Below are 57,671 nucleotides of genomic sequence, written 5' to 3'. Positions count from 1 at the left end.
GGAAGATAAATTTACGGTAGCGGAGGCAATTGCATGCTGGCAAAACGGATAATCCCCTGTCTGGACGTGCGTGACGGGCAAGTAGTGAAAGGCGTGCAGTTCCGCAACCACGAAATCATTGGCGACATCGTCCCGCTGGCGCAGCGCTATGCCCAGGAAGGCGCTGACGAACTGGTGTTTTACGATATCACCGCCTCTTCCGACGGCCGCGTGGTGGATAAAAGCTGGGTATCGCGCGTGGCGGAAGTGATCGATATTCCGTTCTGCGTCGCCGGGGGCATCAAAACCCCGGAAGATGCGGCGCGCATTCTGCAGTTTGGCGCAGATAAGATCTCCATCAACTCACCCGCGCTGGCCGATCCGACGCTGATTACCCGGCTGGCGGACCGCTTCGGCGTGCAGTGCATCGTGGTCGGCATCGATACCTGGTTTGATGAAGCCAGCGGCAAGTATCACGTCAATCAGTATACCGGCGACGAAGCGCGCACCCGCGTTACCCAGTGGGAAACGCTGGACTGGGTAGAGGAAGTGCAGAAGCTGGGCGCTGGCGAGATCGTACTGAATATGATGAATCAGGACGGCGTACGAAACGGCTACGACCTGGTGCAGCTGAAGAAGGTGCGCGATGTGTGTAAGGTGCCGCTGATCGCCTCCGGCGGCGCAGGGACCATGGCGCACTTCCTCGAAGCCTTCGAGCAGGCAAACGTCGACGGCGCGCTGGCGGCTTCGGTGTTTCACAAACAAATTATCAATATCGGCGAGTTGAAAAACTTCCTGATCGACAACGGTGTGGAGATTCGCGCGTGTTAACTGCAGAACAACTGGCCAGACTGGACTGGGCCAAAACCGCGGGCATGATGCCCGTCATCGTCCAGCACAACGTCTCCGGCGAAGTGCTGATGCACGGTTATATGAACGAGGACGCGCTGCACAAGACGCTGGCCGACGGCAACGTCACCTTCTTCTCCCGCACCAAAAACCGTTTATGGACCAAAGGCGAAACGTCGGGCCACTTCCTCAAAGTGGTCAGCATCACGCCGGATTGCGATAACGACACGCTGCTGGTGCTGGCCAATCCGATTGGCCCCACCTGCCATCTCGGTACCTCAAGCTGCTTTTCGCCTGCTGCACCGGACTGGACGTTCCTGTATCAGCTGGAGCAACTGCTGGCCTCGCGTAAAAGCGCCGATCCGGCCAGCTCCTATACGGCGAAGCTGTACGCCAGCGGCACCAAGCGCATTGCACAGAAGGTGGGAGAAGAAGGTGTTGAGACCGCGCTGGCCGCTACCGTCAATGACCGCCACGAACTGACCAACGAAGCCTCCGACCTGCTGTACCATCTGCTGGTGCTGCTGCAGGATCAGGAACTGGATCTCAGCACCATCATCAACAACCTGCGCGCACGCCATAAGTAACAATTGTGCGCCATGCTGCTCAAAACGGGCTTTCTGGCTCGATTTTGAGCAGCATACTTCGCAAAAGAGTGCGATCAATTGCGCTTCATCAGAATGGAAATCCCCATGACCACGCATGAAAAACTGCTCGCCCTGCTCGATCAGCACAACGCCCGTTACCGACTCATGGAGCATGAAGCGACCGGTAAATGTGAAGCCGTGGCCGCGATTCGTGGCACGGAAGTGGGACAAGGCGCCAAAGCGCTGGTGTGTCACGTCAAGGGCAACGGCATCAAACAGCATGTGCTGGCGGTGCTGCCAGCCGACCAGCAGGCTGACCTGAATAAAGTGGCAGCCGCCGTGGGTGGCCGTCGCGCCTCGCTGGCCTCGCCGGCTGAAGTGGATGCGCTGACCGGCTGCGTGTTTGGCGCGATTCCGCCGTTTAGCTTTCATGCGGATTTACAGCTGGTGGTGGACCCGCTGCTGTTCGAGCGCTACAACGAAATTGCCTTTAACGCCGGACTGCTGGAGAAGTCGGTGGTACTGCAGGTGGAGGATTACCGCGCACTGCATAATGGTAACGTGATGAAAATAATACTCTAATTGCCATACACCACGCTGAGCGGTACTCTCGATGACTTATCATCACGACAAAAGAAGACCGCAACTATGGCAAGTTCCCGTTTTACCGCCCGTCTGCGCCAGACGCTGGCACTGGCTGTGCTGGCAGGCTGCGCGTTCGGCGCTCAGGCAAAAATCGATCAGGTGCGTTTCGCCGTTGATCCAACCTATCCCCCTTTTGAATCCAAAACGCCGCAGGGCAAGCTGGTCGGGTTTGACATCGACCTCGGCAATGCGCTGTGCGCGCAGATGCAGGCCAAATGCGTGTGGGTCGAGAGCCAGTTCGACGGCATGATCCCGGCGCTGAAGGCGCGTAAGTTTGACGCCATCCTGTCGGATATGGGTATCACCGAAGAGCGTCTGAAGCAGATCGACTTCACCGTGCCGCTGTATGACACCCACACTCAGCTGATTGCGCGTAAAGGCTCCGGCCTGCTGCCCACCGCGGAATCGCTGAAAGGCAAAACCGTGGGCGTGGAACAGGGTACCGTGCAGGAGCGCTACGCGCTGGCAAAATGGCAGCCGCACGGCGTGAACGTGGTGCCGTATGGCGATCAGGCACAGGTTGAGAGCGACCTGATTTCCGGACGCCTTGACGTGGTGTTCACCGATGCCGCACAGGCCGCAAACGGCTTCCTGAAACATCCGCAGGGCAAAGATTTCGAGCTGGCTGGCCCGATTGTGCAGGATCCGATTATCGGCCCCGGCACCGCCATCGGCCTGCGCAAAGGCGACACCGAATTAAAAACCGCGCTGGACAACGCCTTCGCGGAAATCAAAAAGAACGGTACCTTTGATACCTTGCAGAAGAAGTATTTTGCGACGGATATCTCTATTAAGCCGTGATCGATGGGGCGGCGCATTTGCCGCCCTTTTTCCAGCAGAACTATAATTCCCTTCATCAATTTCATGCGGCGCGGCCACGAGCGTGCCCCAGACACAGGACATCGACAGCGTTATGCAACAACAACATCATCCTTTGTTAAGCGCGACGCTGGGCACCCAGCGGGAAATTGTCAGCTTCCACTTCGGCACCGACTCACAGCAGCGGGTGTATATTCAGGCGGCGCTGCACGGCGATGAACTGCCGGGTATGGCGGTGGCGTGGTATCTCAAGCAGAAGCTGCTGGCGCTGGAGTCGGCGGGCAAGCTAAAAGCCAAAGTCACTTTGGTGCCGGTCGCGAATCCGCTCGCGCTGGGTCAACACTGGCACGGCACTCACCTCGGACGTTTTCATACTCTTTCTGGTCAGGATTTTAACCGTCGCTTCCCGGCGCTGGGCGATACGCTGGCGGCAGAACTGGCGGGCTCGCTGACCCAGAGTGAATATGAAAACAAACGACTGATTCGCGACGCCATCGATCGTCACTACCGCGACCGCATCGCCAAAACCGAACTGGAGGCCCAGCGCTTCATCCTGATGCGCATGGCCAGCCAGGCAGACCTGATGATTGACCTGCACTGCGACTGGGATGCCTTGCCGCATCTTTACACCACACCGCACGCCTGGCCTGAAATTGAGCCGCTGGCGCGCTGGCTTGGCAGTGAAGTGCAGCTACTGGCGCAGATCTCCGGTGGAGAGCCGTTTGATGAGGCCTGCTGCGAACCCTGGCTGACGCTGGCTGAACGTTTTGGCAAGGACTACCCGATGCCGCGTGGCCTGCTGCCGGTGACGCTGGAACTGCGCGGCGTAGCCGATGTGTCGCCGGAACAGGCGGAGAAAGATGCGGATGCGATTATCAATGCGCTGAAAGAAGGGGGATATATTGCTGGAGAAACCGGAGACTCCCCTGCCCTGATCCATGCACCAACCCAGCTGGCGGGCTGTGAGTACATCCACGCACCTCACTCCGGACTGCTGCTGAACCGCAGAAAATTAGGTGAGTGGGTTAAAGCGGGCGAAGTGGTGGCGGAGGTTGTCGACCCGATCAATGACTACGTGACACCACTGGTCGCTGAGTTTGGCGGCGTGCTGTATGCACGAAACCTGACCAAGTTTGTCACGGCTGGGATGCTGGTGGTGAGGCTGGCGGGGGAGAATGCGGGACGTAAGGGGGAGTTGCTGGTGGTATAGGAAGTGTTGAAATGGAATCTCCTGAATGGAAAAATTTATAATACCGAAAAATGGACACAAAGCACCCCAGAGGATGAGTATGTAACCCTTGATTTTATGAATAAATTGAAGGCATGACAATTTCGTGCTAATTTGGCTTAATTTTCATCATACTATGCGATAATATTATCAAATCCAAATCGCTTAAATACCTAATGGAGTGATTAGTGCAGCAATTCCAAACATGGCTCAATTACATCAAGACAAGAAGATTTCTTTACATATTGATATTTTTAGCATCTATGTATTTATGTTGGGATAAGCCTTCACACGTTTTTTTTACAACATTCTTTACTACTTTTTTTTTCGCTAGAATCATATTCTGCGTTAAAAATAATTTACTGAGAAATTTTTTAGTAGTAAATCTCGTTGTAATTTCCATTTTGACGATTTTCATAATTTATAAATATGGTGATATTTCGACTAGCATGGTGATGTCGACTTTGGGTGTAAACTTAGGAGTATCATATGGAACAATTAAGACTTTTGGGTTAAGTTTCCTTTTACTGTTCCTTTTCGTTTTATGCTTAACTATATTTCTAGCAATTAATATATCTCATGCAAACTACTCTAGAAAAGAACGTACTATATTAATTGTTGCCATCTTTATACTTTTAGGGAAGCCGATTTCTAATGGAATAAATGAATGGGGTCTACAATTCTACGCTAACAATATCAAGTACTCACCTACCTTTATCTCCCAGCCGTATCTTGATCAATATAAGATATTGTTTGGCATTACAATATCAGCACTTTCTATTTACTCTGAAAATGCAGTAAATAGTTATAAGTATGACAAAAAAAATCATAATGAAACACCAGAGTTTATTAAATTTGATGCTACCAAGAAAAAAATAAAAAACATTATTTATGTTATTGGCGAGTCATCCAACCCAGAACGTTATGGTATTTATGGTTATACTAAAAACACCACGCCGAATTTATCCCTTTTAAAAGAGCAAAATAAATTATGTGTCATTGATCGTGTTCACTCCCCTGCCGCACAAACCAGACTTGCAGTGCCGATGCTAACTTCATTAGAAACACCTAGCGAGAGGGACAATTTATTCAACTATAAAAATCTTATCGAATTAGCAAAATCAGCGTCGTACAAAACTCATTGGTTCGATGCTCAAATGCAAAAAAATATGTGGAACAAACCTTTTGGGTATATTGCTCAGTATGCTGATGTACTTCAAACTCCCGAAGGAAACAATACTGGCTTTGAAATTAAAGAAGGAGAAGATGAAAATTTAGTTCCAGCGATTGAACATTACTTTAAAGAGTCTAAAGAACATAACTTTTTTGTTATTCATTTAATGGGAAATCATCTGCCCTATGGGTCCTTCCAAAAAAGACCTCCTGTGGAATTTCCAGATCCATATGACACGTCAGTCTATCAAGTTGATTACATCCTAAATAAAATACTATCACTTGCAAATATTTATTTAAAAGACTATCAATTCGTTTATGTTTCTGATCATGGTGAAGTTGTGGGTGCCGGACACGGATTTCCCACAACTGAAAATGAGATGTATAAAGTGCCACTTATCATGACTCAAAGCGATTTTTGCAAGCGGTTCTCACAACATCGTAGAGGAAATGATTACATCTCAACCAATCTTCTCAAATACACCATCTTGGATATGATGGGATATGATGTTAGCTTAGAAAGAATTAAAAATGAGGAAAATAAACAAGATATAATTCTTAACGAAAAAGAAGATATAATAAACTTCTCTCAATTAAAGGAAAAATATATAGAGAAGTAATAATCAAAAGTTCAGGCCGCGGCCTGAACTTACTGATAAATCGGACATATAGATTTTAATTATTGGTTTTCGAAGCACAATTTCAAACCGAGGTTCAATATAAATGACCAAATATATTCACACTAAAATACTTGAAAAAAACTGTCTCCCTAAGGAGATAGTTTGATAAAATGTTATGTGGGTTTAATGAAACTCTATTTTTTAATGTGGCTGAACTGGTATGATGGCATTATTCCTCTCTTCAAATATTGAGAATAGGGATTAGCTATTACGAGTGTATTCATCTCAACTCCCATTGAGTATTATTAAAAATTAGTATCCTATATAAGTCAGTTATACTCATATATATGAACAAAAGCCCAGTTGTACATTAAAAATTACGCAATTAGAATATTGAAATAAACTGGGATGTTTTTATAAACTAATTAAAATCCCAGCATTATACTTCCTATACAATTATAGGCGGAATAATATTTTGATAAATGAATATTGGCCAATCTAAACCCATGGCGGAAAATAATCTAAAATTAACTTCAGCCTTAAGGGTTATAGTATTAACCGACCTCTCATGTCCACGTATTTCAAAAAAAATTTTCATTCAAACATATTAATAGGAATAGTTTGAACTGAAGTGAAGTTGATTTTAAAAAATGCAAAATAGGTTGACTGATTATTTGAATTGCCTCATTTTTTACTTAAGGACTTCGGAAGTCAGGAATTACTATAATATTATTTTTCTCTAGTCATTTGAACGTCAATTATTAAAATTACTGCAAAGAAAACCTCCCCATGCTTTATATTTAAATATGCTAAATTTAAAGAAGGATGATCTCTAAATGCTTCATAATTCAGAATCTGATATTTTCTTATTTTCAGAGGCTGCACTTAGCCTCTGAAAAGAAATTATTGTTAAATAATCAATTCACACGATAATAACTTACACCGTTCAATATATTAATCCCTAACTGTAAATTCTTTTCATCGCATTTATTATCAGGTAGTGGAGTTATATTAATAGCGTGTTTTTTCCATATAGCTAGAGCCAGCTCTTTGAAATCATGACGCTGGTAACCTTGCACTTTTGAAAAATCGCCACAAACAAAGACTTGTTGATTAGGTTGGCTCTTAAGGTAATTGCCAAGGTAGTCCTCATATTGTGAAAATCGATTTTCATAAGTATAAAACCCAATCCAGTTAACGAACCCTAAATGGAAGCAACTTATAAAAATGATAAATGCAGAAAGAAAAATGGCTGGTTTAATAAGCCTGATAGAATTATAGGAAAAGTTATTAGCCAGAATCGAGAAAACGCTTACAAAGAAAACCCAAGGCCAGATTAGAGATCTTGCAGGAATATCAACACCAGTGTAGGTTTGCATAAGCGTTTCAAAGAACATTATCATTATAACAGCTACAAGCAATCGCATAAACATTCCACTACTTATTTTTGCGATCACTAATAAGCCCAATAGAGAAGAAATTACAACCCAATTATAATATAAAAATATATCATGCCACGTATGCATACTCTTCTTAAAATTATTAATAAGATCACTAAATGAGTGAACTGGATTAGGATGTCTCCAGTCAGCAATTTTAACCCCTAAATAATCATGAAAATGGTAATTAAGAATATAAATAACAATAACGCCTATAACATAGCCAACGTAATAATAAATACCTATTTTAATGGTGGATGCACATGTTTTCATTCTTATAGAAAACAATAAAAAACATGCCGGAATCATTGGCTGATAAGTAAGCATTAGCACAGCACTAACAATTATAAATAGAAACGAAACACTCTCTTTAATATAAAAAAAACATAATATAACCGTCACAATCCATACAGAAGGTGACAATGTTGCCGGCCAAAAGGATAAATCAGCATAAGCAGGGCATAAAAAAAACAATACTGCCGCAATGAATGTAGTTTTGGTATTATCAGTAATAACCAATGAAGCCCGCCAGCAAAATAGCGCATAACCGAATATAAATAAACAATACACGGTCTTAGCTGGTAAATAATATGCTATATAAGACCATAAATAGTTTATCCACCTTCCTTCCAGAAGGGTTTTATCCCATGGAGAGACGAACCCCTTCATATCAGGTGCAAGGCGCGTCATAAACTCCCAATCGTCATGTCGGATATAAACATTTGTGAACTGACCAAGACTAAAAATAAAAAAAAATGTTAGCAACAAAAAAAACAACAACCCATTGGAAAGATTACCATTATTAAATCTTTTGATATAAAGTTGTGTAGAAGAGTTAGAGACTAAACTAATAATTCCTTTGATTCCCATTACTTTTCCTAAAAGTGAATAACATAAAAGAAAAAATGATCATTTTATAAAAAAAAACCAGCTGCTAATGCAACTGGTTTATAATATGGCGCTCTTCTTAGAAAAGCCACTCGGTATGGAACACACCGTCTTTATCAATACGCTTATAAGTGTGCGCACCAAAGTAGTCGCGCTGCGCCTGAATCAGGTTGGCAGGCAGCACTTCTGAGCGATAGCTATCGTAGTATGCAATTGCCGCTGAGAAGGTTGGCGTTGGAATACCGTTCTGGATGGCATAAGAGACAACATCACGCAGCGCCTGCTGATATTCATCAGCGATGTTTTTGAAGTAGGGATCCAGCAACAGGTTTGCGATGTTAGCATCGTTCGCGTAAGCATCAGTAATTTTCTGCAGGAACTGTGCACGGATGATGCAACCAGCACGGAAGATCTTCGCGATTTCACCGTAATGCAGATCCCAGTTGTTCTCTTCTGAAGCCGCACGCAGCTGAGAGAAGCCCTGAGCATAAGAAACGATCTTACCCAGATACAGTGCACGGCGCACTTTCTCAATGAACTCAGCTTTGTCACCGGTGAAGGCTTGCGCCTGAGGGCCGCTCAGCACTTTAGAAGCTGCAACACGCTGTGACTTGAGTGAAGAGAGGTAACGTGCGAACACAGACTCAGTGATCAGAGAAAGTGGCTCGCCAAGGTCCAGGGAGCTCTGGCTGGTCCATTTACCGGTACCTTTGTTGGCTGCCTCATCCAGAATCACATCAACCAGGTATTTACCGTCTTCATCTTTCTTGGTGAAGATATCTTTAGTGATGTCGATCAGGTAGCTGCTCAGCTCACCGTTGTTCCAGTCAGTAAAGGTTTTAGCCAGCTCTTCATTGTTCAGACCGAGTGCGCCTTTCAATAAAGCGTATGCTTCTGCAATCAGCTGCATATCGCCATACTCGATACCGTTATGCACCATCTTAACGTAGTGGCCTGCACCGTCCGGACCAATGTAAGTAACGCAGGCTTCACCGTCTTCTGCACGTGCAGCAATTTTATCCAGAATTGGCGCTACCAGTTCATACGCTTCTTTCTGACCGCCAGGCATGATCGATGGGCCTTTCAGTGCGCCCTCTTCGCCGCCGGAGACACCGGTACCGATGAAGTTGAAACCCTGATCAGACAGTTCTTTATTACGACGGATAGTGTCTTTATAGAAGGTGTTACCACCATCAATCAGGATGTCGCCCTTATCAAGGTGTGGCGTCAGTGAAGCGATGGTTTTATCAGTCGCTTCGCCTGCCTGTACCATCAGAAGGATGCGGCGGGGTTTTTCCAGTGATTCAACAAATTCTTCAACGCTGTAGTAAGGCGCGAGATTTTTGCCTGGGTTCTCCGCCATGACTTCATCTGTTTTCTCGCGTGAACGGTTAAAGATAGAAACAGTGTAACCACGACTCTCAATGTTAAGAGCCAGGTTGCGGCCCATTACAGCCATACCAACTACGCCAATCTGTTGCTTGGACATACATACTCCTGTCTGAAGGTCATGCATCATGTTATCAGTAACATGAGGTGAATAAGTAGCGAACATGTTAACCCACTATCTTCTAAAAAAGGTAGTTTTGAATGCTTCTGGATGACAGTTCAAAAAATAACCCTCTATCTATTTTTCGAAAAAAAACACAAACAAATACAATAATTTACTTTACTTTGGAACTAAAAGACAGCAATTTTGACAACAAAAAACGCTGCCAATGAACAAAGATCGGCCAATTTCTGATAAAGAACATACAATTACATGTTCATTTTATTATAAATTTGTGGCAGCACTATGAATTAAGTTTATGAGGCAACAGTTATATACTTCCAGTATTGGAGAAAAACAGTTAAAATGTGAAACTTTTTTTGACACTATTGGAAGTTCTTTTTAGGTTGAGGAATAAAAATGCAACTGAGTGATCTTGATGCAATAAATCTGAACATACCACTGATCATTGATTTAGATGGGACCTTGATCAAAACTGACAGTCTACATGAGGGTTTAATTTCTTCTTTACTAAACAACCCAGCTAGAATTTTCGTTTAGCACCCGCGTTACTCAAAGGAAGGTCTTTTTTTAAACATACAGTTACAGATATCTTTGAGATGAATGCTGATGTTTTTTGTTATCGAAATAGTTTATTATGCCTGATAGAAAAAGAAAAAAATAAAGGGCGTGCAGTATTACTTGTCACTGCTGCGAACCATAAAATTGCAAATAATGTCCAAGAACACCTTCAACTATTCGATAAGGTGCAAGGTTCAGAAAGTCAAGTAAATTTAAAAGGTAAAAACAAACTGGAATGGCTTAAAACAAACTTTCCAGAGGGTTTCATTTATGCAGGAGATCACAAAGCTGATCTTCCAATTTGGCGTGAATCTGTTACAGCAATTTTAGTTGGCCAAGGAAAAAGGCAATTAAGCGAAGTAAAGAAATTATCTGTACCATATATGATTATTGAGGATGAGCCTTTTAGTAAAGTACGCGAATGGATCAAGCAATTGCGGGTACATCAATGGGCAAAAAACCTACTAATATTTGTTCCTTTATTACTAGCACATATTGTGACTAATCTGGATGCAATAATCTCTACTTTTGTGACATTTTTTTCCTTTTGCCTCATTGCATCTGCCACCTATATAATCAATGACCTTTGTGATATTGAGTCAGATCGAAGACATCGAACAAAACGCTTTCGCCCTATTGCATTAGGTACAATTAGTACACAAGAAGCAGTATTTGGTGGTATCTTTTTATTGTTAGTTGGTGGAATAACACTTGCCAGTATCTCATGGATGACATTTTTAACAGCAGTTCTATATGTTATAGTGACTATAGCATATTCATTCAAGCTAAAACGCATTCCACTACTTGACGTTGCGATAATCGGAGCGTTATTTACAATACGTGTAATTATCGGCTCTACGGTAAATAATTTACCATTATCGCCGTGGCTTAACTCTTTTTCGGCATTGTTCTTCTTTTCATTAGCACTTTCAAAACGTCATGTAGAAGTTATGCGCATGCCTGCAACTGGAAATAATTTTATTGAAGGGAGAGGTTATAATCATACTGACTGGCCTCTTACCTTATCCTTAGGTGTGGCAAGCTCAATTTCTTCAATTGTAATTATGATGTTGTTTTTAACTCAGGAAGCGATGGTAAGTTCTAAATATGCATCACCAAATTGGTTACTACTTGAACCTGCTTGCGTATTCTTATGGACACTCCGTATTTGGCTATTGAGTCATCGCAAAATGTTAAATGATGACCCGGTAATTTTTGCAGTCAAAGATAAGACCAGTCTTTTTCTTGGCGTGATCGTATTAATTAGTTTTATATTCGCAAACTATTGAGAGACTTTAATGAGCCTAATTACTTTTTTTATTGCATTAGCAAGTGTTTCTTTAAACGCGTTAGCGCAAGTAGCATTACGCAAAACTATGTTATCGATTCCACCAATTCCTACAGCATTAGTTGATTACATCAGTTTTGGCATTTCTTTAATATTGAATCCATGGTTTATAGCTGGAATGAGTTGCTATGTTTTTAGCATTGGCCTTTGGATGGCTGTATTAGGTAAGGTAGAAGTCAGCTTAGCATACCCACTACTTTCAGTAGGTTACATCATAACTGCTATTATTGGATACTTTTTCTTAAAGGAAGATGTGAATACGATGCGTATAATTGGCCTAGCATTAATTTGCTCAGGAATTGTTTTCATTTCAAGGAGTGCATGATATGAGACATATTATTACAGGTGGTAGTGGATTTACTGGACAAGTATTAGCAAGGAAATTACTATCCAGAGGCCAAACAGTAATAAATTTTGATATTCGACCGTATGACGATATTGAGCTTTCAAAAAGAGTTAAGTTTATTAAAGGAGACATACGTTCTTTAGAAGAATTAAAAGTTATTGGATTACAGCCAGACGATGTCGTTTATCATCTTGCTGCTCGCCAATTTGCAGGTAATGTACCTAAGAGATGCCGTCAGGAGTGGTTTAATGAAGTTAATGTCGATGGTACAGCAAATCTGTTAGCCACTATGCATGCTGCAGGTGCGGATAAACTTATATTCTTCTCAACCGACATGACTTATGGGCTTCCTTTAGCATGTCCCGTCCCCCCAACTCATCCGCAGAATCCTTTAGGCCCTTATGGAGAAAGCAAAGTTGAGGCTGAAAAATTAATTAGAAAATATAATTCATTAAATGCTACGATTTTTAGGCCTCGCCTGATTACTGGTCCAGGCCGGCTAGGAATATTAGGAAAATTGTTTGCATTAATCTCAAAAGGCTTACCCGTACCGATGATTGGAAATGGTAACAATCGCTATCAAATGGTAAGTGTTAATGATTGCGTTGATGCTGCTATCCTTGCAGTTGATAAAGGTTGTCCTCATGGGCCATTTAACTTAGGGTCTACTAACCCGCCCACTACAAAAGAATTGCTGCATGGTATTATTAAACATGCAAATTCACGTTCAATCGTTATCCCTATTCCATCAGCGATCATCAAACCAGCATTATCAGCACTTGATAAATGCGGTCTCACTTTATTGTATCCAGAGCAGTTCGGTATAGCTGACAAAGATGTCCTATTGGATACCATTGATACTAATAATACTCTTGGGTGGAAACCTTCTCGTAAAGATATAGATGCTATGTGCGATGCCTATAATGATTACATTAGAGTGAAATAATAAGAGCGCCTTGCAGGCGCTCACAATATTCGTTTAAAAATTATCTTTCCAAATATTCTCAGAAGTTAAATTATTGAGTTCTCTTAAATACATCTTCTTCATCTTTTTAAAATTAACTCGCAAAAAAACACAATCCTTTAATAGAAGAAGCAGGTATTTGAAAAACTTGAGTCGATTAATTTGTGTAATGTAACCAGTACTCGTATCCTGATCAAAATAGATAATATTTTGGTATCTAAATATTTGACGTAATGATGCTCTGGCACCTTTTTTTTGAAGGACAGTCCTTTTGTTTGATGGTAACAACTGTCCATTAAAAGTAATTAATCTCAAAAATCTTCTAATTTTACTTTCATCGTTATTGTTCACATCATAACTAATTTTGCGCAAATCAATTTTTAGCATTTTTTCATCAACAGTATGTGCACCTATCCACTGTCTAATTTCGGTTGTATCCATGTTACTTAACCAAAAATTTGCTCCTTTATCAACATCATAGATTGATTTTCTTATACAGTCGAGACTCTTATATTGTCCCGAGAATAATGTCGACATAGTAAGATTAACATGTGCACGAATAGCATTTTTGGAGCTGTCTTCATGGAGCAACATATTAACTAAGCCAGAACGAGAATCCAGATAGCGAGTAAAAGCACTTACTTTTGTGGAAAAATCCTCTCCATAGCATGCAATACCATTTGAAGTAACAATATGGAAATTATTAGTCATGCTAAATAATACATCATCACCACGGACAAAGAACGGAAAACTCCAATGTTTAAGTTGTTCAAGAGGGAATGCGAAAAACCACCATGCGCCATAGCCAGCATGACGCGTAGTATGCTCAATGTTCGTTAAAGTAGATTTGCTTCGTACATCTTCATTATGAAATAAGGGTATACAAACTCTGTCGAAATACGCACCTTGTTCAATGAGGAGGTAGCTTATATCTTCTCTTAGTAGAGCACCTGCAATTGCCGTAGAATCCTCTTGGGCAAAACTCAGAATATTAAATGCGCGACATATAGTATCGATTTCACAAGAAGCATCATCGTCCATAAAAAGCACATGCGTATAGTTTCCTGCATCTTTATAATGCATTAGTCCACGCATGAAACCACCAGAACCGCCTAAATTTTTATTAGGGATCACGTTAACCCCCATCGATTCTTCTTGGGTAATATTCTGCGAGTTGTCTACTACTGTAAAATCAATCTTTCCTTTGTATAAGGGGTCTTCTAATAGTTCCGTCTTAACACGCTTTATCGAAGGAAGCACATAAGCCTTACGGTTAAAGTGTGTTATGGTAATTCCTAATTTAACATCACGTTTAGTAGTATCTTGTGTGTACCATGCTCCAGACGATAACTCTGCGCCGTCATTTAAGGCAATGAGTTCAAAACATATAAGGCCCCTATAAGGTAACTTTTTTAGATCCAATGATAAAATATAATTTTCATGAAATTCATTTAATTCAAATGACACAGAGTCTATATTTACTCTTTCATTTTTCTTATTCAAGTAGTAAAAGTTAGCAGTGAATTCCCCTTTCCCGATTAATTTTAAACAAACTGTATTAAGACCACATTCCAACTTCCAAACATTTAGAGACAACGCATTATAGTAAGTACTAAAATCTGCACTCCCCCATTTATTGAATGATACTTTTTTTTCGTCATATCGCATTAATGCATTTTTGAGGCGAATATAAGAAGTATCAACTGCCTTGATATCAAGATTAGGAAATATTATACGTTGAATTAAATTTAAATCTTTCACGAGCAAGTCTCTTTCAAAGCTAAAAGGTGACGATATAAATTTAAAGTCTTTCTTTTAACGATACCGGATGAAAATTTCTCTTCTACAAGTGCTCTGCCTTTTAATCCCATATTTCCTCTAAGCACATCATCTTCTAAAAGGAGTATTAGTTTATCGCTGAAAGTAGCCAAATCATTTTTTTTAATAAGAAAACCTGTAACACCATCAATCAAAAGCTTATTACACCCTCCTGAATCATATGAAATAATAGCTCTTCCTGTCGATGCGGCTTCAAGAAGTATCCTGGGTATACCCTCAGGATAATATGTAGGAAGAGCTACAACATTAGCCTCAGCAATCAAGGAGTGAATATTACTCGATTGGCCCACCCAAAGAATTTCATTATCAGATTGCCAAATTTCCATTTGTTCTTGCGTGATTGCATCAGGATCATTTGGTATAGGTATACCAGCAACTATAAGTTGAAAATTTTTACCTTGTGATTTTAAGTTTCTTTTTATTTTAACTAAATCACCTAACCCTTTACTCCAGAGTAACCTTCCAGCGAATAATACTTTCTTAATTGAATGTGTGGGTTCTGGTAAATATCTAAATTCTTGGATATCAACTCCAGCCCCTTCAATTACCGTACATTTCTTTGAATCTATTTTTAAAGTTTGAACTAATTTTTCTTTATCAGCTTCGTGTTCAAACAAGGCATGTGAGTGAGGGTTAGAAAAACCTAGACGATAAATTACTTTTATAGGTAAATATAACATCCTATACTTTAATTCTCTTTCAGTAAAGATTCTTCCAAGGCCTACAACACTAAATATGATAGGGACTTGCAATGATTTTGCAATTAGCCCACCAAGCAAACATGGTTTTATCGTAATACAATGAATTATATCAGGCTTTAACCTTTTTATTATTTTGAAAACCCTTGCCCCACGAAATACAAATTGAAATGGGTTCAATGATAACTCATCAATTTTAGAATCATGACAAATGAATCCATTTTTAATCAAAAAATCCTTTACATCTTTATCTTTAAAGTTACTAATTATATGGATCTCATAACCCTCGACAAATGCAGCACGAGCCCGATCAACCCAATGTAGTTTAAAATACCAGTCAGAATTTATAAAAAAACATATTTTTTTCATTTAAACACCGTTAATGGCGTTTTCCGCTAATGTTCCGGAGACCGTCAAGCACGCCTAAGATTATATATCGGTAATATTTTACCTTTTCTTTTTGTTTCACGCCGAGTAACAAATATTTAAGAACCCTAACCCAAATTGCCGCTCTGCTATAAAATGAACAATCACCATAAATCTTTCTGCTTAAAATGAGATTCCTGACAAGATAATAAACTTTCCAAGAAGGTAATAATCCGTTTTTATAATGATGAATATCATGAAGATATACTAAAGAAGAAATATATTTTATGCTTATATCTCGCCTTTTTAGAAACCATGAAAATAAAATATCGTCATAATAAATAAACAACTGATCTTGTATTTCCATCCAGTATTTAGATAGAATTTTATTACTAATGACTACTCCCACAAAGGAAAAAGTTATTGCTTCATCAGAAACTAATGGGTTTATTATGAATTTTTTTTGATCAAAAAAATAGCCTAAATTCTCACAAAAATTAATCGGCCTTTTTTTCCAAGGGATGTTCATTTTACAATCTTGTCCATTATTGTCTAACACTCGACCGCAATAGACTGAATCTGTATCAGGTTTATTTTTCACAAAGTTACTTATAAAATCTTTGGCAGGCCATGCATCATCGTCATAAAAGGTAATCCAATCCGTTAGCAAGTTTTCTGAAATAAATTTCGAACCTGCTCTAAATCCACCAGCACCACCTAAGTTTAATTTTTCATCAATTATAATAAGGCGTTTATCATCAATAGCGTCTAACCACACCTTCGTTTGATCTGTTGAAGCATTGTTTACAACTACCACAAAACTAAAAGGCAACTCCAAGGTTGCCTTAATGGTTTGCTTTAACTTGTCCAAACGATTATACGTAACAATTAAAGCTGTTATATTCATTTCACCTTGACCGTAAATGCAGGCATCTGATTCTCGTTTTTGATGGTATCCAGATAGACACGAGCTGTATTCAATGCTTCGGCAATCGTAACATCCATATCTAAATAACGATATGTTCCTAATCGTCCAATAAAAGTAATTTTTTGCTCCTGCTCAGCTAACTCTAAGTATTTTTCAAGCATTTGCATTTCACCAACCTGCCTGATCGGGTAGTAAGGAATATCATTTTCCTCACAGGCACGGCTATATTCTTTATAACATACTGAACCAGCGTGCTTTTCCCAGGGAGCAAAGTATTTATGTTCAGTAATTCGAGTATAGGGTACTTTTTGTTCACAGTAATTCATTACTGCACACCCCTGGTAATCTCCTTCATGATAGAACTTCTCAAAATCAAGGGTTCTATAACCTAAGCGGCCGAATTGATGTTCATAAAAGCCATCAAGAGCACCGCTATAGAAGACATGATCAAATTCATTGATTCTATTTTTATCAAATTCAGTATTTAGCTGAACTTCAATGTTTTCATGAGTGAGAATTTTTTCAACAATGACTGTATAGCCGTCTCTAGGCATTCCCTGGAATTTATGATTAAAGTAATTATCATCATAGTTGAATCTAACAGGAAGCCTTTTGAGTATCGAAGCGGGCAGTTGTGAGGGTTGCATTCCCCATTGTTTGATGGTGTACCCTTTGAAGAAAGCTTCGTATAACTCACGACCTACAAAGCGTAGGGCCTGTTCTTCAAAGGTTTGTGGGTTAATAATGGAAGACTCACCTTTCTCTTCTATATATTTTTTCGCTTCGTCTGGAGAAAGCGTTGTGCCAAAAAATTGGTTTATAGTATGTAAATTTATCGGCAAAGAAAAAACTTTTCCATCTACTGTTGCTTTGACACGATTTACATATGGCATCATCTCAGTATAAAGGTTCAGATAATTCCAGACTTCTTCATTATCGGTATGGAAAATATGAGGCCCATATGTATGAACCGTAACGCCGGTTGTTTCATCAATTTCGCTGTAGCAATTTCCAGCAACATGTTTGCGAACATCGATAACTTTTACTTTGTGACCTTGCTCAGCTAATTCTCGCGCAATAACTGCACCTGAAAAACCAGCACCTACAATTAAAATATTTTTCTTCATCACTTATTCCTTACAAGATTATTGCTGCATAAATTCTTTATATTCAGCAATAACACTCTTGCTGTCGCCAATCTTTCTGACTTTATGATTCTCAATCCAGATAACTTTATTACATACTTTTTCGATATCACTCATACTGTGACTTACAAAAAGAATTGTGACACCCTTACTCTTGAAGTCATTTATGGTATTAATACATTTCCTCTGAAAACTTATATCACCAACTGCTAGGACTTCATCGATTATAAGAATATCAGGATCAACCTGAGTTATTACCGAAAAGCCCAATTTGGCGAGCATTCCACTTGAGTAAACCCGGATCGGCTCATCAATGAATTCACCTAATTCAGAAAATTCAATTATTTTATCTATTCTTTTATTAAGTTCTTTTCTTCGTAATCCCAAAAGCGTCGCATTAAGCCGAATATTTTCCCGACCGGTCAACTCAGGATGAAAACCGCCACCAAGCTCAAGCATTGATGCAACTCGGCCGCTTACTTCCACGCTGCCACTCGTGGGCTTAATAACACCAGCGACGAGCGATAATGAGGTACTTTTCCCCGCACCATTTCGTCCAATCAATGCTACCGATTCACCCTTATTAACCTGAAAACATATGTCTTCAATGGCCAGATACGAACGTCCAGAAAGCATTGATAACGCTCTCTTGGGATTAAAAATTAGCTCCTTAATTCCTGAGCCGATATGATGATATAGAGGATAGCGTTTAGTTACGTTTTTAAATTCAATTGCTACTGTCATTACAAAATCTCAGCGAAACGGAATTTCAATTTATTGAATACCCAAACACCAACGACCATCATTACGAGCGCTGATAAATAAATATGCGAAAGAGTAGTGTAATTTATCGTACCATGCATAAAAAGATCACGCCATGAAACAATCATTAGCGATAAAGGGTTAGTCCCTATAATCCATCTATAAGCTTCAGGAATTAAATCAACTGAATAAAGAATAGGGGTACAATAAAACATCAGCATAATCCCCAGACTTACAAACCTTTCCAAGTCTCGAAAGAAAAGATTCAGTGTCGACAACATTAATGCCAGGCCATAAGTCAGCATCATTTGTCCAAATCCTATCAATGGAATTCCCCATAGCCAGGAAATGGATGGGCTCATATCGTAAATATAAAGAAAAACAACGATAACTGGAATTGTACAAAGAAAATGCAAAAACTCCATTAACACATTACTAAAAGGAATAACTGACCTTGGAAAAACAGTTTTCTTTATGATTTGAGCGTTGGCGATAAATGAAAAAAGTGAATTATTAGCTGAGCTTGCAAACCATTGCCACGGAAATAATCCGGTAATAAGAAAAACTGTATAATTTGGTATTTGAACTCTCATTACCAACTTAAAAATAAAATAATAAATCATTGCAAAAAGTAAAGGATTTGCAATTGACCATAGATAACCTAGAAAACTGCTTTTATATCGTACCTTTAACTCTTTCTCTGTGATTACTGCAATAAGATCAATGAGATAGCCAAAATTATACTTCATATATATTGCTCAAATATGCCTTGTTGATAAGCGCTTCGCTTAATGTTGCAACTCTATGCTGGACTTCTCAGCAAAAGATGAATGCTACCGCCCCTGGCTCACAGCTACCAGTGCACATAAGGTTTGAATCTAACCAATCTGTACTAAAAATTAGGTTCACCTTCGAAAGTCGTTTACAAATCATAGATTAATAGCGGAAACATGCAGGACTGAATCTTATGAGAGCGAATCTTTAGCCATTAAAATACGTACCAAACATGCCACTAATTTAAACAGCACAAATCCTAGCATTTTCATAATCTTTAAGAAAGTGACAGCTAATCAATGGTGCTCAAAGATTAGACTAATCCGATGAAATGCAAAAAGCCTGTCTATGACAGGCTTTTAACTTAACTGGTGTTACGACTAGTCACTCAAACCCATTCGGGTTCTTCGACTGCCAGTTCCACGTATCGCGCATCATCGCATCGATATCGCGCGTGACGCGCCAGTCGAGCTCTTTGTTGGCCAGGCTGGCATCCGCCCAGAACGCTGGCAGATCGCCGTCGCGGCGCGGTTTGAACTCGAACGGAATCTGTTTACCGGATGCCTGCTCAAACGCCTTGATCATCTCCAGCACCGAGAAGCCTTTGCCGCCGCCGAGGTTGTAAGCTTTGTAGCCTTCAACTTTTGGCAGGTGATCCAGCGCTTTCAGGTGCCCTTCCGCCAGGTCGACGACGTGAATGTAGTCGCGCTGGCAGGTGCCGTCTGGTGTGTCGTAGTCATCGCCAAACACGCCCAGCTTGTCCAGACGCCCGATCGCCACCTGCGCAATGTACGGCAGCAGGTTGTTCGGAATACCGGTTGGGTCTTCGCCAATCTCACCGGATTCGTGCGCGCCGACCGGGTTGAAGTAGCGCAGCGCGATGGCTTTGAAGTTCGGCTCGGCTTTGGCGAAGTCGCGCATCACGAACTCAATCATCAGCTTGGAGGTGCCGTACGGACTGGTGGTGCCACCAATCGGCGTCGTTTCGACGTACGGAACCGGTGCGTCAGCGCCATATACGGTGGCGGATGAGCTGAAAATAAAGTTCCACACGCCGGCGGCGCGCATCTCTTCCAGCAGCACCACGGTCCCGGCGACATTGTTCTCGTAATATTCCAGCGGCATGCGCGTGGATTCGCCTACCGCTTTCAGCGCGGCGAAGTGAATCACGGCTGAGATGTCATTGCTGGCAAACAGATCGCGCAGGCAGGCGCGGTCGCGGATGTCGCCTTCAACGAAGACCGCTTTCTTACCGGCCAGCTTCTCAACGCGATTGATTGCTTCGCGCGAGGCATTGCAAAGGTTATCCAGGACTACAACGTCGTCGCCGCGCTCTAACAGCGCCAGCACCGTATGGGAGCCGATGTACCCTGCTCCGCCCGTTACCAAAATAGCCATGTGTACTCCTTTAAAACCGCGCAACCTGCGCGGCGGGGAAAGAGATTATTTTGCCAGAATTTTTTGGATTGCTTCGCGGAAATCGCGGCCCTGCGTGTTGTTGCGCAGACCGTAAGAGACGAAGGCCTGCATATAGCCGAGTTTACGACCGCAGTCGAAGCTGGTGCCGGTCAGCAGCTGGGCATCAACCGGTTTTTTCTGGCTCAGAGAGGCGATGGCATCGGTCAGCTGGATACGGCCCCAGGCACCTGGCTCCGTGCGCTCCAGTTCACCCCAGATATCCGCAGAAAGCACGTAACGGCCCACGGCGGTCAGGTCTGAGTTCAGCTCGGACGGATGCTCGGGTTTTTCCACAAAGTTAGTGATGGTGCTGATATCGCCCGGATTATCCAGCGGCTGCTCGGTGGTCAGCACGCCATACTCAGACAGGTCTTCGCCCGGCATGTGTTTCGCCAGAACCTGGCTGCGGCCGGTCTCTTCGAAGCGTGCCACCATCGCGGCAAGGTTGTAGCGCAGGTGGTCAGCGGTGGAGTCATCCAGCAGCACGTCTGGCAGGACCACCACAAATGGGTTGTTGCCAATCATCGGACGGGCACACAGTACCGAGTGGCCAAGACCCAGCGGGTTCGCCTGACGCACGTTCATGATAGTCACGCCCGGCGGGCAGATTGACTGCACTTCGCTCAGCAGCTGGCGTTTTACGCGCGCTTCAAGCAGCGCTTCCAGCTCGTAGGTGGTATCGAAGTGGTTTTCCACTGCATTTTTGGAAGCATGGGTGACCAGCACAATCTCCTTGATGCCCGCCGCCACGCACTCGTCGACAATGTACTGAATCATTGGTTTATCGACGATAGGCAGCATCTCTTTCGGAATGGCTTTAGTCGCAGGGAGCATATGCATACCGAGACCCGCAACCGGGATTACTGCTTTAAGCTTGGTCATATTTATTCCATTTCATGAAGTGAATACGTGGGGTCGATTATGAAGGATCGGCCGGTTGAGCAAGTATAATCTTTATCTGAAAAACCGGCACTAACTCTCTGTCAACACATAAAAAATCGTCAAAAAGTCCATCTGCCACCCGGCAATCAGGCGGGAAAAAAAAGCGGCTAAATGGCTGAAAAACAGTGGAAGGCAGAGTGTAAGGCGATGACCGGTGAGGCCAGTGATTGTTGAGCGTTCAGACCGGCGTTGCGGAAACATCATTGGGGCGAAGATGTGGTGTTGCAGCGGAAAAGGCTGGCGGCGATTAAGGATGTTATTTTGACCGGTGGCGTCAGGATTTGGTCGCAAAATGGCGTAATGCCGTTCAGTAACAGCAAATACAAATCGCATAAAATTCGTAGCGGCGCGATTTATCGCGCAATAAATTGCGCCGCTACCAAAAGTGCAACAGTATCAGAGCTTAACTGACAAACGTGTTGTCATTGCTAACGACCGCCCCCGTCATCACCGCTTACAGCCAGCCCTCAAACCACTCGGGCATCACGAACAGGTTGAAATGATTCACCAGCAGCATCAGGCCGACAAACACCACCGACACCGACACCCACTGGCGCGCATACGGCATAAAGCGGATGCCAATCACCGGTTTGATGAAGAACGGATGCGCGAAGGCGGAGATCAGCACCTGTGAAATCGACAGCGTCAGCGCCACGTAAATCACGTTCGGCCAGATCCACGTAGTGGCCAGCACCACCACCACCACCAGGCTGGCGACGATATTCCAGTAGAACTCGACGTTGGTGCGTCCGTTCGCCTGGGAGATCGCGCCGGTCAGGCCGCCCATCGGGCGCAGCATACCGAACAGCAGCATCAGCGGGATCAGGTGATACACCTGCTCGTGCGAAGCGCCGTACAGCACACGCACAATCACCGGAGAGAGAATACCAATCGCCAGGTACATCGCACTGCTGAACAGCATGATGACGAAGGTGCCCTTGAGGAACAGTTTTTTCAGCTGCTCGGGATCGTGCTGCTTCTCAGCGAAGCGCGGCAGCGCCAGGCGGTTAATCACCGGCGACACCAGCTTCAGCGGCTGCAGAATCAGCTCTTTCGCCAGCGAGTAAATCCCCAGCATTTCGGCACCCATCACTTTACCGACGATCAGCGCATCGGCCTGAGTACGCAGCTGGTTAATGGTCTGCGAACCCAACTGATAGATACCGTAACGCACCGCGCTGACAAAGGTTTTGCCGTCGAACTCCCACGTTGGCCGCCACGACTTCTCGCCAAAGTAGATCATGCAGAGAATACGCGTGAAGGCGTTGATGAACAGCCCGAGAATCGCCGCCGCCACCGTCAGTGAGGTGAAATAGAGCATCGCCACCGTACACAGGAAGGCAAACAGCTTGGTGCCCATCTCAATCTTCGCCAGCGTCACCATGCGTTTGGTTTTCACATAGTGCGCCTGATACTGCGACAGGTGACCGAGCACGAGGAAGTTGAGGCTGGTGAGCATAATCAGCGCGGTCAGCTCCGGCAGATGGTAGAACCACGCCACCGGCCAGGCGATGGCCAGCATGATCAGACCGGTACAGAAGCTCAGCGAGACGTTAACCCAGTAAATGGTGCTCTGCTCACGACGTGTAATCTCCTGACGATGCACGATATAGCTGCTCATGCCCATGTCCTGCAGCACGGTAGCCACCGCCAGAATGGCGTTGATGATCGCCAGCAAACCCAGCTCGTGCGCTTCCAGCTTGCGCGCCAGCACCGCCAGCTGCAGCACCTGCAGCAGCGCGGCAAAGCAGGTGCTGCCAAACAGCCACACCGCCTGTTTTTTTAATCCACTCACACCATGCGCTCCAGAATTTTCGCCAGCTCACCGTAAGCGATGTGCTGATTGAACTCGGTTTCCACTTTATGGCGCGCTGCGGCCACCACCGGTGCAACGTCAACGTCGCCGCGCGACAGGCGCAGCAGCGTGTCCGCCAGCTCGTCGGCATCATTTTCCGATACCAGCCAGCCGCTGACGTTATTCTGAATCAGCTCCGGGATGCCGCTGTGGTAGGTGGACACCACCGGCAGGCCGACCGCCATCGCTTCCATCAGCGCCACCGGAATGCCTTCCATATCGCCATCGGCGGCGGTTTTCGACGGCAGCAGGAAGATATCGGCCTCGCTCAGCGCCTGACGAATCTCCTCCTGCGGCTTGAAGCCCGGCATGGTCACCATGTCTTCCAGGCCGGCACGCGCGATGTGCTCGCGCATCATGCCGTCCTGCTCGCCGTTACCAATGATGGTGAACTGGAACTGACCGCCGTTATCGCGCAGGATTTCACTGGCTTTGACCGCCACGTCCAGCCCTTTTTTCTCGGTCAGGCGCGCCACCGAAACGATGCGCAGCGGTTTGTGGAACGCGTCGCGCGGCTGGAAGTTAAATTTCTCCGGCTCGATGCCCATGCGCGTGACGTGCACTTTCTCGCGCGGACAGCCCATCTCAATCAGCTTGTTCTCCCACAGATGGCTGATCGGCAGCATCAGTTCGCTCTGTCTGAACAGGTTGATGTAATCCTGTTTGTGCTCTTCAAGAATGTGGCGACGCGAGATATCAGCGCCGTGGAACACCGTCGCCTGCTTGCCCTTCAGCACTCCCAGCTCGCGCAGTTTATTCGCCAGCGCACCGGCATAGCCGAAGTGCACCAGGAACACATCGGCGGTAAAGGTCTGCCGGGCATTGGCGACAATGGCTGGCAGCAGCAGTTTTTTTGCCTGCGCACCGTAGCGGCCAACGTTAAGCGACTTCAGCAGCGCCGGTTTGGCGATTTTCGGCAGCATCAGACCGATGCGCTGGGTCAGTTTGTCGAGGTTTGATACCTTCTCTTCCGGCAGCAGATAGTGGGTTTTCGCCGCCAGATTGTACTCATCGAACGCGGCATGACGGTTGATCATGTCGCCCGGAAACACCGAGATGATCTCGACGTCATAGCCGGCATCGATGAAATGCGTCACCTGATTGAGGACAAACGTCTCAGAGGCAACCGGAAAACGCATGGTGAAAAAGGTTAGCTTCATCACTTACCCCAGGACGTTGAGAATTTCTTCGGTGATGCGGTTGCCGATTTCACGCTCCTGCGCCACCGCGGTGTTCACTTTTTGCTTCACGTTGTCGTAGTCCGCCAGCACCGTCTGCACTTTGTCGATCAGCGAGCCGTCCATCAGGCTCTGCACGTCGGTGGCCATCTGCGGCAGACCCAGCTGGTTCATCACGCCGAGCGATTTGTGCTCGTAGTTGATGGCCACGGCTGGCGTGCCGAAGTTCATGGAGATGATTGCCGAGTGCAGGCGCGTGCCGATGGTGAGATGGCAGTGGCTGAGCAGGATGCCGAGCTCCAGGTCGTTGAATTCGTCCATGATCACATGGTAGTGCTCCGGCTGCTCAACGTGGTCGCGCAGCGTCAGCGCCACCATACGGTCATCTTTGGCATAGCTGTCAATGCCGGTACAGGTGGAGAACGCCACCACCTGATAGCCTTCGGCGATCATGGCGTTGATCACCCGGCCAAACGCGGCTTCGTACTCTTTCTGCGTGACGCCAAGACGTTTGTCGAACGGTGCCAGCTCACGCACGGTGATAGCGATGGTTTTGCGCGACTGAATGATGTTCTGCCAGTGCAGCAGGTTGTGGCTCGGATTTTCCACTTCGCGTGCCTGCACCAGGAACGCGGTGTCCACGCCCTTCTTCACCCGGCTGGTGGTCACGCCATCCTGCTTCAGGCGATCGAGGCTGACCTCTTCGCGCAGCACCAGGCTGTCGACGCGGTCAAACACAAAGTTTGCCAGCGCATTGACGCGCGGGTTTTCGAACGGGCCCACCGAGTGACCGATCATGTGCAGCGGCTTCTTCGCCATCAGCGCGCACAGCGCGTGATCAAACTGGGTAACGCCGTACAGATCGACGAAGAACGAGCCGCCGACCTGAATGATGGCGTCATATTTCGCCAGGCTGCGGGTGAATTCCGCCAGATGCGGCGGCACCGAGAAGGATTTATACACGCCACCTTTGCCAAGGTGCGCCATCATGATGTCCGGCATCAGACGGTTGGCGACTTTGCGCTTCAGGCTGCTGACCAGCCCTTTTGGCGCCTTACTGTTGTGCAGAAACAGCGAATCCTGCTGGATGTGCTGCTGCAGTAAATATCCGGAGCTGGTTGGATAGCGGCTGATGACATCGATATCCAGATCCCCACGCGCGGCCTGCAATGAATCAATCAGTCCACGTAAAATCGCGCCATCCCCACGATTTCCACAGGTATGGTTACCCACCAATAAAATCTTCATAAAAACTCCAGATAAATTTTTGTAATTTTTTACAAGCCGCCAGTTCCATACTGGCTAAGTGAACTCTGTAAGAAAAAACTGCTAATGGGCCAGCGGCCCGAAATTAACGACTGCCTGTTGTGACGTAATTGATACCTGCGACAGGTGTTACATGCGCGATAAATCGCGCCGCTACAGACTGTGCAAAGGGTCAGTGCAGAAATCACCTCTGCACAAACCGTAGCGGCGCAATTTATTGCGCTTTGCCCGTCCTGGCTCGATGCCGTTGTGGCCTCCGCGATAAATTGCACCGTTACCTGCGTTAAATCCTCACGACTTCAGCGCAAAATACGGCAGCGCCACCTGCTCGCCGTTGATCACCACTGAAACAAACCCCTTCGGCTGGCGCGTATCTACCTGTTCGGGCTTGAGCGCGCGCGATGCCAGCAGCAAATCGCCCTGCTCATTGCCGCCGATGCCGGCTTTACCGTTGTGCAGGCTAAACCGCTGCGGGGCCGGTTGGCTGCCGCTGGTCGGACTGCCCTGCGCCATGGTGGCGTCAACGCGCGCACAGCGGCCGGTGAGGAACCGGTCTTTGGCGGTGCTCTTAATCAGCACCACCGCCGTCGGCGTCCAGCCCGCCAGTTTGACGAACACTTTGCTATCGGTATCGCTGCGTGCATCGACGCGCACCTCCAGCACCGGCGAACTGCCTTCCGCAGACCAGCTGGCTTCCGCCTTGCTGGTTTTGCGCTGCAGATGAATCACCGCGCGACCGCCGGTCTGTTTACCGCCCATCACGTCGAGCAGCGGCTGTTTGTCGCTGCCGTTGCTGAACTGCGACTGACCAAACAGCTCGATCTCCCAGCTGTCACCCACGGTTGGCGAGTAAAAATTACCCAGCTCGAACCAGGTGGCCTGATTGGTGTTGTTGGTCAGACGGAAACGCGATGTGATGTAGTTGTATTTCAGGCTGCCGTCGATGGCCACGCCGTAAGACTCCACCCGCGTTGAGCCCATCTCCCAGATATTCAGCCAGCGCTCGCCTTCCAGCGAGTTATCGATCCAGCTGCCAGACTGCAGATTGGTCTGGCGCATGTTGAGGCGGGAATTGCGCGCGTTCAGCGGGTTTTTGCAATCTTCCAGGCTCAGCGCATCAATGATCCACTGGCCGTTCGAGATGTCGCCGGGGTGCTCGCTGTGCTCAATCCAGCCGTTATGAATGATCGACTGGCTGCAGCGCGGCAGGTTAAGTACCATGCCGCCGGTACAGCGCTGGGCGTTGAAGTTCGACAGCTCAATCGCCGTACTATGGTCCCACGCACCCTGTTTCTGTCCGGACCAGCTGGCTTTGATCACGTCACCGGTACAGGTGTCGGCGTACCACTGATCGATTTTGCAGTCAAGCGTATCCAGCAGGCTGATTGAGGTGCCGCCGACGCGGTTGAAGCGCAGGCAGGCACCGCGGAAGAACTGACCGCCCGGACAGGTGTTGCGGAACAGCCCCTGTTTGTTTGGCCGCTTGTCGTTCTGACCGTTGAAGATCAGGTTGGAGATTTCGGTCCAGCGCGCATTCACCTGGAACAGGAATTCGGAACGACCGTCAGATACCAGCGTGGTCGCCGGGAAATAGCCGAAGTTCACCATCGCGCCGGAAATGCGGAAGAAGCGCTGCTGTTGATCGCCAAAGTCACAGCCGGTCACGAAGAAGGTGCCTGCCGGAAACTGTACGCAGATCTGCTGGTTAGCCTTGAGCGACCACTGATACATGGCTTTGATCGCCGGTGCCGTATCGGTTTTGCCATCGGCGATGGCGCCGAAGTCAAACAGCGTCAGACGGTTGAAATCTTCCACCACGCGGCGCCAGTAGAATCCGTTGCCGCTGAAAATCACGCCGCCATCATCTTCGCCTTCGCCATACACGCCGACAAACTCGCCGCCGCCCACTTCCAGCCCTTCGTGCCAGCTTTTCAGCTTGATTTTCGCTCCGGCAAACAGCGGTCGGGTTTTACGCAGCTCTTCCACCGACGGGATTTCGCCGATCAGTTGATAACCATTCGGCTGCGCCAGGCGCTGGCTGAAGTTGCTGGCGTTCGGGCGCGACACGTCGCTGATGGAAAACAGCGTATTGCCCTGGTTATCTTCCACCACCATCGAGTGCGCAGGATTGGCGATTAACGCGGCATTATCGTGAATAAACTGGGCAAAGTTGCCTTTATTGAGCGCAATTGGCTGGCTCACCTGGGAAACCTTACCGCTGGCGTCGCGCAGATACACCGGAATCTGGTTGCCGGCCTGGCTGGCATCTTTGCCTGCTGCGCCAATCCACAGTTTGCCCTCAAAGTTCTGCCAGAACTGCGGTGGCATGGTATAGACGTTTTCCGGCGTCAGAATCGGCACATCGCCCGGCGGGACGCTGGAGGCATCAACCGCTTTCAGCGCCGGCTGACCACTTTTGGCGGCGTAACTGGAAAACGCGCTCACCGACAGCGCGGCAACAATGGAGGAGGCTGCAGTTTGCAAGACTTCTCTTCTTTTCATGCTAACAATCCCGTGGTCATGGGGCCGCATGGCGGCCGAAAAGGTATCCCCGAGGCACGATAAAAGTGGTTACACCAGCGCTAGCCAGCTCTGTTTGATCTGATTACCGTCAAACTTCAGCGCCGTCTCTTTGGTCTTTTCGCTCATGGCAAAGAACAGGCGATCGTCGCTGGCCAGCTGCTCCATGCGCGCCAGGAAAGTGGCTTTGTCGTTCATTGGCACCAGGAAGCCATCTTCGCCGTGGTTGATGATCTCCTGCGGTCCGGTCGGACAGTCATAGGCCACCACCGGCAGCGACCAGGATTTGGCTTCCAGCAGTACCAGCGGCAGTCCTTCATAACGTGAAGTCATCAGCGCCATGTCGCTGTCGCGGTAGTAATCATTGATATTGCTGACTTTGCCGACAAAGTTAACGCTGCCGGTGATGCCCAGCGCCGCGGCCTGATCGTGCAGCTGCTGGCGCAGTTCGCCGTCACCGGCGATCACCAGCTTCCACTCCGGGTGTTTTTTGCTGAAGTCGGCCCAGATATCCAGCAGCAGGTCAAAGCCCTTCTGGTTATCGAGGCGGCCTACCGCCAGCGCCTGACGGCTGCGCGTCTCGCGCTGCCAGGATTTGTACACCACCGGATTAGGAATTTGCTGGCTGGGGATATGCCAGCGGGTGAAGACCTGATGGTCTTTGTCAGTCAGCACAATCACCTGATCGTAGTAGCGCAGCAGCAGCCACTTAAGCAGTTTGATCGGCTTGCTGAACGAGTTAATAGCGATGTGCTCGCAGGCGTAGGCTTTGAAGGTTTTTTTCTTCATTGCCATCAGGTTCCAGAAGGCAAACATCACGCTCAGGCGCCCCATGCTGATCAGGAATACGCTGTCGAAGCCCTCCTGATGGATGCGCGCCACGGCACTTTTAATCGGGTTGCTGTGGCCTTCGAAGCTGACAATCTCTTTCACCCGCTCAAACGGGTAAAAGGTTTTGCCGTGCCCTTCCAGCGAGTAAATGGTAACGGCATGCTCCTCACCGAGGCACTCCGACATGAAGTTGCAGATGTTCTCCGTGCCTGCGTAGGAGTAGGCATCCTTAATAACCAAAACAATCTTTTTCATCTGATACTTTTCACCTCAAATTGCTCAAATCCAGACCCAAGTCATTTGCGTTGCCGCAAGGCGGCAAGTGCGTTCATTCCCGGGAGCTTACTCAAGTAAGTGACCGGGATGGACGTGCGCAGCCAACGTAGCGGCAGCGCGAAGGACACAGGGTCTTAGCGATGTTTAAGGGTGAAAAGAACCCCATTCACCATATACCAGCCGTAATAGTAATAGATTTTTAAAGGATTGTTTTTATAGATAATTCTTAATAATTCGAGGTGCCATTTCGCCGCTTTATTTTTGTTACGCGACAGCGAATCGCCCAGCTCGTAGTAGTTGACCAGCGTCTTCTGGATCACCCGGGCTTGTTTGTAGCGGAGGAACAGCTCATAGAGGAACAGGAAGTCTTCATGGCCTTTACGCTGGAAGAAGATGCCCTGTGGCGGACGACGGAAACACACCGAGGAGAAGCAGACGCGATACTGCTTCTTCACGAAGTTTTCCTGCTGCAGATAAGGTTTGTTGTAATTGATGTCGTGATCGGCGGTTTTGGTTTTGTAGTGATAATGGGTGATCACAAAGTCGTCACCGGCGGCCAGCGCCGCGGCCTGCTCGGCCAGTTTCTCCGCGTGCCATTCGTCATCGCTGTCGAGAAACGCAATGATCTCCTCTTTGGCCGCGCGCAGGCCCACGTTGCGCGTTTCCGCCGCGCCGAGGTTGACCTCGTTGCTGAGGATAGTGATGCGCGCGTCCTGGCAGTGCTCGCGTACAAAAGCGAGTGAATCATCGGTGGATTTATCATTGACCAGGTAGAGATGCCAGTCGCTGTAGGTCTGATTCACGATCGACTCAACCGCACGCAGCACGGTGTTGCGCGCGTTGTACATCGGCATCACGATACCGATGGTGCCAACATGATTTGTCATTTGTATACCCGGAGTGTCAGGAACCGAAAAAATGCTCCCGCTGCGGGAGCAAGTGAAAGTCATAAATCGATCAGGAAACCGCTCTTCGCCCCGTGAAGCGCGACTTCAGCTTATCGACCAGGCGATTGATGAAGTAGGCGCGGTTATCACGGTTGGTGAGGAAGAAGTAGCGCGCAAAACTGACGCTGGCCAGCAGCGAATTGCCATCCATTTTGTAGCGCAGCGGCAGCTTGAACGCTTTGTAGGTATGGATATCGCGCGCCGTCAGGTGCGGCTTCATGGTGTCGAGCCAGAAGAAGGAGTACTTCACCGACTCGCCTTTGTGTTTGGAACCAAATTTGGTCACCAGATGGTAGGTCGCCAGCGGTTTGGCGATCATCACAAATTCATAGCCCATGCGGTCGGCGCGGATGCAGAAGTCATAATCCTGATGGCGAATATAGCGCGCATCAAACTGGATTCTGGCGGCATCTTCGCGTTTCAGTACGATGGTACTGGTCTGGATAAAGCCGTAACAGCCAAACAGGTACTCCGCCACGGTCTCATTTTTCCCCGGCGGCTGCATCGGCATCACTTTGAGGAAGCTGCCGTCCTGATGAATATTGACCTGGCTGAAGATGACATAGCGCGATTTATCCTGCGCTTCCAGCTTGCGGATGGTATCGCACACTTCCAGCAGCTTGTCCGCATGCCACTCGTCGTCGGCGTCGAGGAAGCTGATGAAGTCGCCCTGCGCCAGTTCAATACCTTTGTTGCGCGCGCCGGCGCCGTTGAGTTTGACCTCAGACAGCTCCAGTTTGATGTCCAGATCCTGATAGCGCTCGCCGCGCACCACCTGCGCCAGTTCCGCGGCATCGGCGGATTTGTCATCCACGATGATGACTTCAAAGTTGCGATAGGTTTGCGCTTTGACGCAATCCAGCGTCGTGACAATCGATTTCGACGCGTTATAAGCGGGAATTACAATTGAGAAGCGGATGTCCTGCATTGCCAGCACCTCTTAAACAGCTGTTCCAGATTCAACGGTAACGCGAGCGGCCTGTAGAAAGGAATCGGCTTTGTTCTGAAAAATCATGCCGTTAGTATTCTTTTTCAATAAGACTTTTCGTACCGTCACGGAAATACCTAAGATTGTGCTGTGTGTATGTTGGGTGGTGCAAAACGCACCGAAAATAAATCGTTATTATGTTCGCGGTATAAATTTCACCGCCGCAGTTTTCTGCGGTTAATCACCGCACGTTCCGTAGCGGCGCAATTTATTGCGCGATAAATCGCGCCGCTACAATACTCTGCGGTGTATCCGCATGTTTTGCAGAGGCACAAGGCATGGCGCTTAGCCAGAGACGCGCCATAAAAAGGGGCGGAAAATCCGCCCCCGATAGTGCTTAGCTTTTGCTCTCTTTACCGTATTCGTAGTTGTAATAGTCGTAGCCATAACCATAGGCATTCGACGCTTTACGGACCACGGCGTTGAGGATGACGCCTTTAATCTCGATACCGTTCTGGGCGAAGCGCTTGTAGCTGACATCCAGCTCTTTGGTGGTGTTGGTTTCGAAACGCGCCACCATCAGCGAGGTACCGGCCAGCTTACCGATGATGGAAGCGTCGGTCACAGCCAGAATCGGCGGCGTATCGATCAACACCAGATCATAGTTCTTGCTCGCCCAGTCCAGCAGCTCCTGCATGCGACGATGCATTAGCAGCTCAGACGGGTTCGGTGGCACCTGACCGCGCGGCAGGAAGTCAAAACCGTACACGCCCTTCTGAATCATCGCCGGCGAGAACTCGCTCTTGCCCGACAGCACGTTAGACAGGCCGGTCTTGTTGTCCGCACCCAGCAGCTCGTGGGTATAGCCGCGACGCATATCACCATCGATGAACAGCACGCGCTGACCTGCTTTGGATACCAGCGTCGCCAGGTTGGCACAGATAAAGGTTTTACCAATACCCGGGCTGGCACCGGTGATCATCAGGATATTGTTTTTCGCTTCCATCATGGCGAAGTGCAGGCTGGTGCGCAGGCTACGAATCGCTTCAATGGAGAGGTCAGTCGGGTTACCCAGCGCCAGCAGGGTGTTGTGCGGATCCGACTTCTCTTTGCTGCCGCGTCGCGCCAGCGCTTCGGTGTCTTTCTTACGCTGCCACTCGGAGAGCGGTACGCTGGCATAGACGTTCATGCCCAGCTCTTCCAGCTGCTCCGGATTGTCGATACCGTGGTGGAACAGTGCTTTCAGCAGCACCAGACCAACCGACAGCATCAGACCCACAATCAGGCCCGCGACAATAATCAGCAGCTTCTTCGGTGCTACCGGGCTGGTGCTGGTTTCAGCACGGTCGATGATGCGCACATCACCCACGGTGCTGGCCTTGCTGATGCCCAGTTCCTGCTGACGGTTCAGCAGCTGCATGTAGATTTCCTGACCGGCCTGCACATCACGCGTCAGACGCAGAATCTCCTGCTGGGTCTGCGGCATGGCCGAGATTTTCTTGTTCAGCTGCGCCTGTTCCGCTTCCAGCGTTTTGCGTTTTTCCAGCAGTGCGCGGTAGGTCGGGTGGTCTTTGGTGAACAGCTGGGAAACTTCGGCTTCACGGAAGGTCAGCTCGTTCAGCTGGCTCTGGACGCTAACGGAAGAGTCGAGCGCCGATTTGGCTTCCAGCGACATGTCGACCGACTCGTTCTGACGACGGAAGGTGTTCAGCTTGTCTTCCGCATCGTCCAGCTTGGCACGCACGTTAGGCAGCTGGGTGCGCAGGAATTCGAGGCTCTTTTCCGCCTGCTCAGACTTACGCTCAACGTTCTGCAGCAGATAGTTGTTGACGATCTGGTTCAGCACGCGGCTCGCCTGCTCCTGATCTTCATCCTGGAACTCCAGGCCCAGCACGCCGGTGGTTTTGCCTTTATCGGCGACGGTCAGCGCGCCCAGTACGGTTTTAATCGCCTGCAGGTCGCTCAGCTTGGTGACGCTGAAGCTGGTGCCTTCGTCAGCCTGAATGCCGCTAACCAGCATGGTGACGTCGCCGTGCTGCTCCAGCTGACCGACGCGGCCTTTGAACAGCTCGTCGCCGTCTTTGCTCACGGTATAGGTCTGCGGACCGGTGACTTCCAGCTCAACGGTACGTTTGTCAATGCTGCGCGGAATTTCCAGGCGTGAAATGGCAATCTGCGCCGGCTTGTTGCCCATCAGGCGCGACAGACCTTTACCGATTACCGGGAAGTAGTTTTGCTGAATGACCGTGTCCAGACCGAGGTCGTTAACGGTTTTACCAATCACCATGCGGGATTCGATGATCTGAATCTCGGTGTCTGATGCTGGCGTGGTCGGAATCACATCCTGTAATTCGTTCAGCACCGAGGCGGTGTTTTTCTGCTCCACCTGCACCATAGCGTCCGCGCTATAGATTGGCGTAGCAAACAGTGTGTAGAGCGTTGCCATCAGCATAAAGAAAGCGGTGACCGCCACGATGATCCAGCGATGATCGATCAGCTGTCCCACAAGATGCGCCAGATCCCATCCATTCGAATCTTCTTTTGGCGCAGTCATAACCTTGTTTTTGATATTCATGGATATTCCCAACTATCGGCTTAGTACGTTAACCCATTTCTGGGTAGCGTTTTCCAGTAACCCGTAAACCTCTTCAAAGGCCTCACGGCTTTTTTTGTACGGATCCGCAATTTCCTGTTGGTTAAGCCAGTGCCCCAGCAGCATGGTCTTCCCCCGCGCGGCCGGATCGATGCGATTCACCTGCTCAACGTGGCGCTTCTCCATTACCAGAATCAGGTCAAAGTCACGGCACATGCTGGCCGTTAACTGCTGAGCCTCATGACCGTCCAGCGAGACGCCATGTTCAGCGGCGACGGCGCTGGCCGTCTTATCCGCCGGATGGCCCTTCAGGGCGCCAAGACCGGCAGAGGCGATACGGGTATGCGGAAGTGCGCGTTTAAACAGACGCTCCCCGGTGGGGGAGCGGCAAATGTTGCCGACGCAGACGACTAACACTGACTTAATCATGGTAAAACCTTAGTCCGACCAGTTGCGGAAACGCAGCGCTGCGGAGCTTGCATCGTCGATACCCACGATGGTCGGCAGCAGTCCGGAAATCACGCGGTTCCAGCGGGTGATTGGTGTTGCGGTGACGTAGACAATGTCGTACGGCTCCAGTTGGAATTCGGTGCCCATCACCATCGACGCCGCATCTTTGGTGTTCAGCTGATAGATGTTGGCGATCTTGGTGCGGTTAGCACCGCGAATCGGACGAATGACGAATACGCCGGTGGCGTCAGAGGTGGTTTGATCCATGCCCTGTGCGTTACCCAGCGCTTCAGCCAGCGTCATGCCGCTGCGGTCCATCTTCAGCGTGGTCTGCTGTTTCACTTCGCCCATTACGAAGATCTTCAAATCGTCGTTACGCGGTACGTAAAGGATATCGCCCGGATAGAGCAGATGGTTCTGGCTCAGGTCGCCGTTTTGCATCAGCGCCTGCAGCGAAATGCGCTGCTCGCGGCCGTTGTGCGTCAGCACCACGTTGCGCCAGTCGGCGTCGGCAGCAAGACCACCCGCGGCGTTCACCGCATCCAGCACGGTCAGCGGCACGTTGGTGATCGGCTGCTGGCCGGAGGTGGTGACCGAACCGGTCACGTAGGCTTTCTGCGAACGGAACGCGGCCACGTTGACATCCACCTGCGGACTTTCAATGAACTGCGCCAGACGACGCGCGATTTCACTGCGGATTTCCGTCACGGTGCGGCCTGCAACGCGCACTTTACCGATGTACGGATAGAAGATGGTACCGTCTGCCTGCACCCAGTTACCGGTGTCGCTGGCGCTACGGTACTGACCGGCCGGCGTGGTCAGCTCAGGATGATCCCATACGGTGACGTTCAGTACGTCGCCGATGCCAACGCGGTATTGATAGCTCTGAATCTCGTTCTGCAGCAGCGGGTTAGCCTGAGCAACCAGCGGCTTCGGACGCATCTGTTCAACCAGACGCGGCGTCAGAGGGAAGACGTTAACGTATTTGTCGATGTCAAAATTGCTATCCTGTTGCTCAATGACATCTTTTCCGCTAGTGGAAAGGTGCGAACCTGGTTCGATGGTGCACCCGGAGAGGAAAGTCGCGGATACCAGTAACGGTATCAATTTAGTTTTCATTATCATCTGGTTCTTCGCTATCAGTTAATGATTGATAGAGGCGAAAACGCCGCTGTGTAAGCGTCTAACAAAAATAAAGGCAAGGAATTAAACACTGAAACTGAGGTTCATTATCATTAGCTCCCTGGTTTATGTTGTCATCCTGGTTGCAGACGACTTCAATTAAAGTGGGTTATCGTTAAGCGGCTTAATAACCCGCTCTGTTCGGGCTCGATAATGGCAGTTATCAGTTACAGACACTCCCAGCACCGGCAGTTATCAGGCGGGAACGTTATTTCGTCCCCTGCCCTTGCTGTCTATCAATAAGCGCCGTCGCGTTTGAGTACCACGCCGACCGTCTTAAACAGAATCGCGATGTCATTCCACAGCGACCAGTTTTTGACATACCACGAATCGAAATAGACGCGCGTCTCATAGTCAACGTCGTTACGACCGCTGACCTGCCACAATCCCGTCATGCCTGGCTTTGCCATCAGGTAATAATCAACATCACCGGCATAACGGCAGAGTTCATCTTCAATCACCGGGCGCGGGCCAACAAGGCTCATGTCACCGCGCACGACGTTCCACAGCTGCGGCAGCTCATCCAGGCTGGTTTTACGGATGAAATGACCGACTTTGGTAATACGTGGATCGTTTTTCAGTTTGAAATCTTTGTCCCACTCGGCGCGGGCTACCGGGTCGGTGCGCAGCACCTCTTCCAGCACCTCTTTCGAGTTAATTACCATCGAGCGGAACTTCAGGCACTTGAACTTGCGGCCATTGAGACCCACACGTTCGTGACCGTAAATCGGTGGTCCGCCATCACGGCCAACCATGAAGCCGAGTACCAGCAGCGCAGGCGACAGCGCGATGATGATGCTGAGCGCGCCGACGATATCGAATGCCCGCTTGAGGACACGCGAGGTGCGTTTCGCCAGGTTGTTATTCACACGCAGAATCATCACTTCATGGCTGAAGATGTAAGCCATATCGGTGCCGTACAGCGGTACGCCGCGCAACGTCGGGATAACCGAGACCGAGCGACAGTTATGCATCGCCAGCATTTTCAGCCAGCGGTCGCGGTGCTGACTCTGCTCAAACTCAACCGCGACGATAAACTGGGTTTCGCTGTTGGTCAGCTGCCACAGCTCCTGCTCGTTATGCAGCACCGGTACACCGGAGATGCTGGCCTGCGGGCAGCTGCCATCGACGTCGAAGAAGGCGATCACATCAAAGCCCATCACCTCTTCGCTCTGCAGCGCCTGCCAGGCTTCCTGCGCGTTACGGTTGCTGCCAATAATAATGGTTTGCTTTTTCCACATACCGAAATGATTCAGCACGCGTTTGGAAATAGCACGCGCCAGCGGAATCAACACCAGCGCTAAAATCCACGTTAATACCCAGACAAAACGGGACATCTGCCATTGTGATAATGCTGAAATTGACAAATCGATGACAGAGAAAATGAGAATGGTACGAAAGATCTCTTTCAGCTCAAACCAGAAGGGTTTGCGATAGGTATAATGACGCAGGCGAACCCAGAACCAGCCTGTACAAATTAAGGACAGACAGACATGGGTGGCGATTTTTAAATTGAGGTCTTTTTCAGAAATATCTGCCAGTGGAGAATCGGCGAACGAATTAATCAGCGCGAGTGCAATAAACAATGCCGCGTTGAAACAAATTAAATCCGAGCACGCCAGTAAAATTTTTGTCAGAAGACTTTTATATGTAAATTCATTATCGCGCATATTTGACTCTTTTATTTTATTTCCCTTAATCCCTAACGCCTAAGCCTGAGTAATTAATGAGCGATGCACTAACTAAACCAGCGAGACAAACTGCGGCGAACTCCCCGGCATTTAGGCCAATTCTCTTTCCAGTTAAGCAAGAAAATTGTGATAAATACCAACAGATTAGTCTGACTTCCTTTTGCCGCAAGGCCAGACAATTCTTAACCTGTGAAAACCACGTCAGGCACGCTACCGCCCTTGGCTGTCGCTGCCAATACCGCTTACAACACCCTATTTTTTGTCCGCGCTTTGTCGCCACGCCGGGAAATACCCGCCTTAACCCGTGCACGATCACAATTCACAACATTAAGAAGCTAAACAGCGCGCTATTAACAACATTGGCGCAGACATTTACTAACACGTTGCTATACTAGTTATTACTGGCTTGTTTACAAGTAGGCCCCGTCTTCCCTGCACTATTTTAGGAAAAAGACTACCAGCCATAAGTATTGATGCCAGCCCCGCCAGGCAATTTCACGCCAAATTTCAGAATAATTCGATACCCGTCTTCAGATTAGTCGCATTAAAAATGTACGCTTTTGCCGCTCGATAAGAATAAATAGTGGTCTTCATCCACACAGGATGTTTATCCATACTTTTCACTTATCGCCCGGCTGAACAAGGTAAGATTAATCCTAATAAGCCGCCAGCCCGCGACATCCGCGCGGCCGGGGCGTATTTGTACCCTGTCTGACGATTAACTATCATCAGACTAAGCTCATTTTTAGACATTATGGTGATGAAAGTATGTGGGAGTGGATCATCGATCCGTCGCTCTGGGCAGGATTAGTCACGCTAATCGTTCTGGAGCTGGTGCTGGGTATTGATAACCTGGTTTTCATTGCCATCCTGGTGGAGAAGCTGCCGCCAACGCTGCGCGACCGCGCGCGGGTGTTCGGCCTGCTGCTGGCGCTGATATCACGGCTGGTGCTGCTGGCGTCGCTGTCGTGGCTGGTTACGCTGACCCAACCGCTGTTCACCCTCTTCCAGCACAGCTTCAGCGCACGCGACCTGCTGCTGCTGGGCGGCGGTATCTTCCTGTTGTTTAAAGCCACCACTGAACTAAACGCCCGACTGGAGGGCAACGACGAGGAATCGGGTCAAAATAACAGCGGTGCTAAATTCTGGCCGGTGGTGGCGCAAATCGTGGTGCTGGACGCCATCTTTTCACTTGATGCCGTCATTACCGCCGTCGGTATGGTCAACGACCTGCCGGTGATGATGATCGCCGTGACCATCGCCATCCTGTTAATGCTGCTGGCCAGCAAGCCGCTGACGCGCTTCGTTAACGGCCATCCTACCATTGTGATTCTCTGCCTGAGCTTTCTGCTGATGATCGGCTTTAGTCTGGTGGCAGAGGGTTTCGGCTTCGTCATCCCGAAAGGCTATCTGTACGCGGCCATTGGCTTCTCGATTGTGATTGAGATTTTTAATCAGCTGGCGCTGTTTAATCGCCGCCGTTTTCTTACCGCCGGACGGCCGCTGCGCCAGCGCACTGCCGAAGCCGTGCTGCGCATTCTGCGCGGTGAAGCGCAGCGCGCCGATCTGGATGCCGACACGGCATCGCTGCTGAGTGATAACCAGGGCGCAGCGCTGTTTAACCGTCAGGAGCGGCGCATGATCATGCGCGTGCTGGGTCTGGGTCAGCGCCAGATCAACAGCATCATGACGTCACGCCATGACGTCGAGCACATCGATCTGAGCGAAGACCCGCAGTCGATCATGGATAAACTCGACCGCAACCAGCATACGCGCCTGCTGATCACCGAACAGGGACGCGAGCCGCTGGGCGTGGTGCATGTGATCGATCTGCTGCATCAGTCGCTGCACAGTAAATCGCTGGATTTGCGTGCCCTGATCCGCCAGCCGCTGGTGTTTCCCGAGCGCGTCACCCTGCTGCAGGCGCTGGAGCAGTTTCGCCATGCGCGCACCCATTTTGCCTTTGTGGTGGATGAGTTTGGTTCGGTAGAAGGCGTGGTGACGCTGAGCGACGTGATGGAGACTATCGCCGGCAATCTGCCCAATGAAGGGGAAGAGATTGATGCCCGTTACGATATTCAGCCCGCAGAGCATGGCGGCTGGATCGCCAACGGCCATATGCCGCTGGAAGATTTAGCGCTGTATGTGGCGCTGCCGCTCGACGAGAGGCGCAATTACCATACGCTGGCGGGATTGCTGATGGATAGCCTGCAGCACGTGCCGGCCGAAGGTGAGGAGTTGCGCGTCGGGGATTATCTGCTGCGCACCCTGCAGGTGGAGAACCATCGGGTGCAAAAAGTCGAGATTGTGCCGGTCGCGCCCGCACCGTTTATTTAACCCGGTGCCGGGGGGTGATTTATTATGCGTGTCCGGCCACCTGTGTTGCGATTTGTAGCGGCGCGATTTATCGCGCATGTCTGACATCCGCACCGTTTTACATTGCGCAATAAATTGCGCCGCTACCCGTCAGTGCAACGCGGGGTCGCGGCGCGAATCATCGCAAGATGAATAACTTAATAACGTCGCACTGGTCCTTTTATTGCCGCGGTGCAGACTTCTGGCTATCCAGCCACTGATTGAGGCGCGTTTTGGCTTCGCCCTGCAACTGCTGGCGCACCACGTCGTCCACCGGCAGCGAATACTGCAGATTGCCCCAGCTGCCGTACATGCGCAGCGGAATCGGCTGGCCGTTGAGTACTTTCGCCAGCCGGTCGTCGCCCTGCCAGCCGCGCAGAATCATATTAATGGTGACATCCAGCTGCTGCTTCACCACATCCACGTTGCCGTGGGTTTGCAGCGCCAGCCGGCTGCTGCCGCCCTGCAGATCCGGCAGCGTGACGTTGCCCTGTTTCAGGCTGATACGACCGCTTAACTGTTCAATTCCCTGATCATCCGGCTGATCGTTACTGACGCGATTGCTGACGCGCGCCACGGCGCGGCGCACCATCTGCTGCAGATTCAGCTGCGCCAGCTGCAGATTAGTGGCTTCCAGTTCTGCATTGCCCTGCCAGTTCTGTTTCGCCTCCGCCACGCTCAGCCCGGCACCGCTGATGTCGCCCTTGAGCGAGACCGTGCCCTGCAGCGAAGCCGGCAGTTCCAGCGCTTTAAGCAGTGGCGCGATGGCAATGCTGCTCAGCTCCGGCTGAAACGCCACCTGCGTGACCGGCTGACGGATATCCACCGAGCCGGGAATGGAAAAGTGGCCGTCACCAAATTTGCCCTGCAGCTTGTTGAGCGTCAGCAGCCCGCGCTGATTGCGGGCGTCAATTTGCAGATTGCTGAGCGTCAGACCGCGCCACACGCTGCTGTCAGCGTCGAGCGTCAGCTGTAAATCCATGCTGTTGAGCGGCGAGTCGGTATTATTGTGCGCGCGCGGCTCAGCGATCACCGGCGTGCGCATCACGTTAGCCTGCTGCGTGGTGCTGTTAACGCTGGCGGGCGCGCTGGCCATCAGGTTATCCAGATTGAGCGAGGTCGCGTGCAGCGCGAGATTGAGCTGCTGCGGCAGGGCCAGCCGGCCCTCAGCGCTGCCGTCGAGGGCGCTGTCGTTCGCGGTTAACTGCAGCTTGTTCAGCGCAAACTGCTGCTGGTCGCCATCCCACTGCGCCTGCCCGCTCAGCGTCCCTTTAATGCCCTGCGTCGGCAGGTTCGCGCCGTCCAGCGTGTACTCCAGTTCATCCAGCTGGCCGCTGATACGGTGCGGATAGTGCGCCACGTCCATCTGCCCTTTCAGGTTCAGGCTGAGATTACGCTGATTGCGCGACACGCGTGTCGCCAGCTCAACGCTGGCCTGCCGGTTATCGTCCTGATTCAGATTGAGGTTGAGATCGCGGAAGTTGTACTCGTCACCGCCCGGCTGCTGCCAGATGAGCAGGCTATCGGCGATGCGCAGTTTACTGATGTTAAAGGTCCAGCCGTTGCTGGCGGCGATGGCCGGTTCACTGTCGCCCGGCTCAATCGGCGCGCCCTGCGGTTTCTGCACCGCGCTGTCCGGCGTAGCGCGAATAATCGCGTTTTTCAGCATCACCTGGCTGACGCTCAACTGATGCGACAGCAGCGGCCACAGATTGACGTCCAGGCGCATATTGTCAGCGGTCACCATCGGCTGGCTGGCGCCGGGCGCGGTCAGGCTCATGCGGCCCGCCAGAATGCTGAGCTGCGGCCAGACGTGCCAGCGCAGGTCGCCGCTCACCTCAAGCTGATAACCACTGCGCTGTTTTACCTGCTGTACCATATAGGTACGAAAGTCGTTGGGATTGACCAGCAACACCAGTGCCGTCATGCCCGCTACGACCACCACTAACAGGATGGCCAGCGTGGTTATCAGTCTTCTCATTGCATCCTCATCACCGTCAGATTCCGGGCCGCTGGCGCGAAATCACTCCAGGAGAAACGTTAGTCTTTATCAATACGGCTGGCGTCAGCGCCCTGCTGCCCGCGATATTTGGCGTCTTCGCGGCGATTGTAAGGACGCGCCGCCGGCCCGGACAGCGGTTCAAAGCTCAGTGCGCCAATCAGCATGCCGGGACGCAGCGCCAGCGGCAGCTTACCGGAGTTGTAAAACTCCAGCACGATGCGGCCCTGCCAGCCCGGATCGATGCGGTGCGCGGTAACGTGCACCATCAGCCCGAGGCGCGCCAGTGACGAACGGCCATCCAGCCAGCCCACCAGATCGTCGGGGATAGTGACGGATTCCAGCGTCACCGCCAGCGCCAGTTCACCCGGATGCAGAAAGAACGCTTCGCCTTCCGGCAGCACAATCTCATCGCTCATCACGCGATCCAGCGCCGCGCTCACTTCATGCTTTGGACCACTCAAATCTATAAACGGTGCGGTGTGGCCGCTAAAAGTACGGAACTGGTTACCGAGGCGCACATCCACGGTGGCACCGTTGATGCGCTCAACCGGCGGACGGGGATCGATGGCCAGCTTGCCGCTGTCCAGCCAGCTTTCAATATCGCGATCGCATAATCTCATCGCAGCAACTCCATGATTAAGTGTAGCGAAAGGTGGTCAGGTTGTGACAAACCGCTCGCGTCACGTCCATCCGGACGCACGGTGTCCCGTTCCGGTCCCGCTGAACCGGACGGGCGTCGTCAAAGATACTGGTTAATTTTGGCCTTGAGGATATCAATGGCGATGCGGTTTTTGCCACCGCGCGGCACAATGATGTCGGCATACTGCTTGGAAGGCTCAATAAACTGCAGGAACATCGGGCGTACGGTCTTTTGGTACTGGCTCATCACCGAGTCCATCGAGCGCCCGCGCTCGTTGACGTCGCGCTTCATACGGCGCATCAGGCAGATATCCAGCGGGGTATCAACGAAGATCGAGAAGTTAAGCTCCTGGCGCAGCCGTGCATCGGTCAGCAGCAGAATCCCTTCCAGAATAATCACTTTCTTCGGCTTCAGGTGAATACACTCGTCGGTGCGGGTGTGCTCAACGTAGCTGTAAACCGGCAGGTCGATATCTTCGCCGGCCTTCAGCGCGCGCAGATGCTGCAGCAGCAAATCGTGGTCCATCGCGCTCGGATGGTCGTAGTTGGTTTTCACCCTCTCTTCCATGGTGAGGTGGCTTTGATCTTTATAGTAGGCATCTTCGGGGATCACACCGATATGCTCGTCACCGACCTGGTCACGGATTTCACGATAGAGCGTGCTGGCAATAAGACTTTTTCCGGATGCGGATGCACCTGCAATGCCAACGATCACGCACTGATGAGACTTGTCAGTCATACTTTTTTAAGACCTGATAACTGGAGCCGGTTTCTGTCTGCACAAAAACAGGCCGATTGAGAGGGTTAGTTGGCGGCAATTATAGGGATTTCACCGGGTTGATGCCAGTGAAAACCGGCGCGCCGCCTTTTCAGACTATCCCGTTTTGCAGCCAGCGGCTTAATCGATACACTGTTTCTCTGCCCGCCGTGTGACTGGCGGGAGCCCGATAGTCGTTGCAAGGAAAAGTATGAGCTGGAGAACCCTGACTTATTTCGGCGACAGTATGTTGCTGATCCCCACTGCGGTGATCATCGCACTGGTGCTGCCGTGGAAAAGCGACAACCGTCGCACCGTCTGGTACTGGCTGCTGGCGTTTGGCCTGGCGGGCCTGCTGGTCAGCATCTCGAAGATTATGTTTCTCGGCTTCGGCATTGGCAGCGCGCGCTACAACTTTACCGGGTTCAGCGGTCATAGCGCGATGTCAGCGACGCTGTGGCCGGTGATGATGTGGCTGATTTCCGGCCGCTGGCCCACGTTCTGGCGCGCCCTGACCATCGGTATCGGCTATCTGATTCCGCTGATGGTGGGATTATCGCGCCTGGTGATCCATGCGCACTCGGTGAGTGAAGTACTGGCCGGACTGATGCTGGGCTTTACCCTGAGCAGCGCGTTCCTGCTGAGCCAGCGCCGCACCGCGCTGAAGGGGTTTAGCGTGGTGCAGGTGGCGGTGGCATTTCTGATTCCGCTGTTGCTGATGGGCCACGGCCGCGTCGCCACCACCCAGCAGTTCCTCGAGCGTTTTTCCGCTGACCTCGCCGGGCTGGAAAAGCCCTTCACCCGCGCCGATTTGTTTCGCTGAGTGCGTTGCACGATAAAGGGTGTAAGGTCTGTCCATTACGTTTTGAACACGTTCCACAAATGATTGCACATACGGTAGCGGCGCAATTTATTGCTCGATAAATCGCGCCGCTACAAAATTGTGCAATTTGTCGTGTCCTTACCTGAATTACTGCAGATCCAGCAGGCGCGATACTGCCAGCAGATTTCACCGTTTTTGTCGGGTGCGCATTCATGCGCACCTGGATGCAGGCCGCAAAAAAACATTTCCGCACAAAGATATCTGACAGATGTGCTAGCATGGATTAAGAGATTGACTGGCGCATTTTTCTTCGAGTAATCAATGCGCGCTGCTGGATTCGTGCATGACTCTTGAGATATTAACCTCGCAGGATAATCCGCAAAAAAAGTGGCTCAGCGCCCTGCTGCTTTGCGCGCTGGCATTTTTACTGACGCTGTTCTGTCTGGAACTGATTGTTGTCAGCGGCCGCATTTCCCCGCTCTGGTACTCCACCGCGTTAATGACCGTCGTGGTGTTCCGCGCCCCCTCGCGACAGGTACCGCTGCTGCTGGCCAGCTGCGTGCTCGGCACGGCGCTGGCCAATCTGCTGGTGATCGGCCCGGCCCTGAGCAATGTCAAATTCGCCATCCTTAATATGGTGCAGGCCATCCTCGGCGGGCTCATGCTTCGCGCGCTGCTCGACCGCAAAGCCCCGCTCAACTCACTGGCCGACTGGATACGCTTTGCGCTGGCTGCGGGCCTGATCGCGCCGCTGCTGGGCGGCGTGGTGGCGCTGTGGATGCTGCACGTCGATGGCCATGCCTCGTTGCCGTTTTTCTCCACCTGGGTGATCTCTGAAGTGATTGGCGTGCTGGCCTTCGGTCCGGTGCTGCTGCTGTGGCCTGATAAACCGCTGCGCCAGCTGATCACGCCGGAACGTCAGCTGGAGACGCTGCTCACGCTAATCGTCACGCTGCTGGCCAGCTATCTGGCGCTGCGCTTCCTGCCGTGGCCGTTTACCTTTATCGTGGTGATTCTGTTCTGGTGCGCGGTGCGCCTGCCCAAATTCGAAGCCTTCCTGCTGTTTTTCCTCAACGCCAGCTTTATCTCGCTGCTGCTGGCGCTCGACTGGGTCAACCTGGCGCGCAACGACCTGCTGCTCGGCCAGGTCAGCACCTGGCTGCCGTTTCTGCTGGTGCTGCTGCCGAGCCACGTAATGTCGCTGGTGATGGATGCCTTCCAGCGTGAAAAGCACCACATCAGCGAAAGTGAAACCCGCTTCCGCAACGCCATGGAGTATTCCGCCATCGGCATGGCGCTGGTATCACCGGAAGGCGGCTGGCAGCAGGTCAACCAGTCGCTGTGCCGCACGCTGGGCTTCGCGGCGGAGGAGCTGAAAAAACTCACCTTCCAGCAGATCACCCATCCGGACGATCTCAACAGCGACCTGCAACAGCTGGAGCGGCTGATCGCCGGTGAGATCCTGACCTATACCCTGGAGAAGCGCTATTTCCGCAAAGATGGCGAGATCGTCTGGGCGCGCCTCACGGTCTCGATGGTGCGTGATGCGCGGCTGCAACCGCTCTACTTTATCGCGCAGATTGTGGATATCTCCGAGCTGAAGCAGAGCGAGCAGGTCAACCAGCGGCTGATGGAGCGCATCACGCTGGCCAATGAAGCGGGCGGCATCGGCGTGTGGGAGTGGAACCTGCTAAACGGCGAGATGTTATGGGACAAGCGCATGTACGAGTTATTTGCGCTGGAGCCGCACCGGGTGCCGAGCTACGACCTGTGGCTGCATCTGGTCGATGTTCAGGAACGCGAAGCGGCCGCGCTCACCATTCAGCAGGCGATTGAACGCCGCAGCGCCTTCCAGCTGGAGTACCGTATCAATCTGCCGCAGGGCGTGCGCTACGTGCGCTCCGAGGCCAATAGCATCATCAGCAAGGACGGGCAGATCGAACGCATGCTCGGCATTTGTCAGGACATCACTTCGCTGCGCACGCTGAATGAAGCGCTGTTCCAGGAGAAGGAACGCATGGCCATCACCCTCGACTCGATTGGTGAAGCGGTGATTTGTACTGACGATGAGATGCGGGTGACCTTCATGAATCCGGTGGCCGAGACGCTGAGCGGCTGGCCGCAGGCGAAAGCGGCTGGCGTGGCGCTGAGCGAACTGCTGACGATTACGCGTGGCGCGCAGGGGCCGCGCGTGGAGAATCTGTTGCTGTGCAGCCTGCCCGCCAGCAAAACCACACCGGACCTGGAAGAGGAGCTGGTCTTGCATACCCCGGATGGTGCCCAGGTCGAGATTCACTACAGCATCACGCCGCTGAAAACCCTGACCGGCAGCGACATTGGTGCCGTAATGGTCATTCATGACGTCAGCGAGTCGCGCCGCATGATGAAACGCCTGAGCTACAGCGCCTCTCACGATATGCTGACTCGCCTGCCGAACCGTCACAGCTTTGAACAGCAGCTAAAGCGACTGGTGAATGACGCCGCCGCGCATCACAGTGAGCACGTGCTGGTGTTTATCGATCTGGATAAATTTAAAGCGGTCAACGATACCGCCGGCCATGCTGCCGGCGATGCGTTGCTGCGCGCACTGGCCGATCTCATGCAGCAGCACCTGCGCAATAGCGATGTACTGGCGCGCCTAGGCGGTGACGAATTTGGCCTGCTGCTGCCCTACAGCAATGTTGACCAGGTGCGCGAGGTGGTGCAGGGCATCGTCAGCGCGGTGCATGACTTTACTTTTATCTGGCAGGACCGGCCGTATCACGTCGGCGCCAGCGCCGGTATCACGCAAATCGATCAGCATAACTGCATCAGCAATGTGGTGATGTCGCAGGCCGATGTCGCCTGTTACAGCGCCAAACACGCCGGGCGCGGCCAGTATCAGGTTTACCAGGAAGTTCAGGGATAAACTGCGGCGCTGCCCATTGCCAGCCCGCGTTGGCTGCGCTAAAGTCGCCCCCTTTTTTCTGGCATGGGGGATACAATGTTTATCGGATTCGACTACGGCACGGCTAACTGTTCCATCGCGGTAACGGATAGCGGCACACCGCGGTTACTGACACTGGAAAACGGTCAGCGCCTGCTTCCCTCCATGATTTGCGCGCCCACGCGCGAAGCCATCAGTGAATGGCTGCATCGCCATCATCAGGTCCCCACGCCAGACAGCGAAAGCACCGCGCTGCTGCAGCGCGCGCTGCGTTATAACCGCGAAGAGGATATCGAGGTAACGCCTGCCAGCGTACAGTTTGGTCTGACCGCGCTGCAGCATTATATGGTTGATCCGGAAGAGGTGTGGTTCGTCAAATCGCCGAAGTCGTTCCTCGGTGCCAGCGGCCTGAAACCCCAGCAGATCGCCTTCTTTGAAGATCTGGTGTGCGCCATGATGCTGCACATTCGCCAGCAGGGTGAAACCCAGCTCGATCAACCGATTGATCAGGCCGTGATTGGCCGGCCAATCAACTTCCAGGGGCTGGGCGGTGAAGACGCCAACCAGCAGGCGCAGGGCATTCTGCTGCGTGCTGCACAGCGTGCCGGGTTCCGCGACGTCGAGTTTCAGTTCGAGCCGGTTGCCGCCGGTCTGGAGTTTGAAGCCACGCTGCAGCAGGAGACACGCGTGCTGGTGGTGGATATCGGCGGCGGAACCACCGACTGCTCCATGCTGCTGATGGGGCCGCAGTGGCGTAATCAGTCCGATCGCCGTGCCAGCCTGCTTGGCCACAGCGGCTGCCGCGTCGGCGGTAACGACCTCGATATCATGCTGGCGTTCAAAACGCTGATGCCGCTGCTGGGTCTGGGCGGTAACACGCTGAAGGGCACTGCCCTGCCCGCCCTGCCGTGGTGGAACGCGGTGGCGATTAACGATGTGCCGGCACAAAGCGACTTCTACTCGGCTGCCAGCGGTAAGCTGCTGCGCGATCTGGTGCGTGATGCCGAACAGGGCGATAAAGTCGCACATCTGCTGAAAGTTTGGCAGCAGAAGCTGAGCTACCGGCTGGTGCGCGCGGCGGAAGAGAGCAAGATTGCGCTCTCCGATCAGCGCGAGACCGCAGCCTCGCTGGCGTTTATTGCGCAAACGCTGCAGGCGGAGATCAGCGCCGCGCAGCTGGAAGAGGCGATCAACCAGCCACTGGCGCGCATTCTTGAGCAGGTGCAGCTGGCGCTGGCCAGTTGTGACACCCGTCCGGAGGTGATTTACCTCACCGGCGGCAGTGCCCGTTCGCCGATCCTGCGCGCCGCGCTGCAGCAGGCGCTGCCCGACACGCCCATCGCCAGCGGCGATGATTTCGGTTCGGTCACCGCCGGCCTGGCGCGCTGGGCGGAAGTGATGTTCAGATAATTCCCTCTCCCGCTTGCGGGAGAGGGTTAGGGTGAGGGCCAGACAGCTCCGTGCGATTTTCCCCTCACCCTGCCCTTTCCCAAAGGGAGAGGGAAAAGTCACACATTCTGCCAGATCAGAAATTCACGTTCGCACTGATCCCACCCACAAACGCATCTTTCACTTCGCTCACCGCACCCGGTGCCACCACGTATTGCAGGTTTGGACGCAGCTGCAGCCATTTGGTCAGCTGCGCATTGTAATAAACCTCGTAGTTGTACTCGGAACCATCCTGAATCGGCAGATAAGTTGGGCTGTCGAAATTCGTTTCGCCGTTGGCATCATTCTGCTGACGCAGCGAACGGGTATACGCGCTGTTGACGTGAATACGCGCCGCGCCGACGCCAATCTCATCCTGCGGACGCGCATCAAACGGCCCTTTCCAGGTAAAGCTGATCGACTGATAGTTGTCGGTTTTCGAGGTTTTGTGATCGTTCATCACCGCCTGCACCGTCACGCCCAGACCCCGGCTGGCATCGCCGCCCTGCGCGGTCAGCTGCTGCTGTAACAGCACGTAGCCGCCGTAAGCGTGATCCTTGCTCTGATAAGCGCCATCGCGCCAGCTGCCGTAGTTATCGCCGTTGGCCGACGAGTAGTAGTAACCAATGCGGTAGTTACCCGGCAGGTTGGCCGGCCCGAAGGTCGGTTTCCAGCCCAGTTCCACCGGCACCAGGTTGCCTTCGGAGTTGCTGGTGTCCAGACGGAAACCGTCACCGCGATCGTAGTTGGCACTGTTCTGGTTGTAGAAGCCCACCTGGAAGAACACTTCCGGCGTGAAGTTAACCTTCACGCGGCCGCCCCACTGGGAAACCGGCCAGTTAAACCAGCGGTCGCCGCGCCAGTTACCCGCCTGGCCGCTGCCGAATGCAAGGTTCTGGAACTTGCTGTCGAAGTTGTCGAAATCTTCCCCGACGGTGACGCGACCGGCTTTCAGGTTGACGGTGTTATCAAACAGCCCTTTGCTGAGCCAGAACTGCGTCAGACGCCAGGTCTGGCCACGTCCGTACACTTCCTGCACCGATGACAGCATGCCGGTACGGCGGTCTGCTACCTGATCGGAGATATTGCGACCGTTACGGTCGGTAATGGTCATCTGGAACTGCGCATCCTGCCAGTCGAGCAGTTTTTGCAGGTCAAGATTCAGGCCAAACGCCCATTGATCGCTGTAGCGCATCGAGGTGTTGGTATCGGCACCGCCGCCCAGGTTCGAGGCACTCTCCATGGTGTAGTTAACGTCGAACTTCACGCCGTCGTTTTCCAGCTGCGTTCGGTTACCGCCCCAGTCGCCAAACATATAGGGGGAATCGTAGCTGAACGCATCGGCTGCCACCGCCGACGCACTCAACATGGCAAACATCAGGGTGCCCGCTGCCAGGCGAGGCATATGCTGCACTGTTTTTTTTCTGTTCATGATGATTATTCTTCTGTGAATTTCCGGAGAGGAACGGGCAGAGAATAATGCTGAGGTTATGTCAATTTTTGCAAATCTGTGCGCAGTGAGTGCAAAGGTGACAGTGACTTAACGCAATTGTGACAGCGATCGATGAATGGATATGTTCTGGAGGAAAAAGGCATTTTTTGCGTGGCGAAAAAATTATTACGTGACGGGACGCCGCAGCGTCCCGCTTCGCGTTACGGCTTGCTGGCGCTGGCCAGCTCTTCAATCTCCTGCTTGCTAAGCTCCAGCTCGGTGGCTTTCACCAGCTCATCCAGCTGCTGCAGCGAGGTCGCACTGACAATCGGTGCGGTGATGCTCGGTCGTGCAATCTGCCACGCCAGCGCCACCTGGGTAGCAGAGGCGTCGTGCGAGGCCGCGACATCTTCCAGCGCTTCAATGATGCGCTTACCGCGATCGTTGAGGTATTTTTCTACAATGCCCTGGCCGCGCGCGCTTTTGCTGGCGTCTTCCGGCTTTTTGTATTTCCCGCTCAGGAAACCGCTGGCCAGCGAGTAGTAGTTAATCACGCCCAGACCGTTTTTCACCGCCACCTGCTCCAGTCCGCTTTCATACTCCTGGCGATCGTACAGGTTGTACTCCGGCTGCAGGGTTTCATAGCGCGCCAGTCCCTCCTGCTTACTGATGTCGAGCGCTTCCTGCAGGCGCTGCGCGCTGTAGTTGGACGCACCGATTGCCCGCACTTTCCCCTCTTTGATCAGCGAGTCGAAGGCTTTCAGCGTCTCCACCAGCGGCGTGCTGTCGTCATCACGGTGCGCCTGGTAGAGATCGATGACATCCGTCTGCAGGCGGCGCAGCGAATCTTCCACGGCCTGGCGGATATAGGCCGGTTTCAGCCCGGTTTTCTCCGGCGTCAGCTCCATGCCTACCTTGGTGGCGAGCACGATACTGTCGCGCTTACCGCTTTTTTTCAGCCATTTACCGATGATGGTTTCCGATTCACCGCCGGCGTTGCCCGGCGCCCAGCGTGAGTAAACGTCTGCGGTATCAATGAAGAACAGCCCCTTTTCCACCAGCGCGTCGAGCAGTGAAAACGAGGTTTTTTCATCGACGGTCCAGCCAAAAACGTTGCCGCCAAACGTCAGCAGCGGCACGCTGATACCGCTGTCGCCCAGCTGGCGGGTTTTGTGTTGACGCATGTGATCCTCCTTAGTGAAACGAGACTGGTCTGTCATTCAGCTTAGCAAAGGAAAAAGTCACGCTTATGCGTATTGCTGCCAAAATATTTACTGAATATGAATACTTAGCGTGCCCGGGGCGATATTCTTAATTCCTTCAATTTTTGCCCGGCCCGGGCGACTACAATCATTTCGTTTGCGCCGCGGTTCGTTTGCGCGCGCATGTGGGGAAAACGAAACCGCCGGAGAGCACACAGAGCAATGAATAAACGATTAAAAACAGGCCTGATTAGCGTGGTGGTACTGGCTGCGCTGGCGGGCGCTTACTACTGGTGGCAGCATCCGGCCGAGCCTGCGCAGGCTACCCAGGCTGATGGCCAGCCGCATCACGGACGTGGTAGCAACAACAGCGGCGGACGCCGTCCGCTGGCACCGGTGCAGGCCGCAACGGCGACCACCGAAAGCGTGCCCTATTACCTCAGCGGACTTGGCACCGTCACCGCGGCCAATACCGTTACGGTGCGCAGCCGGGTCGACGGCCAGCTGATGGCGCTGCACTTCACGGAAGGTCAGCAGGTGGAGGCCGGCGCGCTGCTGGCAGAAATCGATCCCCGCCCATGGCAGGTAGCGCTCACCCAGGCGCAGGGCCAGCTGGCCAAAGATCAGGCGACGCTGGCTAATGCGCGCCGCGACCTCAGCCGTTATGAAAAACTGGCGAAAACCTCGCTGGTGTCGCAGCAGGAGCTGGATACCCAGCGCTCGCTGGTCAGTGAAACCCTCGGCACCATCAAAGCCGACGAAGGCAATGTGGCCAGCGCGCAGCTCAATCTGACCTACAGCCGCATCACCGCGCCGATTGCCGGACGCGTCGGGCTGAAGCAGGTGGATGTCGGCAACTACATTACCGCCGGCGATACCAATGGTCTGGTGGTGATCACCCAGACGCACCCGATTGACGTGGTGTTCAGCGTCGCCGAGAACAACATCAGCCAGATCCTGAAAGCCCAGAAAAGCGGCCAGCCGCTGCCGGTTGAAGCCTGGGATCGCAGCAATAAAACCCTGCTGACCACGGGTGCGCTGCTGAGCATTGATAACCAGATCGATGTCACCACCGGCACCATTAAACTCAAGGCGCGCTTCAGCAATCAGGACGACGCCCTGTTTCCCAATCAGTTTGTTAATGCCCGGCTGAAGGTGGATACGCTGCAAAACGCGGTGGTGATCCCGACCGCCGCGCTGCAGATGAGCAACGACGGCCACTTTGTCTGGGTGGTGAACAGTGATAACAAAGTGAGCAAGAAACGCGTCACCGCCGGGCTGCAGGATAGCCAGAAAGTGGTGATTGATGCCGGGCTGCAGGCCGGTCAGCGCGTGGTCACTGACGGTCTCGACCGCCTGACCGAAGGCGCCACGGTGGAAATTGTCGCCGCACAGAGTACCGCCACGCACAGCACGCGCGCGGCGCAACCGGCTCGCGGAGAACGTCAATAATGCAGGTGATGCCTCCCGACGCCAGCGGCGGCCCGTCACGCCAGTTTATTCTGCGCCCTGTGGCCACCACGCTGCTGATGATCGCGATTTTGCTGGCCGGCGTGCTGGGCTATCGCTTCCTGCCAGTTTCCGCGCTGCCGGAAGTCGATTACCCGACCATTCAGGTCGTCACGCTCTATCCCGGCGCCAGCCCGGATGTGGTGACCTCGTCGATTACCGCGCCGCTCGAGCGCCAGTTCGGGCAGATGTCCGGCCTGAAGCAAATGGCGTCGCAAAGCTCCGGCGGTGCCTCGGTGATCACGCTGCAGTTCCAGCTGACGCTGGCGCTCGACGTTGCCGAACAGGAAGTGCAGGCGGCGATCAACTCTGCCACTAACCTGCTGCCTAACGATCTGCCAAATCCGCCGGTGTACAGCAAAGTCAATCCGGCCGATCCGCCAATCATGACGCTGGCCGTTACCACCACCAGCATGCCGCTGACGCAGGTGCAGGACATGGTGGAAACGCGGGTGGCGCAGAAGATTTCCCAGGTCTCCGGCGTCGGTCTGGTCACGCTCTCCGGCGGCCAGCGTCCGGCAGTGCGGGTGAAGATGAACGCACAGGCGCTGGCGGCCCTCGGCCTCACCAGCGAGACGGTGCGCACCGCCATCAGCAACGCCAACGTCAATTCGGCGAAAGGCAGCCTTGATGGTCCAACGCGCTCCATCACGTTATCGGCCAATGACCAGATGACCTCCGCGGAGGATTACCGCAAGCTGATCGTCAGCTACAGCAACGGCGCGCCGGTGCGGCTGGGCGACGTCGCCACGGTTGAACAGGGTGCAGAAAACAGCTGGCTGGGCGCCTGGGCCAACCGTCAGCCGGCGATTGTGCTGAACGTGCAGCGCCAGCCGGGCGCCAATATTATCGCTACCGCAGACAGCATCCGCGCGCTGTTGCCGTCGCTGACTGCCACGCTGCCAAAGTCGGTTGACGTCAAACTGCTTACCGATCGCACCACCAACATTCGCGCCTCGGTAGCAGATACTCAGCATGAGCTGATGCTGGCCATCGGGCTGGTGGTGATGATCATCTATCTGTTTCTGCGCAACGTCCCGGCCACCATTATTCCGGCGGTCGCGGTGCCGCTGTCGCTGGTCGGCACCTTCGCCGCCATGTATTTCCTTGGCTTTTCGATCAATAACCTGACGCTGATGGCGCTGACCATCGCCACCGGCTTTGTGGTCGATGACGCCATCGTGGTAATCGAGAACATCTCGCGCTACATCGAAAAAGGCGAAAAGCCGATGACCGCCGCGCTGAAAGGTGCCGGTGAGATTGGCTTCACCATTATCTCCCTCACCTTCTCACTGATCGCGGTGCTGATTCCGCTGCTGTTTATGGGCGACGTGATTGGCCGTTTGTTCCGCGAGTTCGCCGTGACGCTGGCGGTGGCGATTCTGATCTCGGCGGTGGTCTCGCTGACGCTGACGCCGATGATGTGCGCGCGCATGCTGAGCGCCGAATCGCTGCGCAGGCAGAACCGCTTCTCCCGCGCCAGCGAGGCGATGTTCGATAAGGTGATTGCCGGCTATGGCCGCTGGCTGACGCGCGTGCTGCGCCATCCGTGGCTAACGCTGTCGGTGGCGCTTGGCACGCTGCTGCTGACGGTGCTGCTGTGGGTGGTGATTCCGAAGGGCTTCTTCCCGCAGCAGGACAACGGCATCATTCAGGGCACGCTGCAGGCGCCGCAGTCGGTCTCTTACGCCAGTATGGCGCAGCGCACCCGCGACGTGGCGTCGATCATTATGAAAGATCCGGCGGTGCAGAGCCTGACCTCGTTCGTCGGCGTGGATGGCACCAACGCGGCGCTCAACAGCGCGCGGCTGCAAATCAACCTGAAACCGCTGGACCAGCGTGACGATCGTATTCCGGCAGTGCAGCAGCGGCTGCAGCAGGCGATCGATCGCCTGCCCGGCGTGTCGCTGTGGCTGCAGCCGGTACAGGACCTGACCATTGATACCCAGGCGAGCCGCACGCCGTACCAGTTTACTCTGCAGTCGGGTTCGCTGGAGTCGCTGGGCAGCTGGGTGCCGAAACTGCTGGCACAGCTCAACACCTTGCCACAGCTGCGCAATGTCAGCAGCGACTGGCAGGATCAGGGGCTGGAAGCCTTTGTACGCGTCGATCGCGACAGCGCCAGCCGGCTCGGCATCAGCATGGCCGACATTGATAACGCGCTGTACAACGCCTTTGGTCAGCGCCTGATCTCAACGATTTACACTCAGGCCAATCAGTATCGCGTGGTGCTGGAGCAGGACAACACGCAAACCCCCGGTCTCGCCAGCCTCGACGCGATTCGCCTGAACAGCAGCGACGGCGGCAGCGTGCCGCTCAGCGCCATCGCGCAAGTCGAAGAGCGCCACGCTGCGCTGAGCATTAATCATCTCGACCAGTTCCCGTCGGCCACCTTCTCGTTTGACGTGGCGCACGGCTACTCGCTCGGCGATGCGCTGCAGGCGATCACCACGGCGGAAGATCAGGTCGGCATACCGGCAGAGATGATGACGCAGTTCCAGGGCAGCACGCTGGCGTTTGAAGCGGCGCTGACCAGCACCATCTGGCTGATCGTCGCGGCGGTAGTGGCGATGTATATCGTGCTCGGCGTGCTGTATGAGAGCTTCATCCACCCGATTACCATTCTGTCGACGCTGCCCACCGCCGGCGTTGGCGCGCTGCTGGCGCTGATGCTGAGCGGCAACGAGCTGGATATCATCGCCATCATCGGCATCATTTTGCTGATCGGTATCGTGAAGAAGAACGCCATCATGATGATCGACTTCGCGCTGGCCGCCGAGCGTGAACAGGGCATGGCGCCGCGTGAGGCGATCTATCAGGCCTGTCTGCTGCGCTTCCGGCCGATTCTGATGACCACGCTGGCGGCGCTGCTTGGCGCGCTGCCGCTGATGCTCAGCACCGGCGTCGGCGCGGAACTGCGTCGTCCGCTCGGCATCGCCATGGTCGGTGGCCTGGTGCTGAGCCAGGTGCTGACGCTGTTTACCACCCCGGTGATCTATCTGCTGTTTGATCGCCTTGCTCATGCCACGCGCCGGCGTCTGAAAGGCACGGAGGCGCAGTCGTGAAGTTTTTCGCCCTGTTTATCCATCGGCCGGTTGCCACCACGCTGCTGTCGCTGGCGATTGCGCTGGCGGGCATTCTTGGCTTCCGTCTGCTGCCGGTGGCGCCGCTGCCGCAGCTGGATTTCCCGGTGATTCTGATTTCGGCCTCGTTGCCCGGCGCGTCGCCGGAAACCATGGCGGCCTCGGTCGCCACGCCGCTGGAGCGCTCGCTGGGGCGCATTGCCGGCGTCAGTGAAATGACCTCCACCAGCTCGCTGGGCAGCACGCGCATCATTCTGGTGTTTGATTTCGACCGCGACATCAACGGCGCGGCGCGCGACGTGCAGGCGGCGATCAATGCCGCCCAGAGCCTGCTGCCGACCGGCATGCCTAATCGTCCAACCTACCGCAAAGCCAACCCGTCCGATGCGCCGATCATGATCCTCACCATGACCTCGGACATTTATAATCCCGGTCAGCTGTATGATTACGCGTCGACGCAACTGGCACAGAAGCTGTCGCAGATTGATGGCGTTGGCGATGTCACGGTGGGCGGCAGTTCGCTGCCGGCGGTGCGCGTCGACCTCAATCCGCAGGCGTTGTTTAATCAGGGCGTGTCGCTGGATGCGGTGCGCACCGCCATCAGCAACGCCAACCAGCGCCGTCCGCAGGGTGCCATCGACGATACCCAGCAGCGCTGGCAGGTGCGGACCAACGATGAGCTGCAAACCGCCAGCGTCTACCAGCCGCTGGTGGTGCATTACAACAACGGCGCGGCGGTACGGCTGAGCGATGTGGCGAACGTGCAGGATTCGGTGCAGGATGTGCGCAACGCCGGGATGACCAACGGCAAACCGGCGGTGCTGCTGGTGGTGCGCAAGTCGCCGGACGCCAACATCATTGATACCGTCGACCGCATCCGGGCGGAAATGCCGGAGCTGCATGAGGTGATCCCGGCGGCTATCGACCTGCAAATCGCCCAGGACCGCTCGCCCACTATCCGCGCCTCGCTGCACGAAGTGGAGCAGTCGCTGGTGATCGCCGTGGCGCTGGTGATTCTGGTGGTGTTTTTCTTCCTGCGCGACGGCCGCGCCACGCTAATTCCGGCGGCGGCGGTACCGGTATCGCTGATTGGTACCTTCGCCGCCATGTACCTGTGCGGCTTCAGCCTGAATAACCTGTCGCTGATGGCGCTGACCATCGCCACCGGCTTTGTGGTGGATGACGCCATTGTGGTGCTGGAGAACATCGCGCGTCACGTCGAAGCCGGCATGAAGCCGCTGCAGGCGGCACTCACTGGGGTGCGCGAGGTGGGCTTTACCGTGCTGTCGATGAGCCTGTCGCTGATTGCGGTGTTCCTGCCGCTGCTGATGATTGGCGGTATTATTGGCCGCTTCTTCTCGGAGTTTGCCATCACGCTGTCGGTGGCGATTCTCATCTCGCTGTTTATCTCCATTACCCTGACGCCGATGATGTGCGCGTATCTGCTGAAACCGCAGGCGAAGCGCAGCCAGCCGCGCACGCGCGGTTTTGGCCGCGTGCTGCTGGCGGTGCAGCAGGGCTATGCGCGCTCGCTGGGCTGGGTGCTGAACCACGCGATCTGGGTGCTGTTGCTGCTGCTCGGCACCGTCGGGCTGACCATCTGGCTGTTTATCGCCATCCCGAAAACCTTTATGCCCGAGCAGGATACCGGCCGTCTCAACGGCTTTATTTCCGCCGATCAGAGCATTTCGTTTCAGGCGATGCGCGGCAAGCTGCAGGATTTCATGAACATCATCAAGGCTGACCCGGCGGTCGATAACGTCACCGGCTTCACCGGCGGCTCGCGCACCAACAGCGGCTCGATGTTTGTGTCACTCAAGCCGCTGTCAGAACGCAGCGAAAGCGCGCAGGAAGTGATCGCCCGCCTGCGCGTGAAGCTGGCGAAAGAACCGGGTGCCAACCTGTACCTCAATGCGGTGCAGGATATTCG

43 protein-coding genes and 1 pseudogene (2 of these 44 cut by a window edge) are annotated in these 57,671 nt (G+C 51.8%); 17 read left to right on the top strand and 27 right to left on the bottom strand.

What is annotated here, in order from left to right:
- The 7 genes from hisA to H7K56_RS12505 all read left to right on the top strand — a co-directional run.
- Nucleotides 1-52 carry the 3' end of a 1-(5-phosphoribosyl)-5-[(5-phosphoribosylamino)methylideneamino]imidazole-4-carboxamide isomerase gene (gene hisA, locus H7K56_RS12535; protein WP_150360822.1) on the top strand. 686 nt of this gene lie to the left of the window's left edge, so the window shows 52 of its 738 coding nt (coding positions 687-738); its start codon lies beyond the left edge, outside the window; it ends in the stop codon at nucleotides 50-52.
- On the top strand, nucleotides 34-810 hold the full coding sequence (gene hisF / locus H7K56_RS12530) for an imidazole glycerol phosphate synthase subunit HisF (RefSeq protein WP_021509351.1): 777 nt from the start codon (nucleotides 34-36) through the stop codon (nucleotides 808-810). The genes hisA and hisF overlap by 19 nt, the downstream gene beginning before the upstream one ends.
- The gene (gene hisIE / locus H7K56_RS12525) at nucleotides 804-1,415 is read left to right on the top strand and encodes a bifunctional phosphoribosyl-AMP cyclohydrolase/phosphoribosyl-ATP diphosphatase HisIE (protein WP_021509350.1); all 612 of its coding nucleotides are present in this window, start codon (nucleotides 804-806) and stop codon (nucleotides 1,413-1,415) included. Before hisF ends, hisIE begins: the two co-directional genes overlap by 7 nt.
- 105 nt (nucleotides 1,416-1,520) lie before the next feature.
- Nucleotides 1,521-1,997 carry a YbaK/prolyl-tRNA synthetase associated domain-containing protein gene (locus tag H7K56_RS12520; RefSeq protein ID WP_150360821.1) on the top strand — a complete coding sequence of 159 codons (477 nt, stop codon included), beginning with the start codon at nucleotides 1,521-1,523 and terminating at the stop codon, nucleotides 1,995-1,997.
- A gap of 66 nt (nucleotides 1,998-2,063) precedes the next feature.
- A complete protein-coding gene (locus H7K56_RS12515) occupies nucleotides 2,064-2,861 on the top strand; it encodes an ABC transporter substrate-binding protein (RefSeq protein WP_058782016.1) in 798 nt (265 codons plus the stop codon).
- 112 nt (nucleotides 2,862-2,973) lie between these two features.
- A complete protein-coding gene (locus tag H7K56_RS12510) occupies nucleotides 2,974-4,089 on the top strand; it encodes a succinylglutamate desuccinylase/aspartoacylase family protein (RefSeq protein WP_150360820.1) in 1,116 nt (371 codons plus the stop codon).
- Nucleotides 4,090-4,295: 206 nt separating this feature from the next.
- Nucleotides 4,296-5,900, top strand: coding sequence for a phosphoethanolamine transferase (locus tag H7K56_RS12505; protein WP_150360819.1), 1,605 nt, complete (start codon nucleotides 4,296-4,298; stop codon nucleotides 5,898-5,900).
- A 917-nt stretch (nucleotides 5,901-6,817) separates the two neighbouring features.
- Here H7K56_RS12505 and H7K56_RS12500 read toward each other — a convergent pair.
- Nucleotides 6,818-8,209: a hypothetical protein gene (locus tag H7K56_RS12500; RefSeq protein ID WP_150360818.1), complete on the bottom strand. Its 1,392-nt coding sequence runs from the start codon at nucleotides 8,207-8,209 to the stop codon at nucleotides 6,818-6,820.
- 97 nt (nucleotides 8,210-8,306) lie between these two features.
- On the bottom strand, nucleotides 8,307-9,716 hold the full coding sequence (gene gnd, locus H7K56_RS12495; RefSeq protein ID WP_150360848.1) for an NADP-dependent phosphogluconate dehydrogenase: 1,410 nt from the start codon (nucleotides 9,714-9,716) through the stop codon (nucleotides 8,307-8,309).
- A 563-nt stretch (nucleotides 9,717-10,279) separates the two neighbouring features.
- Between gnd and H7K56_RS12490 the strand changes: the two are divergent.
- From H7K56_RS12490 to H7K56_RS12480, 3 genes and pseudogenes are all read left to right on the top strand, one after another.
- Nucleotides 10,280-11,587 (top strand): annotated as a pseudogene (locus tag H7K56_RS12490) (UbiA family prenyltransferase); the annotation flags it as partial.
- Between the two features lie 9 nt (nucleotides 11,588-11,596).
- Nucleotides 11,597-11,971 carry an SMR family transporter gene (locus H7K56_RS12485; RefSeq protein ID WP_150360817.1) on the top strand — a complete coding sequence of 125 codons (375 nt, stop codon included), beginning with the start codon at nucleotides 11,597-11,599 and terminating at the stop codon, nucleotides 11,969-11,971.
- Nucleotide 11,972: 1 nt separating this feature from the next.
- Nucleotides 11,973-12,938: an NAD-dependent epimerase/dehydratase family protein gene (locus tag H7K56_RS12480; protein WP_150360816.1), complete on the top strand. Its 966-nt coding sequence runs from the start codon at nucleotides 11,973-11,975 to the stop codon at nucleotides 12,936-12,938.
- Between the two features lie 33 nt (nucleotides 12,939-12,971).
- On the opposite strand, the gene H7K56_RS12475 is transcribed toward H7K56_RS12480, so the two are convergent.
- From H7K56_RS12475 to wbaP, 20 genes are all read right to left on the bottom strand, one after another.
- Nucleotides 12,972-14,717 (bottom strand): glycosyltransferase, encoded by a 1,746-nt coding sequence (locus H7K56_RS12475; RefSeq protein ID WP_150360815.1) that lies wholly within the window; start codon nucleotides 14,715-14,717, stop codon nucleotides 12,972-12,974.
- On the bottom strand, nucleotides 14,714-15,862 hold the full coding sequence (locus tag H7K56_RS12470) for a glycosyltransferase family 4 protein (protein WP_150360814.1): 1,149 nt from the start codon (nucleotides 15,860-15,862) through the stop codon (nucleotides 14,714-14,716). Before H7K56_RS12470 ends, H7K56_RS12475 begins: the two co-directional genes overlap by 4 nt.
- 10 nt (nucleotides 15,863-15,872) lie before the next feature.
- The gene (locus tag H7K56_RS12465; protein ID WP_150360813.1) at nucleotides 15,873-16,766 is read right to left on the bottom strand and encodes a glycosyltransferase; all 894 of its coding nucleotides are present in this window, start codon (nucleotides 16,764-16,766) and stop codon (nucleotides 15,873-15,875) included.
- A complete protein-coding gene (gene glf, locus H7K56_RS12460; protein WP_150360812.1) occupies nucleotides 16,763-17,917 on the bottom strand; it encodes a UDP-galactopyranose mutase in 1,155 nt (384 codons plus the stop codon). The genes H7K56_RS12465 and glf overlap by 4 nt, the downstream gene beginning before the upstream one ends.
- A 15-nt stretch (nucleotides 17,918-17,932) precedes the next feature.
- Complete coding sequence (locus H7K56_RS12455; protein ID WP_150360811.1) at nucleotides 17,933-18,676, bottom strand: ABC transporter ATP-binding protein; 744 nt, start codon at nucleotides 18,674-18,676, stop codon at nucleotides 17,933-17,935.
- A complete protein-coding gene (locus H7K56_RS12450; RefSeq protein ID WP_150360810.1) occupies nucleotides 18,676-19,443 on the bottom strand; it encodes an ABC transporter permease in 768 nt (255 codons plus the stop codon). The genes H7K56_RS12455 and H7K56_RS12450 overlap by 1 nt, the downstream gene beginning before the upstream one ends.
- Nucleotides 19,444-19,852: 409 nt before the next feature.
- Nucleotides 19,853-20,866 carry a UDP-glucose 4-epimerase GalE gene (gene galE, locus H7K56_RS12445; protein ID WP_150360809.1) on the bottom strand — a complete coding sequence of 338 codons (1,014 nt, stop codon included), beginning with the start codon at nucleotides 20,864-20,866 and terminating at the stop codon, nucleotides 19,853-19,855.
- A gap of 45 nt (nucleotides 20,867-20,911) precedes the next feature.
- Nucleotides 20,912-21,808: a UTP--glucose-1-phosphate uridylyltransferase GalF gene (galF, locus tag H7K56_RS12440; protein ID WP_150360808.1), complete on the bottom strand. Its 897-nt coding sequence runs from the start codon at nucleotides 21,806-21,808 to the stop codon at nucleotides 20,912-20,914.
- 90 nt (nucleotides 21,809-21,898) lie between these two features.
- Nucleotides 21,899-22,201, bottom strand: coding sequence for a hypothetical protein (locus tag H7K56_RS12435; RefSeq protein ID WP_150360807.1), 303 nt, complete (start codon nucleotides 22,199-22,201; stop codon nucleotides 21,899-21,901).
- A gap of 121 nt (nucleotides 22,202-22,322) precedes the next feature.
- The gene (locus tag H7K56_RS12430; protein WP_021509334.1) at nucleotides 22,323-23,663 is read right to left on the bottom strand and encodes an MOP flippase family protein; all 1,341 of its coding nucleotides are present in this window, start codon (nucleotides 23,661-23,663) and stop codon (nucleotides 22,323-22,325) included.
- The gene (locus tag H7K56_RS12425; RefSeq protein ID WP_058775759.1) at nucleotides 23,660-24,883 is read right to left on the bottom strand and encodes a glycosyltransferase; all 1,224 of its coding nucleotides are present in this window, start codon (nucleotides 24,881-24,883) and stop codon (nucleotides 23,660-23,662) included. The genes H7K56_RS12430 and H7K56_RS12425 overlap by 4 nt, the downstream gene beginning before the upstream one ends.
- A gap of 3 nt (nucleotides 24,884-24,886) precedes the next feature.
- Nucleotides 24,887-26,149 carry a colanic acid biosynthesis pyruvyl transferase WcaK gene (wcaK, locus tag H7K56_RS12420; protein ID WP_058757295.1) on the bottom strand — a complete coding sequence of 421 codons (1,263 nt, stop codon included), beginning with the start codon at nucleotides 26,147-26,149 and terminating at the stop codon, nucleotides 24,887-24,889.
- A 309-nt stretch (nucleotides 26,150-26,458) separates the two neighbouring features.
- On the bottom strand, nucleotides 26,459-28,669 hold the full coding sequence (locus tag H7K56_RS12415; RefSeq protein WP_058757294.1) for a phage tailspike protein: 2,211 nt from the start codon (nucleotides 28,667-28,669) through the stop codon (nucleotides 26,459-26,461).
- A 69-nt stretch (nucleotides 28,670-28,738) separates the two neighbouring features.
- The gene (locus H7K56_RS12410) at nucleotides 28,739-29,773 is read right to left on the bottom strand and encodes a glycosyltransferase (RefSeq protein WP_021509330.1); all 1,035 of its coding nucleotides are present in this window, start codon (nucleotides 29,771-29,773) and stop codon (nucleotides 28,739-28,741) included.
- Nucleotides 29,774-29,928: 155 nt separating this feature from the next.
- On the bottom strand, nucleotides 29,929-30,681 hold the full coding sequence (locus H7K56_RS12405; protein ID WP_058769966.1) for a glycosyltransferase family 2 protein: 753 nt from the start codon (nucleotides 30,679-30,681) through the stop codon (nucleotides 29,929-29,931).
- A gap of 70 nt (nucleotides 30,682-30,751) precedes the next feature.
- Complete coding sequence (locus H7K56_RS12400; RefSeq protein WP_150360806.1) at nucleotides 30,752-31,669, bottom strand: glycosyltransferase family 2 protein; 918 nt, start codon at nucleotides 31,667-31,669, stop codon at nucleotides 30,752-30,754.
- 397 nt (nucleotides 31,670-32,066) lie between these two features.
- Nucleotides 32,067-34,244 (bottom strand): tyrosine-protein kinase Wzc, encoded by a 2,178-nt coding sequence (wzc, locus tag H7K56_RS12395; RefSeq protein WP_021509327.1) that lies wholly within the window; start codon nucleotides 34,242-34,244, stop codon nucleotides 32,067-32,069.
- Nucleotides 34,245-34,256: 12 nt separating this feature from the next.
- Nucleotides 34,257-34,691 carry an arsenate reductase/protein-tyrosine-phosphatase family protein gene (locus tag H7K56_RS12390; protein WP_021509326.1) on the bottom strand — a complete coding sequence of 145 codons (435 nt, stop codon included), beginning with the start codon at nucleotides 34,689-34,691 and terminating at the stop codon, nucleotides 34,257-34,259.
- Nucleotides 34,692-34,700: 9 nt separating this feature from the next.
- The gene (locus tag H7K56_RS12385; RefSeq protein ID WP_031280061.1) at nucleotides 34,701-35,831 is read right to left on the bottom strand and encodes a polysaccharide export protein; all 1,131 of its coding nucleotides are present in this window, start codon (nucleotides 35,829-35,831) and stop codon (nucleotides 34,701-34,703) included.
- Nucleotides 35,832-36,130: 299 nt separating this feature from the next.
- Nucleotides 36,131-37,564: an undecaprenyl-phosphate galactose phosphotransferase WbaP gene (wbaP, locus tag H7K56_RS12380; protein ID WP_058757291.1), complete on the bottom strand. Its 1,434-nt coding sequence runs from the start codon at nucleotides 37,562-37,564 to the stop codon at nucleotides 36,131-36,133.
- 789 nt (nucleotides 37,565-38,353) lie between these two features.
- Between wbaP and H7K56_RS12375 the strand changes: the two genes are divergently transcribed.
- Nucleotides 38,354-39,922 (top strand): TerC family protein, encoded by a 1,569-nt coding sequence (locus H7K56_RS12375; protein WP_150360805.1) that lies wholly within the window; start codon nucleotides 38,354-38,356, stop codon nucleotides 39,920-39,922.
- A gap of 199 nt (nucleotides 39,923-40,121) precedes the next feature.
- Here the strand turns inward: H7K56_RS12375 and asmA are convergent, their stop codons facing one another.
- From asmA to udk, 3 genes are all read right to left on the bottom strand, one after another.
- On the bottom strand, nucleotides 40,122-41,921 hold the full coding sequence (gene asmA, locus H7K56_RS12370) for an outer membrane assembly protein AsmA (RefSeq protein WP_150360804.1): 1,800 nt from the start codon (nucleotides 41,919-41,921) through the stop codon (nucleotides 40,122-40,124).
- Between the two features lie 59 nt (nucleotides 41,922-41,980).
- Complete coding sequence (gene dcd / locus H7K56_RS12365) at nucleotides 41,981-42,562, bottom strand: dCTP deaminase (RefSeq protein WP_021509321.1); 582 nt, start codon at nucleotides 42,560-42,562, stop codon at nucleotides 41,981-41,983.
- A gap of 119 nt (nucleotides 42,563-42,681) precedes the next feature.
- Nucleotides 42,682-43,320: a uridine kinase gene (udk, locus tag H7K56_RS12360; protein ID WP_010615887.1), complete on the bottom strand. Its 639-nt coding sequence runs from the start codon at nucleotides 43,318-43,320 to the stop codon at nucleotides 42,682-42,684.
- Nucleotides 43,321-43,549: 229 nt separating this feature from the next.
- Between udk and H7K56_RS12355 the strand changes: the two genes are divergently transcribed.
- From H7K56_RS12355 to yegD, 3 genes are all read left to right on the top strand, one after another.
- Entirely contained in the window at nucleotides 43,550-44,161 is a 612-nt protein-coding gene (locus H7K56_RS12355) for a phosphatase PAP2 family protein (RefSeq protein WP_021509320.1), read from the top strand.
- 343 nt (nucleotides 44,162-44,504) lie between these two features.
- Nucleotides 44,505-47,069, top strand: coding sequence for a diguanylate cyclase (locus H7K56_RS12350; RefSeq protein ID WP_150360803.1), 2,565 nt, complete (start codon nucleotides 44,505-44,507; stop codon nucleotides 47,067-47,069).
- A 75-nt stretch (nucleotides 47,070-47,144) separates the two neighbouring features.
- Complete coding sequence (yegD, locus tag H7K56_RS12345) at nucleotides 47,145-48,497, top strand: molecular chaperone (protein ID WP_021509318.1); 1,353 nt, start codon at nucleotides 47,145-47,147, stop codon at nucleotides 48,495-48,497.
- 115 nt (nucleotides 48,498-48,612) lie between these two features.
- On the opposite strand, the gene H7K56_RS12340 is transcribed toward yegD, so the two are convergent.
- Both H7K56_RS12340 and H7K56_RS12335 read right to left on the bottom strand, forming a co-directional pair.
- Nucleotides 48,613-49,947: a carbohydrate porin gene (locus H7K56_RS12340; RefSeq protein WP_170264753.1), complete on the bottom strand. Its 1,335-nt coding sequence runs from the start codon at nucleotides 49,945-49,947 to the stop codon at nucleotides 48,613-48,615.
- A gap of 221 nt (nucleotides 49,948-50,168) precedes the next feature.
- A complete protein-coding gene (locus H7K56_RS12335) occupies nucleotides 50,169-51,131 on the bottom strand; it encodes an aldo/keto reductase (RefSeq protein ID WP_021509316.1) in 963 nt (320 codons plus the stop codon).
- A gap of 240 nt (nucleotides 51,132-51,371) precedes the next feature.
- Between H7K56_RS12335 and H7K56_RS12330 the strand changes: the two genes are divergently transcribed.
- The 3 genes in view from H7K56_RS12330 to mdtC are tightly spaced (each overlapping or abutting the next) and all read left to right on the top strand, a layout consistent with a single transcriptional unit that may run on beyond the window.
- Nucleotides 51,372-52,601: an MdtA/MuxA family multidrug efflux RND transporter periplasmic adaptor subunit gene (locus tag H7K56_RS12330; RefSeq protein WP_150360802.1), complete on the top strand. Its 1,230-nt coding sequence runs from the start codon at nucleotides 51,372-51,374 to the stop codon at nucleotides 52,599-52,601.
- Nucleotides 52,601-55,723, top strand: a complete 3,123-nt coding sequence (locus H7K56_RS12325; protein WP_150360801.1) for an MdtB/MuxB family multidrug efflux RND transporter permease subunit — start codon at nucleotides 52,601-52,603, stop codon at nucleotides 55,721-55,723. Before H7K56_RS12330 ends, H7K56_RS12325 begins: the two co-directional genes overlap by 1 nt.
- Nucleotides 55,720-57,671, top strand: the 5' portion of a protein-coding gene (mdtC, locus tag H7K56_RS12320; protein ID WP_150360800.1) for a multidrug efflux RND transporter permease subunit MdtC. Its footprint extends 1,123 nt past the window's final position; only the first 1,952 of its 3,075 coding nucleotides appear in the window; its start codon is at nucleotides 55,720-55,722; the stop codon falls past the right edge of the window. Before H7K56_RS12325 ends, mdtC begins: the two co-directional genes overlap by 4 nt.

The organism is Pantoea dispersa (assembly GCF_014155765.1).
GTDB lineage: Bacteria > Pseudomonadota > Gammaproteobacteria > Enterobacterales > Enterobacteriaceae > Pantoea > Pantoea dispersa.
Note: the sequence above shows the minus strand (reverse complement) of the source record. Positions and strands in the feature narration are given on the sequence as shown.

What these genes read in the sequence shown, in the direction of transcription:
- galE (WP_150360809.1), bottom strand. Translation starts at nt 20,866, where the DNA reads ATGGCTATTTTGGTAACGGGCGGAGCAGGGTACATCGGCTCCCATACG.
- H7K56_RS12390 (WP_021509326.1), bottom strand. Translation starts at nt 34,691, where the DNA reads ATGATTAAGTCAGTGTTAGTCGTCTGCGTCGGCAACATTTGCCGCTCC.
- udk (WP_010615887.1), bottom strand. Translation starts at nt 43,320, where the DNA reads ATGACTGACAAGTCTCATCAGTGCGTGATCGTTGGCATTGCAGGTGCA.
- H7K56_RS12485 (WP_150360817.1), top strand. Translation starts at nt 11,597, where the DNA reads ATGAGCCTAATTACTTTTTTTATTGCATTAGCAAGTGTTTCTTTAAAC.
- H7K56_RS12450 (WP_150360810.1), bottom strand. Translation starts at nt 19,443, where the DNA reads ATGAAGTATAATTTTGGCTATCTCATTGATCTTATTGCAGTAATCACA.
- H7K56_RS12520 (WP_150360821.1), top strand. Translation starts at nt 1,521, where the DNA reads ATGACCACGCATGAAAAACTGCTCGCCCTGCTCGATCAGCACAACGCC.
- H7K56_RS12435 (WP_150360807.1), bottom strand. Translation starts at nt 22,201, where the DNA reads ATGCGATTTGTATTTGCTGTTACTGAACGGCATTACGCCATTTTGCGA.
- H7K56_RS12515 (WP_058782016.1), top strand. Translation starts at nt 2,064, where the DNA reads ATGGCAAGTTCCCGTTTTACCGCCCGTCTGCGCCAGACGCTGGCACTG.
- gnd (WP_150360848.1), bottom strand. Translation starts at nt 9,716, where the DNA reads ATGTCCAAGCAACAGATTGGCGTAGTTGGTATGGCTGTAATGGGCCGC.
- H7K56_RS12510 (WP_150360820.1), top strand. Translation starts at nt 2,974, where the DNA reads ATGCAACAACAACATCATCCTTTGTTAAGCGCGACGCTGGGCACCCAG.
- H7K56_RS12350 (WP_150360803.1), top strand. Translation starts at nt 44,505, where the DNA reads ATGACTCTTGAGATATTAACCTCGCAGGATAATCCGCAAAAAAAGTGG.
- H7K56_RS12500 (WP_150360818.1), bottom strand. Translation starts at nt 8,209, where the DNA reads ATGGGAATCAAAGGAATTATTAGTTTAGTCTCTAACTCTTCTACACAA.
- H7K56_RS12455 (WP_150360811.1), bottom strand. Translation starts at nt 18,676, where the DNA reads ATGACAGTAGCAATTGAATTTAAAAACGTAACTAAACGCTATCCTCTA.
- H7K56_RS12415 (WP_058757294.1), bottom strand. Translation starts at nt 28,669, where the DNA reads ATGAAAAGAAGAGAAGTCTTGCAAACTGCAGCCTCCTCCATTGTTGCC.
- wcaK (WP_058757295.1), bottom strand. Translation starts at nt 26,149, where the DNA reads ATGAAGATTTTATTGGTGGGTAACCATACCTGTGGAAATCGTGGGGAT.
- H7K56_RS12335 (WP_021509316.1), bottom strand. Translation starts at nt 51,131, where the DNA reads ATGCGTCAACACAAAACCCGCCAGCTGGGCGACAGCGGTATCAGCGTG.
- yegD (WP_021509318.1), top strand. Translation starts at nt 47,145, where the DNA reads ATGTTTATCGGATTCGACTACGGCACGGCTAACTGTTCCATCGCGGTA.
- H7K56_RS12470 (WP_150360814.1), bottom strand. Translation starts at nt 15,862, where the DNA reads ATGAAAAAAATATGTTTTTTTATAAATTCTGACTGGTATTTTAAACTA.
- dcd (WP_021509321.1), bottom strand. Translation starts at nt 42,562, where the DNA reads ATGAGATTATGCGATCGCGATATTGAAAGCTGGCTGGACAGCGGCAAG.
- H7K56_RS12405 (WP_058769966.1), bottom strand. Translation starts at nt 30,681, where the DNA reads ATGACAAATCATGTTGGCACCATCGGTATCGTGATGCCGATGTACAAC.
- H7K56_RS12340 (WP_170264753.1), bottom strand. Translation starts at nt 49,947, where the DNA reads ATGAACAGAAAAAAAACAGTGCAGCATATGCCTCGCCTGGCAGCGGGC.
- wzc (WP_021509327.1), bottom strand. Translation starts at nt 34,244, where the DNA reads ATGAATATCAAAAACAAGGTTATGACTGCGCCAAAAGAAGATTCGAAT.
- hisF (WP_021509351.1), top strand. Translation starts at nt 34, where the DNA reads ATGCTGGCAAAACGGATAATCCCCTGTCTGGACGTGCGTGACGGGCAA.
- H7K56_RS12355 (WP_021509320.1), top strand. Translation starts at nt 43,550, where the DNA reads ATGAGCTGGAGAACCCTGACTTATTTCGGCGACAGTATGTTGCTGATC.
- H7K56_RS12375 (WP_150360805.1), top strand. Translation starts at nt 38,354, where the DNA reads ATGTGGGAGTGGATCATCGATCCGTCGCTCTGGGCAGGATTAGTCACG.
- galF (WP_150360808.1), bottom strand. Translation starts at nt 21,808, where the DNA reads ATGACCAAGCTTAAAGCAGTAATCCCGGTTGCGGGTCTCGGTATGCAT.
- asmA (WP_150360804.1), bottom strand. Translation starts at nt 41,921, where the DNA reads ATGAGAAGACTGATAACCACGCTGGCCATCCTGTTAGTGGTGGTCGTA.
- H7K56_RS12465 (WP_150360813.1), bottom strand. Translation starts at nt 16,766, where the DNA reads ATGAATATAACAGCTTTAATTGTTACGTATAATCGTTTGGACAAGTTA.
- H7K56_RS12425 (WP_058775759.1), bottom strand. Translation starts at nt 24,883, where the DNA reads ATGAAGCTAACCTTTTTCACCATGCGTTTTCCGGTTGCCTCTGAGACG.
- H7K56_RS12480 (WP_150360816.1), top strand. Translation starts at nt 11,973, where the DNA reads ATGAGACATATTATTACAGGTGGTAGTGGATTTACTGGACAAGTATTA.
- H7K56_RS12400 (WP_150360806.1), bottom strand. Translation starts at nt 31,669, where the DNA reads ATGCAGGACATCCGCTTCTCAATTGTAATTCCCGCTTATAACGCGTCG.
- H7K56_RS12325 (WP_150360801.1), top strand. Translation starts at nt 52,601, where the DNA reads ATGCAGGTGATGCCTCCCGACGCCAGCGGCGGCCCGTCACGCCAGTTT.
- H7K56_RS12385 (WP_031280061.1), bottom strand. Translation starts at nt 35,831, where the DNA reads ATGAAAACTAAATTGATACCGTTACTGGTATCCGCGACTTTCCTCTCC.
- H7K56_RS12330 (WP_150360802.1), top strand. Translation starts at nt 51,372, where the DNA reads ATGAATAAACGATTAAAAACAGGCCTGATTAGCGTGGTGGTACTGGCT.
- wbaP (WP_058757291.1), bottom strand. Translation starts at nt 37,564, where the DNA reads ATGCGCGATAATGAATTTACATATAAAAGTCTTCTGACAAAAATTTTA.
- H7K56_RS12410 (WP_021509330.1), bottom strand. Translation starts at nt 29,773, where the DNA reads ATGAAAAAGATTGTTTTGGTTATTAAGGATGCCTACTCCTACGCAGGC.